This is a genomic window from Aeromonas aquatilis, assembly GCF_054052405.1.
The window spans coordinates 1-50,429 of record NZ_JBSTYP010000035.1; the positions used below are offsets into that span (position 1 = coordinate 1).

Below are 50,429 nucleotides of genomic sequence, written 5' to 3' on the forward strand. Positions count from 1 at the left end.
CTGGAGCGTTACGGGAGGGGCGTGAATATCAAAGCATGTTTGCATGAGGCGCTGGGGCACCCCATGCAACACGTAATTGGGACATAGCCATAATGAAGATGGGGTTGAGTTTAACTAATTGATCTTGTTTATTTATATTTTTTCATAACCGGCGAGCACGGGTTTTATTTTTTTTAACTGGGTCACCCACGTCGGCTGGACTATAGTTGTTGCCATCAGGATGACCCCACTTTTCTTGAACCACCATTTCTTGAAGGCGTATCAGGATGCACAAAAAATCTGCTCTGTTGACTGTTATCACTCTGGCCATCGCTGCTTATGCTGGCAGCGCGGCGGCAGCGGTACCGGTACCGAACTTTACCGCTGACTGCCCGATGAACATCAAGGTCAAGTCGCAGGATGGCAATGTCTATATCAACGGCAAAAAGGCCTCGCTGAAGACCAATGCACCCAATGCCTACTCTGCCCAGAGCGGCAAGATAATGATCGGTATCAGCGCTGATTCCGCCACCAGCGAGCCGAGCATTGATTACGCCATCAAGCACGACAACCGTGCCAACGGCATCTGCACCGTGCAATCCTGGTCGGCAGGCAAAGCCACCACACAGCCGATGGCCAAGGGGGATTCCCCCTATCAGGGCAAGTGGGTCGCCACAAACAGCGGGACTGGCCAGACCGTGGCCGTCATCCGGGTGGATGGCAAGGAGCAGGTGTGGGTCAACGACGTCAAGGTCAAGGCCAAGCGTGCCGATGGGGCGCTGCAGATCCGGCAGGGGATGATCCTCTATACCCTGCAGGGCGATCCGCGGGTGCGCGGTGAAAGCGAGTGGCAGGACAGTGACGCAGGCTCGACCGGTCCTATCTCCTTCTAATAAATCCGTTTCCAAATTGCTAAAAACGCGCCGCCGGCCAGGGCCTGCGTCGCTTTTTTACTGGTCTGCTGAAGGGGGGCGCTATGAGCGGTTACACCCCGGCCAGGGTATTGGCTTCGCCGTACCAGTCCAGCTTGTCGGCCAGAGTGACCACCGAGCCGATAATGATGAGGCTCGGGCTCTCCACCTGAGTGGCCAGCTGCGCTAGCTGCTGCAGCTCGCCGCGCACTACTCGCTGGCTGAGCCGGGTGCCCTGTTCCACCAACGCTACCGGGGTGTGGCCGGACAGGCCGTGAGTCTGCAGTTCGTCCTGAATGCGGGCGGCGTGGGCCAGCCCCATGTAGAAGACCAGAGTCTGGCGGGGGGCGGCCAGCGCCGACCACTCTTGCGCGATATTGCCCTCCTTGTCGTGGCCGGTGATGAACTGCACCCGCTGGGCGTGATCGCGGTGGGTGAGGGGAATGCCGCTATAGGCGGCGCAGCCCGATGCGGCCGTGATGCCCGGTACCACCGAGAAGGGGATCCCCGCCTCGGCCAGGGTCTCCAGCTCCTCGCCGCCCCGGCCAAAGATAAAGGGATCGCCCCCCTTGAGCCTGACCACCTGTTTGCCCAGCCGTGCCTGATCCAGCAACAGCTGGTTGATCGCCTGCTGGGGCACGCAGTGGCGACCCGCCTCCTTGCCAACAAAGATCCGCTCGGCATCCCGGCGAACAAGCGCCAACACCTCCTGCGAGACCAGTCGGTCATAGACCACCACATCCGCCTGCTGCAACTGCTGCAGACCGCTTAGGGTAAGCAGTCCCGCATCGCCGGGGCCGGCGCCCACCAGGGTGACGCTTCCCTTGCTCTGCGGTTGCACCTCGAGTAGCTCGGCGACACTCTGTTCGGCAGCTTGCTGCTGGCCGCGGGCCAGTTGGCGGGCGAGGCGATCGTGGCTAAAGAGCCGCTCCCAGAAACGGCGGCGGGCCAGCTTGTCCGGAATGAGTTTGACCCGCTCGCGCAACTTGCCCGCCAGCGCCACGAGCTGGCCGAGGTGTTGCGGCAGCATGGCTTCGAGTTTTTCCCGCAGCTGGCGGCTCAGTACCGGCGCCGCGCCTGCGCTGGAGATCGCCACCATCAGCGGCGAGCGGTCGATGATGGCGGGCATGATGGCGCTGCAGTGGGCCGGAGAGTCCACCACATTGCAGAAGATCTGGCGCAGGTTCGCCTCATGAAAGACCTGCTGGTTGACTTCTGGCTGGTTGGTGGCGGCGATCACCAGCCACTTGCCATCGAGCAGTTCGGGATGAAAGCCGGCGGCGCAGATGGTCAGGCGACCCTGCTCGGCCCAGCTCATCAGCTGGGGTTCCAGATGCGGGGCATTGATGGTGATCTTCGCCTTGGCATCGAGCAGCAGGCGCGCCTTGCGCACCGCCACCTCACCGCCGCCGACGATCAGGACCGGCTTGTTTTGCAGCTGACAGAAGAGAGGGAGAAAGTCCATAACAGGCTCCGGATGCTGGCCCGCTCGCAATGCCGCGCCGGGCGAGATAGCAGGGCGCGCCGTGACGCACCCCGGATGGTCGGGGGAAAGATCCCCCGACGGGAATAAAAAAGGGGAAGGGTGATCTACGCCCGGGCCAACGACAGATCCCCACCGGTGTCGGCCACTTGATCACGCTTCCCCAAACGAGGTTTTTCCTATTGCACCGCTTTGACGTGCATGTTGGCGACGTATTGATCTTCGGCCCAGAAGATGCGGTCAGCGACCATGGCTTCCGGGTTGAGGGTGACGCCGCGCAGCACCCGCTCATTGAACTTGTGATAACCGGCCCGGTCGATAAGGTGACCCATGTGCAGGTAGATGGGTTTGCCATCCAGCATCTCGGCCTCGAACTCGAACAGGTTCTTGATCACCGCATGCAGCACATCCTCGGTCACCCAGTTGAGGAACAGCTTGCCGGTACGGGGGGTCTTCTTGCTGGTGCGTCCCCCCAGCTTGACCATGTAGAGCTGCTTGGGATCCCGCTGCCAGGCCAGGGTCGGGCAGGCCAGCACGCACTCGCCACAGCCGATGCACTTGCTCTCCTCCTTGACCGCCTTGCCATGTTTGATGGCGAGGCAATCCACAGCGTGGTGGCTGCACGCCTTGACGCAGGCGCCGCAGCCGATGCAGCGCTCGGCATTGAAGTGGATCTTGGCGATGCCGAGGATACCGAAGTCGGCCATGTTGGCCTTGGCGCAGTCGTTGGGGCAGCCGGCGATCACCATTTTGAGGTGATAGGGGTTGGGGTAGAGGTGCTTCTCCATCCGCTGGGCCAGCCCGGTGCAGTCGATATTGCCCTTCTGGCAGATGGTGTTGCCCTGACAGGCGACGATGTTGCGCCCGCCGATGGTCTGGTAACCGGCTGTGGTGTCCTCTACCTCGATGCCGCAGGTCTCCACCTCGATCTCCTTGATAAAAGGCTCGAGGGCGGCGTTGACCTTGTCCATGTCCTGATACTTGATGCCGGGCATCGCCAGCTTCTGGCGGGTGGTGAGGTGGATCAGGCCGTTGCCATACTGTTCGGCGATCTGCTGGGCTACCGCCAGCAGGTGGGCGGGCATGATCCCGCCCGGAATGCGTACGCTGATCATCGCTTCGCCACGCACCTTGGAGAGGCGGTATTCGTTCTTGGCGCGGGCCTTGATGATGTCGATATCGAGACTCATTGTGTTCTCCCTCAGTCGATCAGATGCTGGGCCTGGTCAAAACGAAAGACCGGTCCATCCACGCAGATATAGGTGTCGCCCATTCGGCAGTGGCCGCATTTGCCCACGGCGCAGGCCATGCGGCGTTCGTAGTCGACCCAGATGCGATCCTTGGGGATGCCCCGCTCGAGGAAGGCGAGCACCACGAAGCGGATCATGATGGGGGGGCCGACCACGATCACCTGGATATCCTCCTTGTCAGCGAGATCCAGCTGGTCGATGTAGTCGGTGACCCGGCCGATGCGAAACTGCTCGCTCTCCTTGCCCTCGTCCAGGGTGACGATGAGGTTCTGCTGCTCGGCCCAGAGCTGCATCTCGTGGCGATAGAGCACCGCCTGCTCGTTCTTGAAGCCGAGGATCATGTCGAGGGATTTCACCTCTTCCGGATGTTTGCTGAAGCGGCGCAGCAGCCCCTTGACCGGGGCGACGCCGGTGCCGCCCGCCACCACGATGAGGTGCTGGTTGCGGTAGGTCTCCAGCGGATAGCCGTTGCCGTGGACGCCGCGCATCCACACCTTGTCGCCCACATCGAGGGCAAACAGCGCATCGGTCACCTTGCCGACCTTGCGGATCAACAGATCCACATAACCATCGCCATAGTCGGAGACCGAGATGGGCGCTTCGCCAACGGTGGGCAGGGAGATCTCCACAAACTGGCCGTAGTGGACATCAAAGTCACGGGAGACCCGAAAGTTCCACTCCAGCTCGGTGTGGCGCTCGATGGCCAGAATGGTGTAGGCCTTGGGCAGCAGGCGGTTTTCGACCACGTCCTGCTGCGGTTCTGCTGTTGCGGTTTGCTGGCACTGGCACATATCAGTTCGCCCCCTGCGCGTTGTCGGCTGCGATGGTCTGTTTGACCACATCGGTCATCTTGTTGATGATGTTGCTAAAGGAGATGTAGTGAGGGCAGCGATCGTCGCAGCGGCCACAGCCGACGCACATGTGCTCCTCCCCCTGACGGGCCTTGTAGTCGTTGACCTTGTGCAGGGCGCGATAACGCAGGCGCTCGCCATGCTTGGCGCGAAAACCGTGGCCACCGGCCATGTCGCTGAAGCCATCCACCATGCAGCTGGCCCACTGGCGACGGCGCTCGCCCTGCTTGGGGTTCTCCGCATAGGTGAGGTCGTGCACGCTGTAGCAGCTGCAGGTCGGGCAGGAGGTGGTGCAGCGGCCGCAGCCGATGCAGCGGCTGTCGTACTCGGCCCAGACCGGATGGGCGGTGAGGATCTGGCGGATCTGTTGGGGGTCGTCACAGACGCTGTCCGGAGTGCGTACCTTGACCGGGTTGCTCTGGACAAATTCCGGGGTGAAGTCGTCGGATTCACCCAGCTCGGCAAAGTAGCCGAGCAGCTCGGGATCCTTCACCTCGATACGGGCACCCTCATCGCTCAGACGAATGGCGGCGGCGTAGTCCCGGGTCTCGTTGCTGCCCATGGAGACGCAGAAGCAGTTCTCGAAGCTCTCGCGGCATTCCAGCAACACCAGCTTGAGCTTGCTGCGCAGCCGGGCGTAGTAGACGTCGCTGTTCTGGCCGTTTTTGAGATAGACCTGATCCAGCCTGCGCAGGGCGTGGATATCACAGCTGCGCAAGAACAGCAGGGTGGGTTTGGCCTCCACCTTTGATTCACGCAGCTCCAGATTGTCAAAGTGGAACAGGGTCTGGGTGATGGGGAGCACCACCTCTTTCGGGGAGAAGTGGGACTTCTCCTGCCACACCAGATCGGCCGGATGGCGGATGCTGTGGTAGGTGACGTTGTCGGTGTCGGAGAAGCGGCCGCCCCGATATTCGGCCGCGGGCGCCATGATCCGGTAATCGGGCAGCAGCCGCTCGAACAGCTGCGCCAGCGCGGGATGGGTGAGAAGAAACGACATAAATAAACACCTTGTATGAGGGTGAGATGCCCTGGCATAGGGATGAGGCGCAAGCCGCTCAGAGTGTCTGGCACCGATTCTGGCCGCGCTTGCCTCGCCACGGTCTGTTTTTATGACTCATGTTGCTCAACTGACCCGATTGTTATTGTGTTGGCGGCGCGAGCGTCGCGGCAGGTTGGGTCATGCCTGTAAAACCCTTATCAATTGAGCAGGGCGGCCTGATAGCCTGCGCACTTGCCCATCACGTATCCCATCTCCAGCTTGTTGATATCGCGGGTGAAACGGGAAACGGGGAAATAGTTGGCCGGGGCGATCACCTCGATCTGGCAGTCCTCCGGCGGATTGGCGATAAAATCGAGCGCCTCGTTGTAGCTGCGATCCCGCTGCTCCAGCGCCTGTGCCAGCGCGGGGCGGGTCTTGAGCAGAGTGCGGATCATCCAGGGGAAAGGCATCGGCTTGAGCCGATAGCCAAGGGGCTCGGAGAGAATCACCGTCAGGTGACGGGCGCCGCGGCGGTAGGCCTCGATCACCGGGATGGAGTCGGCCACCCCGCCATCTGTCATCGGCACCCCGTGCACCTCCGGGTATTCGTGGGAGGCGAGGGGAATGGCGCAGCTGGCCGGCAGCACCTCATCCATGTTCTCCGGTTTGACCCGGATGTACTCCGCCTTGCCGGTCAGGGCATTGGTCACCACCGCATAGAAGGGGATGCCGGTCTCCCGGTAGGCATGAATGTCGAGGGGATACTTGCGACAGCTGGTGTTCCACAGCCAGTGGATATCCACCAGATTGCCTCCTTTGGCAAAGCGCAGGGGATCCATAAATTGCTGGCTGCACGCCAGTTTGGTCAGGATCTCGTGGCTGCGGCCATGCTGGCTGGCGAGATAAGCCAGCAAGTTGGTGGCCCCCGCCGAGACGCCGATGGCGAAGTCAAAGGGGCGATAGTCATGCTCGATAAACGCATCCAGCACGCCACTGGCAAATATGCCGCGCATGGCGCCGCCTTCTACAACCAATGCGCTGGGGGATGCGGTTTTGTTCATGACAGGCACCTCATTGATAAGTCAGAGAAAAAGTGGGAAAGAGAACGTCCGGGCTGTCAGGCCGACCGTTCTGACAACCAACCGGGGTTGGCCATCGCAATGAGGTCATTCTAGGAAGGGGATGATGTTTAGAATATCTGTTAATAATGAATCAAGTGTTTTGTATTTCTAAACGATGGTAATAAACCCGTTGTGATAAAAGGGGTTGTGTAGGAGTCTCAACGACTCTGTGATGGCTGGATATTGGCAAGGATGAGTGTGTCATGACGTTATTGGTTCCCCCGCTGCTTAAACGTGGTGATACCATCGCTTTTTTCTCTCCCTCCAGCGCGGCGACCGCCTGGGCCCCCAACCGTGTTGCCCGCGCCAGAGCCTTTCTTGAGGGGCAGGGCTTTAGGCTCAAGGCGGGCAGCCTCACCGGCCAGCAGGATCACTGGCGATCCGGCTCCATCGCCGCGCGGGCCGAGGAGCTCAACGCCCTTATTCGCGACCCCGAAGTGCGCTGCATCATGTCGGTGATTGGCGGCAACAACTCCAATTCCCTGCTGCCCTACCTCGATTTTGAGGCGCTCAAGCGCGATCCCAAGATCATCGTCGGCTACTCAGACGTGACGGCGCTGCTGCTCGGCATCCATGCCCAAACTGGCCTGGTTACCTTTTATGGCCCGGCGCTGGTGGCCTCCTTTGGCGAGTTGCCGCCGCTGGTGGACGAGACGCTGGCCAGCTTTTTACAGATTGTGCTGGCCGACGAGGCTGGCGTCCTCCGCACGTTGCCCACCCCCGTGCACTGGAGCGATGAACGGCTCGATTGGGAGAATCAGACCCGGGCCAAGCAGTGCCAGCCCAATCGGCTGATCTCGGTGGGCTCTGGCCGGGTGCAGGGGCGACTGATCGGCGGCAACCTCAACACCATGGCGGGGATCTGGGGCTCCCCCTATATGCCGGCCATCGAGCACGGCGACATTCTGCTGCTGGAGGACAGCCTGAAATCTGCCGAGACGGTGGAGCGATCCTTTGCCCACCTCAAGTTGTGCGGGGTGTTTGAGCGGATTGGCGCGCTTATCCTCGGCAAGCACGAGTTGTTCAACGATCAGGGTAGCGGCAAGCGCCCCCTCGATATCCTGCTGGAGATGGTGGGGGTGCCAACTTTTCCCATTCTGGCGGAGTTTGACTGCGCCCATACCCACCCCATGCTGACGTTGCCGCTGGGCATCGAGGCGGAGCTCGATCTCGACCGCCAGCAGCTCACCTTGCTGGAGCCCTGGTGGCGAGCAGAATGAGGGCGAAATGCATGTCCAGCAACAAGGCCGCGGATGCGGCCTTGTCTGTTTTTGTGGGGAGGGATCAGGGCAGGGCATCGGGTCGGAAGCTGGCGCGGATCTGCGGCACCAGGCTTGATGGGTCGAATCCTTTCTCCTCGCCTAGCACCGGATGGAGCAGGGGCTTCTCTTCGATGGGGGTGATATCCCCCGCCAGCAGTTGGCGGGTGGCCTGACCCATCTGGTAGAGCTGGCGCACCGGCGCAAACTGGGTCGCCAGATTGAGGGGGTCATCGGCGCGGGTGAAGGCCATCATGGGGATCTGGTAGGTGGCATCGCGGGCCGGCTGGTCACCGTGAATGCCCTTGCCGGCGGACATCAAAAACGGCTGGTGATCGCCAAAGGCCACCACCAGATAGCGCTTGTCCGACTGGTCGAGGGTCTTGAGCAGCCGCTCCAGCGAGGCCATGGCATCCACCACCCCGGTGTAATAGGTGTTTAGCAGCTGGGTGTCACTCTCGCTCTGGTTCGGACAGGCGCCGCTGCGTTCCTGTCTCTGATAGCGGGGGCCATCGAAGGGGCCGTGCCCCTGCATGGTGACCGCATAGGCAAACAGTGGTTTGTCATCTTGTTCGCTGCGCTTGAGCAGGTGGTCGATGAGTGCATCATCGGAGATATAGAGCCCCTTGTGCTCGAGGGTGGTGAAGCGGGTGTCGAACCAGCGCTCCTCATAGCCAAGCGCCGGGATTGCCTTGGCGCGGCCCCAAAATTTTTCCACATAGGGGTGGGCGAACAGGGTTTGATAGCCGCTCTGTCTGGCGCTCTGGGCCAGCCCCGGCACCTGCTGCGAGAGGTAATAGTAGGGCACCACCCCCTGCTTGAGCAAGCCCACCGGCAGGCCGGTGTTCATCTCGAACTCCGCCAGTACCGTCATGCCGCCGGTGGTGGGGGCGTGGATGGTTTTTTGCCACTGCTGCACGCTGGCGGGCAGGGCGAGGGTGGGGGCCGGGGCGCAGATCCGCCCCTTCCAGTCGAGCCAGAGCGACTCATATTGCAGCACGATCACCAGATCCCAGCGTGGCGCTATGCCCTGGGGCGGATGGCTCAGTTGCGGGGTCAGCTCGTTGATTTGCAAGGGGTAGCGAAACACGCTGCCGCTTTGCAGCATCTCGTCCACCAGATTGAACAGATAGAGGCCGGGGCCGGAGCGGATGATGTCCCTGTGGTAGTTGATCGCGCGATCCACGTAGCGAATATTGGCCCCCAGCAGCTTGTTGCCGGTCTGGGTGGCAAAGACGCACAGCGCAAAGAAGGCGATGGTGGCAGCGGCAGTGCGCAGCACCCAGCGTGACAGGGCAAAGCGCCAGCAGAGAAACAGTGCCAGCAACACGGTGAAGATGGGCAGGATGGGGTGCTGGTCGAGCAGGATCCGCAGCAGCGCCAGCAGGTTGCCGAAATCGTCCCCGCCGAGCGGCACGCCGTAGATGGCGATCTTCATAAAGTTGGCGAGCAGACCTATGCCTGACAGCGCGGTAAAGACCAGCCCCATATATAGGTTGAAGCCCGCCAGCGCGCAGAGGCTCCAGCCCAGCACCATGCTGCCCCAGGCGAGATAGTAGTGCTCCGGGCGAAAGCCTGACCAGAGCAGAAATTCCCCCAGCTTGAACACCACGAAGCCGTGCAGCAGCACGAAGGTGAGGTTGCCAAGCAGCAGGCTGCCGATGATCCGCCAGCGCAGGCTGCGGCGCAGCTTTGGCAGCACCGTCTTGAGCACGGCGGCGCTCAGGGCCAGCACCAGCGTCAGGCTCACCACCAGATAGGTGAGGTTGAAGCCCTGCTCCGGCAGGGTTTGCAGGATCTGGCTGAAGTCGCCGCTCTCGGGGCGATCTTTGAGCAGCAGACCGATGCGCAACTGATAGCGGCTATCAAGGGCATCGTCCGGGGCGCGCAGGGTGCTATTGAGATCCAGCGAGCAGCGGTTATTGCGGCACACCTGACGCTTATCCACCGCTTGACTGAGCTGGTCAATCCGCTCCCCCTTGTCGTTGAGCAGCTCTACCCGTACCTTGTCCCCCGCTTGCAATGGCCCTCGCAACTGCCACTGGCTGCGTACCACCAGATAGAGGCCGCGGCTGTCACTTTTATAGAGCAGGGCGTGGCGGGTGAGGGTGGCCAGTGGATTGTCGGCGGGGCCCAGCACCAGCGGCTGGGCACGACCCAGCCAGCTGCCGGGATTGATCAGCGGCAACAACAGGGTCAGCAGCAGCAATCCGCCCAGCAGGGCAAGCAGCCCAGAGGGCAGACTCAGGACGCGGGGGCGGCCTGAGGAGGGGCGATTCATATAAGCTCATCCTTTGAGCGAGTGAGGGAGAGATCGTTCATCCGCATAGAGTTTGACCCGATGGTGCGGGCCTTGTTCCGGGTTGTCAATTTAATGACCACTTAATGAATATTTGGTTACAACTCAACCTTGCAAATTGTGATCCCGATCGAGGGGCTGTACGGAATATGTGATGAAAGCGTCATCATGGGGGTTTGCCACTGGCTTGGGAGGGATCTGCTGTTTAGTCTCTCGATAGCGACTGGAGGTACATGTATGAATCCCAAAGTGATGGCACGTCAGGCCAGATTGCTGCGCATGCTGGAGAGCAAGGAAGAGATCCGGGTCGGACGCGAGCGAGACTGCCCGCTGCCGCTGGCCCAACTGGTCAAGCTGAAGGATAGCCATCCGGCTGTGGTCAAGGTCTATCGCCACGGTCTCACCGCCGAGGTGTTTCACCTCAAGGTGGAGGGGCATCACTGGTGCCTCAAGCGGCGCCGTCAGGATTCGCTGGTGGCCAACCTCGATGGCAAGACAGCCTTTCTGACCGAGCTGGAGCGGCGGCGCGAAATCGAGGCGCTGCGCGAGCTGCACCCAACCGTCCTCTCCCACGTGGTCTGCACCAGCTTTGGCTCGGCGCGGGCCGGGGTGCTGGTCTCCCCCTGGTTGCGGGGCGTACCGGTCCATCAGCTCAACGAACGTAATCTGGCCCAGATGCTGGAGGTGCAAGGTGAGCTGGCCCGCTGGGGCTGGTTTGACTGGGACCCGAGCCCGGGCAACCTGCTCGATGACGGCGAGCAGATCTGCGTGTTCGACTTTGGCTATATGTGGACCTTCGATCCCCGCTTTGAATACAACTCCAATGGTCTGGTCGACCCGCAGTTCCATGTGCCGGAGCGGTTGGAGACCCGTACCCTCTCCGGACTCTGGCTCGATGCGGCCGATCCTTTGCCGCAATTTCGCTACTGGCGCGAGCTTTGTCTGAAATGGGTGAAACGGGAGATCCACCACCTGATCCGCGAAGGAGCCAGCGCGCCCGTGCTGGCCCGCCTGCACGCCCTGCAAGGGGAGTGGAGCGCCGCGCTGGCGAGCGACGAGGCGCTGGTCGCCAACTGGTGGCGGGACATGTATCGCAGCCACCGGCTCGATGTGGCCGATGATCTGAGCGGCCAGAGCTGCGGCCCGCTCACCCTGCGTCGCCTCGACTGGTTGATGCAGGCGGTGACGGATCACTATCCGCTGCTGGTGGACAATCTCTCGCCCCAGGAGACTGAGCTGGGCCAGAGCGGGCTGCTGGCCCGCTTGCAGCAGCTGCGCCGCGAAGCCGTGGCCTGTCAGCTGCCTGCCACCAGCCTTGCCTGAACGCACCTGAACGTCGCTTAGCAGACGGTCTCTGCCAATAAACAGGGCGCCTTTTCCGGTTTGGAAATGGCGCCCTGTGCTATGCCGGCTATCGATCTTGCTCGGGTCAGCCCACGCTGGGCCAAGCCGTTGTCAGTCCAGCAACTCCTGATGGAGGCGGTTGACGATATTGCCCGCCTCGCTCTCCTTGACCAGGAAGCAGAGGTTGTGGGCGCTGGCGCCGTAGCAGATCATCCGGATGTTGTGCTCGCGCAGGGCGTCAAAGACCTGACTGCCCACCCCGTTCACTTCGCTCATCCGGTTGCCGATGAGCGCCACCAGTGCCAGACCGGTTTCCACCTCCACCTTGCAGAGCTGGCCCAGCTCGGCCAGTACCTTGTCGCTCAGGATCGGCTCGCCGTTGCTTTGGCTGCCGGTGTGATCCAGCGTCAATGACACGCTCACTTCCGACGTGGTGATGAGGTCTACCGAGATGCGGTGACGGGCCAGAATGCCGAACACTTCGGCCAGAAAACCGTAGGCGTGGAACATGTTGAGGCTGTGCAGGGTCACCAGCACCTGCTGGCGGCGCAGGGCGACGGCGCGAAACAGCGGGCTTGAATCTGTGCTGGCGCGGATCCAGGTACCACCGGCGGCGGGGTCCTTGGCGGAGCCGACAAACACCGGAATATTCTGGCGCACCGCCGGTTGCAGGGTGGCGGGGTGCAGCACCTTGGCGCCAAAGGTGGCCATCTCGGCCGCTTCGACAAAGCTGATTTCAGGAATGGGGCGGGCGCGGGTGACGAGGCGCGGATCCGTGGTGTAGATGCCGGGCACATCGGTCCAGATCTCGATACTGGTGGCATCGAGTGCTTCGGCGAGCAGGGCTGCGCTGTAGTCAGAGCCGCCGCGCCCCAGCGTGGTGGTGCGGCCATCGCCATCGGCACCGATAAAGCCCTGGGTGATGATGAGGCTGTCGCCAAGCTGTGGGCCCAGCGTCTGCTGGCAGAGAGTGCGGGTGGTGGCCAGATCGACGGTGGCCTTGCCAAAGCGGCTGTCGGTGCGCATCAGCTGGCGCACATCCTGCCAGTGGGCCTTGACGCCGCGCTGGCGCAGCAGCTCGGTAAAGAGGCGGGTAGACATCAGCTCGCCGCAGGCGATGAGGCGATCGGCCAGCTCCGCATCGGTATGCTGGTGGGCTTGCTGGGCCATGAGGCGAATTTCGTCCAGCTGGCCATGAATGAGGGTGCTCACATCATCGGGGTTGCCGAGATCTGCCAGAATGGCCTGCTGGATCCCGGCCAGTTTGGCTAGCTGCTCGTCGCGGCCCACTTCGTCCAGCTCCCCTTGTGCCAGGGCGACCAGCAGGTTGGTGACACCGGCGCTGGCACTCAGTACCACCACCCGGGTGGCAGGATTGGCCAGCACGATGTCTGCGCAGTTATTCATGGCCGGGAAGTTGGCGACACTGGTTCCGCCAAACTTGGCGACATTGATCGGGCTCATTGCTTACTCCTGTCTTATTTTAAGATTCCGGTTCCATCGGGCAAAAAAGAGAGGAGGAGGCTGAAAATGGCAGGAATGAACGAAGCTATCCCGGCCAGAAGCACTCCACCTGCAGAGCCCATCCCGTACCGCCCCTGACAGAGCGCGGTGGGGGATGATCACTACCGATGACAACCCGGGGGATTCAGCCCCCGCAGCCGACGTTGAGGTTACCAGTCTCCTCACTCGTCTCGGCGCTGCTCCCCCTGACCCAAGTTCACCGGACGCTGGTGTCCTCCCTTGGGCTGCCTGGGCAGCGCTCCTCTTCTGGCTCCACCAGGGCGGTGGAGTGCATTTAGAAATACCCTGCGTTGGATTGCACTGTCAATCGAGTTTGTGAAAAAGTTCAAATTGTCGGCTAACTCAACGCAGAATCAATGGCTTAGGCAATGGTCTTTGACAAAACCTTGGAACGGCGCTGCCAGTTGTAGAGACGCTGGCGCGCCACCGGCAGATCTTCCACTTTCAGCGGATCGAAGCCCCGCTCCCGGAACCAGTGGATGGAGCGGGTGGTGAGCACGAACAGGCGGCGAATGCCAAGCCGCTTGGCCCGCTCGGCCACCTTGGCCACCAGCTGATCCCCCCGGTTGGAGTTGCGATAGTCGGGATGGATGGCGACGCAAGCCATCTCCGCCATCGCCTCTTCCATAAAGCAGTAGAGGGCCGCGCAGCCGATGATGAGGCCATCGCGCTCGATGATGGTGAACTTGTCGATCTCCATCTCCAGCTGCTCGCGGGAGCGGCGCACCAGAATGCCTTCCTCCTCCAGCGGGCGGATCAGATCCAGAATGCCGCCGATATCCTCGATGGTGGCGGCTCGGGCTTGCTCGGCGCTTTCCCGCACGATCTGGGTGCCGAGACCGTCGCGGCTGAACAACTCCTGCAGCATGGCGCCATCATCCTGATAGCTGACCAGATGGGAGCGGGGCACGCCGCCGCGGCAGGAGGCTATGGCCGCGCGCAGATAGCGGGCGGTGCCGGACATCTCTTCCCCCGCCTGCTCCAGCTCTACCAGCAGCTCTTCGGCCTGTTCGGGGAAGAGCTCGGAGATGGCCTCGCCGCGTCTGTCCATCACCCCCTGGGTGCTGCTAAAGCAGATGAGCTTGTCCGCCTTGAGATCGACCGCCACCCGGCGGGCCACCTCTTCGGAGCTCAGGTTAAAGCTCTCGCCGGTGACCGAGCAGCCGATGGGGGAGATCAGTACCAGACTCTTCTGATCGAGCTGGCGGGTGATCCCCTCCACATCGATGCGGCGCACCCGGCCGCTATGGCAAAAGTCGATGCCATCATCCACCCCCAGCGGCTGGGCAGTGACGAAGTTGCCGCTCACCACGCTGATCCGCGCCCCCTGCATGGGGGTGTTGGCGAGCCCCATGGAGAGCTGGGCGGTGATGTCATATTGCAGGCCGCCACACACCTGCTTGATGATGGTGAAACTCTCGTCATCGGTGACCCGGATCCGCTTGTGATACTGGGCCTCGATACCGGCGCGGGCCAGCGCCTCATCGTTTTGCGGACGTGAACCAAACACCAGCACCAGGCGTATGCCCAGTGTCTGCAGCAGAGCGATATCGCTGACGATATTGGCGAAGTTGGGGTGGCAGATGGCTTCTCCCCCCATCATCAGCACAAAGGTGGCACCCCGATGCACATTGACATAGGGGGTGGATTGCCGGAAGGCATTGACCAGACTGGGTTCGCGTTCACGCACTTGATATTTCTTCCATAAAAAAACAGCGATTGGCTCAATATATGAAAATTAATTCACAAATCAAGACTAAATATTGATTTTGGCCGTTTCTGGTCTACGAGGGGCGGCTTGGCCGTGCGGATTGGGAACAGGTGGCAGGAAGCGCAGATGGACGTTGGGGCGAGCGGGGAGGGGCCCGCCGGTTGATCCGGCGCGATAAACTGCTATCTTCGATGCTCCTTTTCGTCAGCTGTGTGATTTCACAGGGTTTTATACAAGGACAGAGTTCATGGAACAGATTATTTCACCGGCAGATGCCCTGCCGGGACGACGCGAAGCGATGGTGATTGGTCAGCAGCATGCGGTGAATGGCAACCCGACTCAGGGCCCCTGGCCGGAAGGGATGGCGGTGGCCTGGTTTGGCATGGGCTGTTTCTGGGGGGTTGAGCGCCTGTTCTGGCAGCAGCCGGGCGTCTACTCCACCGCGGCAGGTTATCAGGGCGGCGTGACCCAGAATCCCACCTACAAAGAGGTGTGCAGTGGCCTGACCGGCCATGCCGAGACGGTGCAGGTGGTGTTTGATCCGGCGGTGATCAGCTACGGCGATCTGCTCAGACTGTTCTGGGAGCAGCACGATCCGGCGCAGGGGATGCGTCAGGGCGGGGACATTGGCACCCAGTATCGCTCGGTGATCTTCTATGGCGACGAGAGTCAGCAGATCATTGCCCAGCAGAGCATGGCGGCCTATCAGCAGGCGATGGCGGCGAGCGGTGACAGTCGTGCCATTACCACCCGCATTCTGCCGCTGGCGCCCTTCTACTACGCCGAGGATTACCATCAGCAATATCTGGAGAAAAATCCGGATGGCTACTGCGGATTAGGTGGCATTGGAGTCTGTTTGCCGCCCAGCCTGAACCGCTGAACAGGTTTGTAGTCGATTTCTTAATAAAAGTGAAAATAAATGGTCGGAGGAGGGAACTTATTGCGACCAGTTGGGACTAACTAGGTAGCGTCCAGGGATCGGATGCAAAGTCCAGACACATTTCTTGCCTTGATAACCGCCTGATGAATGAACGCACTGGCGGGTTGAAAATGATAGCAAGCAGGGCTGCCCACCAAGGCGGCCCTTTTCCTTATATGCTGTTTTGAAATCTTGCGCTGGGCGGGAGAGCCGGACGGCAGATCAGCCGATGGCGCTGTCGAACAGGTTCTTGATGAGATCGATAAACTCGATGAGGAAGGTTTTCTGTTCCGGGGTCGGGGCGCGCAGCCAGACGGCGGAGAGCACCTCTTCCAGATCGGCGACCACGGCGTCGGCCTCCTGCATGATGGCGAAACGCACCTTGGGATCGAGCTGGGGGTTTTGCTCGCAAATGGCCATCAGGTTGCTGGCAACACGGCCACTGACCAGATCTTCGATGGTCTCTTCACCATCGTTCTGCTGTTGGGATTCAAACAATCCCAAACTCTCCACCAGATACTCGATCAGCGAGATATAGCCTTCACTTTCTACCACCATGGTTGCTGCCTCAATACAGTAACAATACGAAAATTAAGCGTATTTTAGTGGCTTGCCCTAGCTTGGCAAGCAGCAGTGCAGGCGATGGCGAGTAAAACTGACTCCGCCCCGCTCCACGCACTCCAGCCCGGTCAACGTAAAGCCATGTCGTAAAAATAGCTCATAACTGAAGGCGCTGGCCTCGGTGGTGATGAGGGTCATACCGAGCCCTCGGGCCCCCGCGAGCGCCGTGGTGAGCAGCAGATTGCCCAGTCCCTGGCGCTGATGGTCGGCGCTCACATAGAGCAGACTGAGGTGGCCATCGGGGCTCAGGGTGACAAAACCGAGGGGCACATTTGCCTGCTCCGCTACCCAGCCGTGGTGCTCGCGCAGCTGGCTGACAAAGCCCGGATGTTGTGAACCGAGGGCCCACTGCTCCACCTGCTCGGCGCTGTAGTGCTCGGGGCCGCTGCGTCGCACCGCCTGCTCAAACAGGCTCACGAGGGCGGGGATATGTGCCTCACCAAGGGGGACAATGCAAAGTGCTGGACTAAGTGCTGGGGTCATAAGGTTGGGTCGTCAGTGGGGGAGAGGGGGCGCGGCGCCTGTGGCCGTTTGGCTTTGGGCAGACCCGCGACAACCCGCTCATAGGAGTGGTGCACCCAGCCTTGCCACAGATCATCCGGCAAGGTGCTGTTCAGGGTCACTGTGTTCCAGTGTTGCTTGTTCATATGCCAACCCGGTTTGACCTCGGGGTGGATCTCGCGCAGCAGCAACGCCAGCTCGGGCTCGCATTTGAGGTTGATGGTAAGCGGCTCGGCCTGCCAATCCACCAGCGCGAACATCTTGCCGGCGATGCGGTAGACCAGGATCTCCGGGCCAAACGGGGTATCTTCGGTGGCGCCCGGCAGGGTCAGCAGAAAGTGGCGCAAACGGGTCAAATCCATGGAAAGTTCTCGCGCAAGGGGTGATCCGGGTCATGTCAGGCGCATATCTATCGGCGGGCCTGTTCTGTTAATATGCGCGCAGCCGAGTATACCCCCCATCACCAAGGGAGCCTATTGGATGTTGTATCACAAGACTTTCGAACTGGGTCCCGAGCGGGATTGGGTGGTGTTTGTCCACGGCGCCGGTGGCAGCTCCTCCATCTGGTTCAAGCAGCTGCGCGCCTATCGCGAACACTTCAACGTGTTGCTGCTGGATTTGCGCGGCCACGGCCAGTCCCACCAGCTGCAACAGGTGGTCAAGGGCCACTACAGCTTTCGGGAAGTGACCGAAGATATCGTTCGGCTGCTCGATCATCTCGATATCCGCCGCGCCCACTTTGTCGGCATCTCCCTTGGCACCATCCTTATTCGCCATCTGGCCGAGCTCTGCCCGGAGCGGGTCAAAAGCATGGTACTGGGGGGCGCCATCCTGCGGCTCGATATCCGCTCGCGGGTGCTGGTGCAACTGGGCCGACTCGGCCAGCACTTCCTGCCCTATATGTGGCTCTACCGGCTGTTTGCCTTCATCATCATGCCGCGCCAGCACCATCAGGAGTCGCGCAACCTCTTTGTGCGCGAGGCCCGCAAGCTCTGCCAGAAGGAATTCAAACGTTGGTTCCGCCTCGCCACCGAGGTTAACCCGCTGATGCGCTACTTCCGCGAACGCTCCCTGCCTATTCCCACCCTTTATGTGATGGGGGAGGAGGATCATATGTTTCTGGCACCGGTGCGCGAGCAGGTGGCCCGCGATGCCAGCTCTTCGCTGGCGGTGATCCAGCAGTGCGGCCATGTCTGCAATGTGGAACAGCCGGAGCAGTTTAATCGTCGTACCCTGGCATTTATTCAATCGCTGGGGGGAGGGGGAAAATAACCTCCCCTTAGGTCTAGTTATTCTCAAACAACGTTGTTATATATTCTCCTTTACAATTTATTCAACTCAAACTGATAGCCATCATGGTTTTAAGAATAGCCATACTGGCTGCGATACTGTATTCAACAGGCTACAACTACCTCCTATGGAATAGGGTCTGTAAGACGGCTGACAATTAGAATTGTAAAAAAATGGTTATTTTGCTCTTCGTATTCGCTTATTGAATAAAAATACTCTTCATCCATATCATAAAATTCGAACTTATCCTCAATGTCATCATCGTCATAAAATAATTAGTTGAGATGGTTGTTTATGTCAGTTCTGTTATTGTTTAACCATTTTACTTTCCCTGCCTCGTACGAAGCTCATTATCCTTCAGATGATAGGTTATCTGTTGTTACAAACATTGTAAGGTAGGGTGAGTTAAAATTGTTTTTATAATTCCTGAGTGATATAGATCAAGAGCAATCATGGTGCAGATGGAGTTAGACATTTGTTCAACTTCACTGGTTGCTCTTTGATCATATGAAGAGCGAGCAACAGAAAATTTCTCCACTTTGTATGCTTTTTTGCTTGGAGAAGGCCAATTAAAAAACTTTGATTCATTCTTTTAAAATACCTCAGATGTAAACTATGGTGGCAATTGAATAGGAAAAACCTCGAGCCAAAAATACTTCTAAGTTATTCACATCATGAAAGTTTGGTATGTAAGTATGGAGTGGTAAGCTTTACTTAAATTTCTTATATAATAGACATTTTAAGTTTGGATTATTTATTATGAGCCTAGATATAGAGGAACGTCATAATATTCACATCTATTATTAATCTGGCATAGACCATTCGAATGTAAACGGCAGCCATTAGTTAAATCATCTATAGTTGATTCTGAATAAATATAATTTGATCTTTTTAGGAGATGATATGTGGGGAGGTGAATCCCTAAAATAAATTCTAGTGTTTCAAAATACTGTTTGTCGATAATCGGGTAAGCTACAAGGTGATAATTATTTAATTCTGGATCATTTATGTTTGTTCTATCGAATGAAAAACAACCCGATTTAGCATATTCAATAAAATCATGCAGATAAGCTTCTTTATCAAACTTAAAATCGTTGTTATGTCTATATTTTTCAGTTTTTAATTGTATAACGTGTTCAATTTGGGGACTTAATTCGTAACGCAACTTTAAATTCATAGGCATGTTTTTTATTTTATATCTGATATTGTCATGAACTGGATTGTTATAGACATTCTCTGAAACGATACCACCCGCGGTCGCAAGGTGTAATAGTAATGGGCTTGTTTTTTTTCGTGATAAAAAATGGGTGAAAAAATAAGTCAAGGTCAAATTCAGTGGAATTCATAACTCTTCTCCAAAAATTTTAACACAATTAGGGCAGCGATTTATTACCTCTAATGTTCGTGGGCGAATTGCAGGGGTGAAATCTAAGTCACTAATAGAGCATGATTTGTCTGTTGTTAAAATGAAATTTGCCGATTTAACTTCGGCACATTTCCCTATTATGTTTTTTGACGCGCTTTTATTTGACTGAGTACCTATTTTACCTAACTGTGATTCTAACAATGTCTGTAGTTCAGGATGATAGTTCTTTAAAATTTTATGTGAAGAACCAAAACTATAGAATTTATTACTCTTGCTGGCTATAGTGCAAGCTACAAAGTCTTTAATGTTCGCTTCATATTGCCTTTTGTCTTTCAAAAATGTTCTTTTTTGAATTGATTCAATTTTTGATTTATATGTTCTGGTCCGTTCTACAAGCATACGATAAAGTGAACTTATGGTTCTATGATTTTTAACTAAATAGTAAGAGTTATTAAAAGAATTATTAGCCATGACAATGTCATTTTCGTAACGTTTATTTTTTTCATGCATCCTCTGAGATTAAATTAATGAAATTATTATATAGAATGTAATAAGGGTTTTGCTATTGACAGGATTCAATGAATCGCCATAGCTACCGCACGGGGTTACAGCTCCCGAGTGCTGCTTTTAACCAGATTAAAAATGGGTAAATCATGGGCTTACCTCGGCTGCTTTTGGGGCTGTGAGGGCCGGATGAGTAAGGTATCAAACACCCCCAAAAAAAGTGGGTAAAAAGTTAGTTATCGCTCGGATTTTGAATAGATTTTTGATGGGGATCAGACTTTAGCCCAGATGGCAGCGGGTTGAGTGGGTGAGGGAGGGGGCAATAAACAACCAGTCAAGGCATCCTTGACGACTGGCGCCAAGTGGCAGGTGTGGCTGGGCAATATCACTGTGATGCCCTGTTATAAGGGCGATTTGTTTTTAGGTCATCGAGCAGGCCGGCCACTCGGGTGGCCGGTATCTGCAGAGGGCCGCAGTCAGTGGGGGCCAGTGAGGATTACTCACGGCCCTCTTTTTTGATCCCCAGCAGCCAAGGCACGATGGTCAGAATAAACAGCGCGATCAGGGTGGCGAGCACCGCGGTGGACTCTCGGCCCATACCCGCGGCAATGCCGATGGCGGCGGTGACCCAGATACCGGCGGCCGTGGTCAGCCCCTTGGTTTCTGTTTGTCGGGTGCCCAGAATGATGGTGCCAGCCCCCAGAAATCCCACCCCGGCAGTGAGCCCCTGCAACACCCGGGTCAGGTCGGCAGTTGATGCCCCGGCTTGCTGGGGGATCAGCACGAACAGGGCGGCGCCAATACTGACCAGCATATGGGTGCGGATACCGGCACTTTTCCCTTTCTGTTCACGTTCGTAGCCTAATAGACCGCCGAGCAGACCAGCCACCAGCAGGCGCAATACAATCTGGGTCATCTGCTTGATATCTTGAATATCGGTGAACTCGGAGACGATGGTCTGCCAGATCTCTTGCCACATAAATGCCATCCTTGTGCATGCTGCATATGAATTGAACGAATCAAACCGGTTAATGCTGTCGCCATGGGTGCTTTACGCAAATACGCCATGAGACCTCATCCGCAGGGTATCAAACGCTGACTTCCCTGGTTGAGTAAAAAGTGTTGAGTAAAAAGCTGTCCAGGTTGTCGGATTTTAATGAGTTATTGATAGCGCCCCGCTTTTTAAGCGAGCGTCAGAATAAGGGATAACCGGCGATGGTCGCAGGCTTAATAGCCGGTCATCTCCAGATAGCCGATCCCCTTGGCATCCCCCGAGATAGAAACCGATCCCTCCCAGTAGTCAAAGCGACCTGTCATGGCCTGATTGGGCTGACGGGCTTGGATGGTGAGGCTCATTCCGGCGGCGTTTAGCTGCCACTCGACGGGGTAATTCTGCCCCTTGGGGCCGCGCCAGGTGTTGCCCGGCGTAAGGTGAATCGCGTCAGGGGCGAGCACCCGGCTGCTGCCATCCCGCTCAATCAAAATCCCGTAACGGTTCTCAGGCTCGGCGCGGCCCGCCTTGGTGCGCAGGCGAAACAGCATCAGCTCGCGGCCATCGTTCAACTGGAGCGAAAACCAGTCCCAACCCGATTGCCATTCGGCCAATACCGAGCTGCTCCACTCGTGATCAAACCAGCCTTGTCCGGTGACGATGCGGGTCTCGCCATCGCGAGTCAGGGTGCCGCTCAAATGCAGGCGTGGGTAGGAGTAGTAAAAGGAGGCGTTGCCCGGGCTCTTCTCGCTGTAACCGGCCTTGCCTTGCAGCACCAGCGGCTTGGCGGCAGTGACGGTGAGGTTCAGCTCGCCAATCTTGCTCTGCACCTTGAGGGTGGCTGGGAAGAGCGCAGCCCCTTGCGAGGCAAGCCGCCACTCCCTTAGCCAATATTGACCGCCGCTGGCCCCCGCCAGTCCCGGCCCCTGCCGACTGGCCCGTTCATCTTGCTGGTGGCTGCCACGGTCGAGATCCGTGATGGCAAACTGGGCCAGCCAGAGCTGGGGAGTGAGCCAGGGGTTGCTGGTGCGAAGTTCTTGTTCGATCCCTTGGCGAAACAGGGTCCACTGCATGCCATATTCACGCCCCTGTTCATCCTTGAGGTTGCCGGTGAGATACCACCACTCGGAGCGGTAATCGGGGTGGGCGGCGTGATCCTCCGGCAGCTGGATGGTTTGCCCCGGCAGCACCTTTTTAAAGCTGTCGCTGCCGCCGCCGAGCAGGGCGCCCAGATCGCTGGCCTGCGGGCTGTCGAACATGGCAATCAGCGGTAGCAAGAGGGCGGCGAGCCACAGGGGCCGTAAGGAGGAGAAGATCCCCCTCACCCTGGCCCTCTCCCGAAGGGAGAGGGGATGGTTCAATGCTGCTCTGTGCTCTTCTCTGCGCTGAAGAAGGGGCGGAGAGAGGGAAGTGGTCAATGGGAGCTTCAAGCCATGGCTGAGCCAGTGCGCTAACCGATATCTCATACCACTCTCCTTGCCGCATACCAGGATGCCAGTGCGCCGCGTATCAGGTGTGAGAGCCAGCATGCTGGCGTATCTCGCGGTTGTTGGCTCATACCACTCTCCTTGCGGCATACCAGGAGGCGAGTGCCCCGCATACCGGTGCCAGCAACAGGGCGGTGACCGCATGAAGGGGGGCGGCCTCGAAGGCGAGGCGCCAGCCAAAGGCGCGGGGGTTGACCACCTCGATCAGCACCCAGGCAAGGCCATACCCCACCGGCAGGGCCAGCAGGGCGGTAAGCAGCCCCAATCCCGCCCCTTGCCACACCAGCAGCTGGCGGCAGTGGCGAGGGCTCAAGCCCAGACTCTGCAAGGTCTGCAGCTCACCACGGCGTGCCAGCCCCAGCACCATAAAGGCCGAGCCAATCCCGACAAAGGCTATGCCGAGGATCAGCAGTTTCAATAGCTCGGTCACCACAAAGGTCTGGTCAAACACCTTGAGCGCCGCGCTGTGGATGGCGGGGGCGGAGAGCAGATTGAGCTGCTCGCCAAAGCGCTCGCGCAGGCGGTCGGCCAGCTGCTCGGGGTCGTTGCTAAAGAGGGCGAGGGACTGCACCGCCCCCGCCTCGAAGGCGTGCAGGATCTGCCCCTTGTCGCTGCCGTAGTCCTGATAGACGCCGGTGACGGTGAACTGCCTTGGCCCCTGCTCGCCGCTGATCGCCAACCTCTGGCCCACCTTGACCCCGAGGCGCACCGTCAGCGGTTCACTCGCCAGCACCTCGTCGGGGCGGGTCGGCCAGCGTCCGGCCAGTAGCGGATAGGCCGCTTTAAGCTGGGGGATAAAGTCCATCTGCGCCCATTCGATGGGTTGCCCCTGCCAGCGGGCGGGGTGCACCGAGCGGCGCGAGGCGGCGCTTACCAGTGGATTGGCGAGCAGGGTCTTAAGGGTTGTATCGCTCAAGGTGCCCTTGTTGCCCGCCACCCCCTTGGGGGCGGTGACATAGAGATCGGCGGCCAGACGCTGGCCGAGCCAGATCTCCACGCTGGAGCGAAAACTCGACACCATGACCCCGATGCCGATGGCCGCCGCGATGGCGAGCTGCAACGCCATTACCGCGATAGCGGTGCGATCGAGGTGATAGAGGGTTTCGGCCACCCCGAGCCGGGCGGTGAGGGGGCCGCCCGCGCGCCGTCGCAGCCAGCCAAGCAGGCCGCGCAGGGCATCGGGCAGCCAGAGCGCCATGGCCAGCAGCCAGCCTCCGGCGATAAAGAGGGCGCCACTCAGACCGGTTTGCGGCAGCCACAGGCACAGAGCGCACAGCAGCAGGATGGCGATGGCCAGCACGCGCCGTCGCCACGGATGCACGGGAGGGCGGCTGCTCCCGGCGCGCAGTTCGAGGGGGGATTGGCGCAGCAGTTGCCACCAGCCGGGCAGGTTGGCGGCCAGCGTGCCGAACAGCCCGATCAACAGCGCCTTGAGCAGGCTCACAGGGGAGAGGCGCAACAGATCGATGGCGTTGGGCCCATAGAGATCGGCCAGCGCCTGGGTCAGCTGCCCCATCAGCGCCAGCGCCAACAGGCTGCCGAGCAGCACCCCGATCAGGGTGCCGAGGGTGGCGAGAATAAGTAGCTCCAGAATGAGCCAACGCAGCACCCGGCTTGGCCCCATTCCCAGAATGATCAGCTGGGCCAGCTGGGGGCGGCGCACGCTCTGGACAAATCGCTGGGCGTTGAACACCAGAAACAATCCCACCGCCATGGCGAGCAATGACAGCGCCGTCAGGTTAAGGGCCAGCGCATCGCCAAGCTGGCTGGCATCGAGCGCCGGGCTGATGGGCTCAAGCCACAAGGGCTGGTTGGGGTAATCGGTTTGCAGGGTGGCTTGCAGGGTTCGAGCCTCGGCGTCGCTTAGCTTGAAGACGATGCGATCGAGCCGACCCGCTTTATCCAGCAGTGGCTGGGCGAGGCCAATATCGGTTATTAGCAGCCGCTCCATGGGCACGGCGCCCGGTTCAAACGTGCCCGCCAGCGTCAGGGTCAGGGTTCGGGGGCTTGTACCATCACTGCCGCCCAGCACAAAGCGTCGGCTCTGGCCCGCTTGCCAGCCAAGGCGCTCCGCTTCAGGGGCCGCCAGCCAGATGCTGTCGGCACGGTTTAGGGAAAAGTCGGGTTCGCTCGCGGGTTGGGCGCCAAACAGCTGGCGCAGGGGGCCGGGGTTGAAGAGATCCATTCCCAACAGCTGAAAGCTACGCCCCTCTTCATCCTTGAGCCAGCCATGGAGCTGGGGCATGGCATCGAGGGCGGGCTGGCTGGTCACCAGTTGCACATAAAGCTGCTCATCCAGCCCGCCAGCGGGGGCCAGCCGGTAGTTGGCTTCCCCTGCCAGCTGGCTGCGGGCGGCGACAAAATTGGTGCGGGCACTGTGATTGAGCAGCTCGATGGCCACCACCAGCGATACCCCCAATACCAGCCCGGCCAGACTCATCAACAGCAACCAGGGGTGACTGCGATAGAGGCGCAGCAGCGCTTTGAGTGGCAGCATCAGCGTGTCTCCGGCTGGCGCAGTCGCCGTTTAGTCATGACGGGGTCCCTTGAGCTCGATAAGTTGACTCCCTTCAAGGCGCAGCACTCTGTCGGCCAGCGCGGTATAGGCGGGGTTGTGGCTCACCAGCAGCAAGCCTGCACCTGTGTCCCGCACCGCCGCTACCATCAGCGCCATCACCTGTTCGGCATTGTGCTCATCGAGGCTGCCGGTGGGTTCGTCGGCGAGCAGCCAATCGGGTTGATGGATCAGGGCTCGGGCCAGCGCCACCCGCTGACGCTGGCCGCCGGAGAGCTGCTCCGGCCAGGCATGGCGCTTGTGGCTCATATCGAGCCGGTGCAGCAACTGGTCAATCTTTGTCTCATCCGGTGGCAGAGCGTTGATGGCGAGCGGCAGGGCCAGATTCTCGGCCACCGTCAGGGTCGGCAGCAGGTTGAAATCCTGATAGACGATGCCGAAATGGCGGCCCCGCAGGCGCGCCCGCTCGTCGGGGGAGCGGTTGTCGATCCGGGTCTCCCCCAGCCAGATCTCCCCTTCATCCGGTGCAATCAACCCGGCGATCAGATTGAGCAGGGTCGACTTGCCGCAGCCGCTTTGGCCCAGCAGCAGGGTGATCTCGCCAGCGGGGAGGGCGAGATCGAGATGGTGGAACAGCGGCAGTCGTTCACTGCCGTTATCGAAGCTCTTGCAGAGGTTGCGCAGGGTCAGCATGGGATAACCGTTTGATGGTCAATGGCTTTCATCATGCTTGGTACGCTAGCACGGCCAGCATTGATCAACACCCCTTACGGTTGATCAAGAGTGCCAGTTAGTGATCAAGGCGGCAAAAGAGCAGTGGATCCTCGCTGGATCCCGCTTGCCCGAGGTGGTTAGAATAGGGGCTTCCATGGGTCACAGGATGAGCAAGGATGTTACACAAGCAAGTCAGTTTTATCATCGATAGCAAGGGCAACAAGCAGGCTGCCGTCGTCCCCATCGAGATCTACAACGAGCTGATGACCCTGCAAAAGGCACTCTCTGACAACCGGCCGGGGGAGCGCGAGCTCTACCACTTCAACGGCAAAGGGGCCGAGGCCCACGGTTATCCGGTGGGCAAGCGGCAAAATCCGGGCTTTATGGTGCTGGCCGGTTCCACCGCCAATGGCGAGGATGCCGCCTCCCTGCGTGAAGCGGTGATCGAGCTGCGTCACGAACTGCTGGAGAAGGGGGTCATAGTGCCCCGCAGTCAGGGCGGCTTTGTCTTTACCGCCGATCAGCTGTTCAACAGTCCGAGTCTGGCCGCCAGTCTGGTGGCGGGCAATAACCGCAGCGGTCTGGATGCCTGGCAAAACAGCGCAGGCTATACCCTCAAGCAGTCGGGTTTCGGCAAGAAATAATCCCGCGTTTACGACCATAGTGTGATCACTGATTGACCTGGATGCGCTTTTGTTTCATCCAGGTCGCTGTCTCGCTGTCTCGCTGTCTCGCTGTCTCGCTGTCTCGCTGACTTACCCCCTTTGTTCTGTGCCTTGCCCGCCGCGGCACTCTGGTTGTCACCATTTTTATGTTCTTTCTCCATATTGCCATGGGCTTGTTTTCGAGCTGAATCGGCCAGATCCCTGAGAACGAGCCGGGCGCTCGATAACGGCGAGGATGGTGTTGGACCATCTTGTACGGCAAGCTGTTGAGCATGGGGGCGCCGCTGTGGCGTAATGGCGTCCGGCTCTAAAGGTGATACCTATTCAGGGAAGGAAAATGGGACAACTATTCGACGCACTCTTGCCGCAACATGTGACCTTTATCGAGGCGCAGAAGATCTATTTTGTCGCCACGGCGGCGGAGCAGGGGACGGTCAATCTCTCCCCCAAAGGGGGCGATACGCTTAGGGTTATCGATGCTCACACGCTGGCCTGGCTCAATCTTACCGGCAGTGGCAACGAGTCGGCGGCCCATGTGCTGCGCAATCCGCGCATGACGGTGATGTTCTGTGCCTTTGATGGGTCGCCTCTGATCCTGCGCGCCTACGGTCAGGCTCGGGTGCTGCATCGTGGCGACCCGCAGTGGCAAAAAATGCTGGCCCGTTTTCCCGCCACAGTCGCTGCTCGCCAGATCTTCTGGCTGGATATTGAGCGGGTGCAATCCTCCTGCGGCATGTCGGTGCCCAGATTCGACTATCAGGGTGACAGGGAAGAGCTGGCCAACTGGTCAGCTCGGCAGGGCAAGGAGGGGATCGAGGCCTATTGGCGCAAGAAGAACCAGCGGAGCCTCGATGGGCTGGAGAGCGAGATTTTGTTGCGTAGTGGGCTGGATCCTGCACCTTAGGGCGCAAGGTTCACGGGGGAAAATGTGCTTGATGTAAAAAGCCCTGTTGCCAGCAACAGGGCTTTTTGATTTGCCTTGACGGGCATTGCAAAGGGGCGTCAGGCGGTGCGCTTGCCGGTCAGCAGCCAGTAACTCAGGGTCGAGCCCAGGCCACAGCAGGCGATGGCGATGGCCATCGGCAGCGGCGAGTGGGGCGGATTGAGGTTGACCAGAATGCCGACCAGGGCGCCGATGCCAAAGCGCAGGGTGCCCGCCAGTGCCGAGGCGGTGCCCGCCGATTGCGGGAAGTGGCCCATCAGGCCGGTCATGGCGTTGGCGCCTACCAGACTGATATGGCCGACAAACAGCACCACCGGAATGACGATGCCCCACAGACCGCCGGTCTGGCTCCAGGCGTTGTAGACCAGCAGGGCGCCCGCGCAGGGCAGCACCAGCAGACCGTATTGCAGCATCCGCTCGGCGCCCACCCCTTTCACCAGTCGGCTGTTGACGAAGGTGACCACCATCATCAGCAGGATATTGAGGCCAAACAGCCAGCCGTAGTGCTCGGTCGGCACCTTGAAGTACTCGATATAGACGTATGGGGAGCCGCTTAAGAAGGCGAACATGCCGGAGCTGGAGAGGGCGCCGCACAGCACATAGCCCATGGCGCCGCGATGGGAGAGCACCCCCCAGTAGTTCTTGAGGATCTGGCCGATTTTGAGCGGCTGACGGTGCTCCGGTTTCAGGGTTTCCTGAATTTTCCACTGCATCACCAGACAGATCAGCAGACTGATACCCACCAGCAGCCAGAAGATCACCCGCCAGTCGGCGTGGGCACTGATATAGCCGCCCACCACCGGCGCCACCAGCGGCGCCAGCGTCATCACCAGAATGACGAACGACATGGCGCGGGAAAACGCATCCTTCTCGAACAGATCGCGCAGCAGGGCATTGACCACCACAGAACCCGCCGCGCCGCCCGCCGCTTGCAACATCCGATACGCCAGCAATTCGGGCAGGGAGTCCGCCATGGCACAACCCACCGAGGCGATGGCAAACATCACCAGCCCCGCCAGGATCACCGGCTTGCGGCCATAGCTGTCGGCTAGCGGGCCGTAGAAGAGCTGGCCGATGGCAAAGCCGCCCAAAAAGGCGCTGATGGTGAGCTGGGCGCCGTCGATGCTGGTGGCCAGATCCCGGGCGATGGCCGGAATGGCGGGCAGATACATATCCACTGCCAGCGGAGTCAGACCCGCCAGAGCGCCGAGCAGAATAAACAGGAAACGGGGGGAGAGGGCGGCAGCCTGAGCTGTTGGCGATTGGGGCATAGGGTATCCGCTGGTGAACCTTGGTTGAAAAAGGGAGAAGGGCGAGTCTATCAGGTTTGCCCCCGCTCGGCATGACGTTCCTGCCCCTCAAAAGGGGGAGGTACCTGGTCGCTCAGGCACCTTGGGGATCACGCTTGCGGTCATGTCGGCGTACTGCGCGGATCACCCCCCCCAGCCAGAGCAGCCAGGCCAGCGACGAGATGGCGTACCCGAGCCGCTCCGGCCAGCGGGCGGTGAGGGTAAAGGTGAGGCTGTGTTGTCCGGCGGGCACCCAGACCTGCACCAGCCCGTTGCGGGTGCTGCTGACGCTCAGCGGCAGGCGCTGGTCGAGCCTTGCCTGCCAGCCCGGGTAATCAAACTGGTGCAGGACCAGCTTGGCGGGGGCCGGGGCATCCACCGTCAATTCGATATGACGAGGTTGCCAGCGCTGGATCTGCCAGTTTACCCCCTGATGGTAGCTGGTGATGGCGGGCTGGAATTCCTCTTTCCAGGCCAGCAGGGTGGGGGCAAACATACCGCGTGGCACCTGCTTTGGTCGGTATTCGCGGGCGCTGCGCTTGCTATCGAACTCCCCGTCGAGCTGACTCTTTACGGGAGCCTGGGTGAGCGGCGCCTCGCGTACATAGAGTCCTTGCGACAGCAGGGTGAGGGTAAGCAGCAGCCACCAGACCCACTGCCACGGGCGATAGGTGGGGGTACCCAGCGCCACCACGGCGACGGTAGCGATGACCAGCAGCAGATTGAGGCGCCAGGGAAATTGCACCAGTTGCAACGGAGTGAGCAGGCGCCACAGGGGCTCGCTTGGTGGCAGCATCATCAAAAAGCTCAGGGTGCCAATGACCCCCCAGAGCAGCAACTCGGGATGGCGCGGCTCGCGGGCGGCAGCCCAAGCTACCAGCAGCAGACCCAGGGTGAGCAGCGTCAGCCAGGCGAGATGGCCGCGAAAGCGCCAGTCATCACGGCTTTGGGGCAAACGATCGAGAAAGTTGCGCTGAAATTCGAACATGCCGGTGCGCATCTGCTCCATGGAGATCCCCCCCTGATCCAGCAGGGCGGGCAGCAGCAACAGGCTGGCCATCGCCAATCCCCAGAGCTGACCCAGCAGGGTGCCAATGAGCGGGGAGGCGGTGACAGGGGCACTGACGAGCGCTGTGCTCCCCTTGTAGCGCCAGACCAGCAGCAGGCTGCGCAGGGTGAGCAAGCCCAGAATGAGCAGGGTGCTTGGTAGATGGGAAAGCGTCAGCATGGAGACGGCCAGTGCGAGCAGCAGCAGGGCAAAGGGGGCGCCGCGGCAGAGGCGATCCTGCGCCAGCAGAGCCAGCGGCGCCCAGACGAAGGCCCAGCTCTCCGCCAAGGCAAAGCGGGCGTAGATATCGATGGCCAGATGATAGGGCAGCGCCATATAGAGCAAACTGGCCGCCAGCGCCCGTCCGTGGCCTGCAAAGGGGCGCAACCAGAGATAGGCAAACAGGCCGGAGAGCCAGAGTGCCATGCTGCTGCTCCAGAGCAGCGGCGTCATCGCCTCGTGGGCCAGTGGGGTGGGGCCGGCGAACAGGGCGCTCACATAGTAGGGCAGGGGGGGATAGAAGAAAAAGACCGGGCTGCCGAAGGCGCCGTTCATCTCCATCAACCAGCGCGGATAGAGCTCACCTTGCCACAGTTGCACGGCAAAGAAGTGACCGGAGAGCAGGTGGTGAAACAGATCATGGCCCTGACTGCCGCCGCGCAGCCAGAATGGCAGCAACAGGAGGGCACAGGCCCCGGTCAGCACCGACAAAACCCACAGCCACTCTCTGGTTACACGCATAAGGAGACTCGTCTGTTATGGATGCGCAGTGAGTGTAACCGAGTTGTTCCCCTCTTTTTTAGTTGCTCTGGTGTATTTTTGCGCTCTTTTTGTGTTTCTTGTCACTTTCCCTATGGGGTGTCTGCAGCGAGGGAATGGCGAGCCAGAGGCCGGGCTCGGCGGCAAAGCGCGGGGCAAACCAGTGCTGGCGCACCACAGTGGACATTTCACTCGCGGCGATGGGGCGGCGACTGAGGCGACAGGCTCCTTGAGAGAGCGCAAGCGCCGCATCCCCCTTGTACCAGCCGTCCGTGACCGGCAGAGCTGTGGTCTCCCGCAGCAACCTTACCCCCCACTGGGTCACCAGCGCCGGGCATGCTGTTTTTGCCAGCCTTGCTGCCTGCACCATGGCGGGCGGACGGGGCAGGGTGAAGGTCGCGCCGAGCAGCAGCAATCCAGCCACCGCGACCACCCACTCACCACGGCGCGGCAGCCAACCTGCCAGCAGCACGATACCGAGCAGGGTGATGGGGGCCAGATGGCGGGGATTGTCAGGGTTCTGGCCAAACAGGGTCCAGAGCAGCAGGGCGAGCCAGTAGAGCGTCCAGAGTGGGGGGAGGGCGGCAGGGTTGTTTTTTGATCTTTGCCAAAGCGGCAGTACCAGCAATGTCCCCATCAATAGCGGCCAGAGCGGGGTGAGCTGATCGTTGAAGGTGCGCGCCCAGCTCAGCAGCCGATCGCCATGGGCCGCCGCCGTGTTGCCCCACAGGGTAAAGTGGCCGTCGGTAAAGCGCCGCCCCTCACTGAAATAGGCCCAGCCATCGGCCTGCCAGACAAACAGCAGGCAGGCTAGCCCCACCAGAATAATCGGGAGCAGAAAGTTAAGTCGCTGACCCTTTTGTGTCATCCCCAGCCAAAGCGGCAGCAACGCCAGCACAAAATAGGAGGGGCGCAGCGCCAGCATGAAGCCAAGCATGAGGCCAGCCAGTACGAATCTGCGCTGCTGCAAGGCCAAGAGCGCCCCGAGCCAGGCGGCGAGCGCGGGCCCATCCGAAAGGCCGGAGAGCGCCAGCGTCGGGGTTAGCGGCAGGGCCAATACCAGCAGCCAGACGGGTGCCAGCAGGCTTGGCCGTTGCCACAGCTTCACCGCCAACAAGGCGGCGAGCGGCGCCAGCAAACTGCTACCGAGCAGACTTGCCCACTGCACCGAGCGGGCCGGATCCTCCACCAGCAGATTGATCAGCCGCGCCAGCCAGATAAAGGCGGGGTAGCCCGGAAAGTGGGGGGAGAACTCCAGCACGCTAAAGCGCGTCACGCCGTGGGCGAAATTGAGGGCATCGTCGGAATCGAGCGCCACCGGGAAGGTCAGCAGCCAGCCAAGCCAGGCCAGTTGCAGCAGAATGAGCAGCCAAATGGTGGTGGGGCAGGGGGAAGGCCAACGCCGGGCCATTACCTTACCCCTCATCCCCAACCCTTCTCCCGCAAGGGGAGAAGGGGGCAAAGTGGCGTCCGGGTGCATCTATCGGCAGGCCGTGCGTAGGGTGGGTAGAGCGAAGCGAAACCCACCGTTTGTCACAGCGAGATGGCGCAATGCTTGGCGGGTGGCTATCACAGCGGCGCCAGCACGGCCATCAGCGCTTTTTCTGCATCGCTAAAGGCGGTGGCATCGGCGGGCTTGGCGCCCACCCCGAACACCCCCGGGTTGCCGATAGCATCCAGCACCTTGGCCAGCGCCTGTTCGGCTGCCTTGCGATCCCCTTCACTGAGGGAGGGGAGGATCAAGTCGAGGAAGCGCTTGCTCTTGACCACCAACACTTTGGCGGTCTGGTAGTCGCCAAGATTCTGGCTGGCCCCTTCGAGGCGGCGCTCGATCTCCGCCCTGTAGGCGCGGTTGAGCAGGGCGGCGGTGGCGGCAGCGTCTTTGGCCTTGATAGCGGCGGCCAGCGGCCCTTGCAGCTCCACCTTGTGATGCTGTTCCAGATAGGTCAGCTCGTCGGCAATCTCGCTCAAGGTGGCGCTGGCATCCTTGCCGTCAGTGGCGGCGCCAAGCAGCGCTTCGCGGGCGTCGATCAGTGGCTCCTTGCCGGCGGCGGCGTAGGAGTAAGCCTGCGCCTGCCCGCTCAGGGCCAGCAGCAGGGTGAGGGCGAGTAAACCCGGGCGGATGGTCATCCTGTTCTCCTTACTTATGCCAATGGCGCGGCCATCAGGCCACGCTCTGGGTTTCGATCACGGTATTTTCGTTGCGATGGTTAAAGATGGCATGACGTCTGTCCACCCCGTCGATCACCATGTCGGCAGCCATCATGCCCATCTCCATGGCAGTGTCGGTGAAGATGTAGCGGAATGTCCCCTGACGGCCGGTCATGATGAGGTTGGTGATGGGCATCAGCGCCTTGATGGCTTCGTTGCGGCGGGCCTGATAGCCGAGATCCATCAGTGGGTAGGCGTACTCGCTGCGGGCTTCGAAGGTCTCATCGCCAAGCTTGGCGGTATCGACGCCGAGGCTGGCGAGATCGGCGGTGACCCGACCGCGCAGATCAGAGAGCGGTGCCTGCCAGGTGGCATCCCCCGGATTGCAGGGGGTCTCCAGCATTACCGAGGTCTGGCCTTGGGGCGCCATAAAGGGGCTGCGGCGGCGCGGCTCCTGCAAGCGGGTGGCCAGAATATGGGGGTCGGAGAGATACTGCCAGGTGTTGTCCGACAGGTTCTCCTGTTTGAGCGGCATATTGATGAAGCGAAGCGACCGGTAGTGCAGATCGCACGGCAAGCCCAGATGCTGGCAGGTGAGCGGCAGCGGCAGGGTGGAGATCACCTGATCAAAGCGTTCGCTCTGTTCAACGTCATCTTGTTTCCAATACACCCGTTCAATACGGCCATCGGCCTGCTCAAGGCGGGTGATGGTAGCGCCGGTTTTCAGCTCAACGCCCTCTGCCACCAGTCGCTCACCCAGAGTGGTGAATATCTGGCCGAACCCATACTTTGGATAACGATATTTGCGGGCATAGGTGCGCACCGAGATACTGCCGTTGCGTCTTGGCAGCAGGCGACGCGCCACGTCTTTGAGATCGATGAGGCTGATGCGCTGACCGGCCCAGTCGGCGGAGAGCTTGTCCGGGTTGATGCCCCAGAGCTTGCCGGTGTAGCCCTCGAAGAACTGGCGGTAGAGGGTGCGACCAAAGTGGCTCTGGATCCACTCGGCAAAGCTTGCCTTGGCAAAATCGGTGGGCTTCTTGGCAAAAGGCAACAGCAGCAAGTCTTTCACCGCACCGGCCATCAGGGCGAGCGGCGCCGTCTTGAGCAGGTTGGGCAGGTTCAATGGGTAGTCATAGGTGCGCCCACCAAAGCGGATAACGCTCTTGCGCTCGGCGTGGAGCAGATCGTCCCCCATCAGCTCGTCGATAAAGGCGAGCAGCTCGGGGTTCTTGGTGATAAAGCGGTGGCCGCCGTAGTCGAAGCGATACTCTCCATCGCGCCCCTTGAAGGTCTGGGTGGCGCACATGCCGCCGACCACCGGCTCCTGCTCGAACAGGGTGACTGCAAAACCGGCGCGGCGCAGGCGCCAAGCGGCCATCAAACCGGCGGGGCCAGCGCCCAGCACTGCAATGCTTTTCTTGTTGTTATCGCTCATGACCTATTCCGAAACTGCTTGATAGATAAGGGAACCGCGCCAAGGCGCGGCTCCCGAATAGTGTTGTTACCCCGTGGCCTTGTTGTCACAGGGCGTGCGGGCTCAGCCCTTGCTGGATGTGGCGCTCACCTGAGGGCGATAGCTGCGCTGCCAGAGGGTAACGAAGATGGCTAGATAGAGGGCCCAGGTCAGCAGCTGCAAGCCAGCGGGTGAGGCATTGTAGCCAAACAGGGCGCGCAGGAAGGTACCAAATACCCCCTGATCGTCGAGAATGTGGCTGATGTCGAACACCGGCGTGGTCCAGAAGGTGATGACGTCCGCTGCCTGCAACATGTTGACGGCAGACGAGAGCAAGCCGGCGGCGATGATGATGATAAGCAGGCCGGTCCAGCGGAAGAAGGGGGCCAGCGCCACCTTGCGGGTAGAGCGCAGCAGCCCCCATACCAGCGCGATGGAGACCAGCAGACCCGCCAGCGCGCCTATCAGGCCGGATTGCAGATCGACCCCTTGGCCCGAATAGAGCAGGGCGGAGAAGAAGAGCACGGTTTCAAACCCTTCGCGCATCACAGCAAGGAAGGCAAGCAGCACCAGACCAAACAGGTTGCCGCCATCGATGGCGGCATCGATGCGCGCCGTCATGGCCCCTACCTGGGATTTGGCCTGCTTTTGCATCCAGATCGCCATATAGGTGAGCACCAAGGTGGCGAAGATGAGGATCCCCGCCATCAAAAGGTGGTTGTAGTGCTCGCTCTCGAACTGGCTCACCACCACCTGGAACAGGAAGGCAACGACGAGGGAGGCGACAAGGCCAAGCCCTACCCCCAGATAGATGAACTTGTTGTAGCGGCTCGCCCCCAGCTTGGCGAGGTAGGAGAGGCAGATGCCGACCAGCAGGAAGGCTTCCAGCCCCTCGCGCAGGGTAATCAGAAAACTTGCAAACATCAGGATTGAGGCTCCGTAGCGGGCGTGATGGGGAGAGGCTGCAAGGTGAGTTGCAACCGATTTAGTTGTAGGCGCGTGAGCAGCACTATGGGTGGCTCCGGCAAGCTGGGCTCGGCGGCGCGCACCGCATCATTGACCCACTTGGGGTAGGTGCGGAAATTGAGTTTGATATCGGCCTTGAAGGGCCCTTGGGCATCTGCGGGTAGCGGCCAGGTTTCATCGCGCCAGCCATCGGCCGGAATGCGGGTATCTTCCAAGAGCTTGGCGTAGCGCCAGAACTTGAGCCCCACCGGCTTGCCCTCGGCATCGCCGAACACTTTTCTGAACAGCCGCGCATCTTCGGGGACAGCACCATCCACCGGCTGGCCACTGGCAAGCACCACCTTACCGGTGGCGTCGGTGACGGTCAGCTCCAGCCAGAGTTCACGAAAATCGGCCACCCCGGTGGGCAGGGCATGGCCTGCGCCGGTATTGGCGACCCGCACCACCAACTGCTTGTTATCGGTAGCCTGTTCGATACGGGCGGAGAGGGTAGCGCTGGAGCGCAGCAGGGCCAGACTCTCCTGTTCAAGGTCGGGGTTGCGCAGCCCCACCAGCTGGTGCTGGGCGCCGGTAAAGTTGTGGCGATAGAGCCGCGCCTTCATGGTGCCGTTTTCGGTGGACTGGCCCGCCACCGGCGCACCGCCATTGCCCGGCTCCGGGTTCATATGGCAGTCGATACAGGTGCGCCGCTTGGCGGGATCCTCCGCGTTTGCGAAGCTGGATTTTTCCCACTCGTCCCAGGTGTTGACGATGTTGGCGCCAGTGCCCGGGGCAAACTCGTTGTGGCACGACTTGCACAGAGCCGCATCGCGGTAGAAATCCTTCTGATAGGAGGCTTTGTGGGCTGCCGGGCGGGCGTTGAGCTGCCGCTCGGCTAGCCAGTGCTGGAGGCTGCCGCCTGCGGCATCCTCGAACACATAGCTCTCGCGGTCTTTCAAATTCACGGTAAAGGCGCTGTTGCCGCCCGCATCTTCCACCTTGGAGATGCGATGACAGAGCACGCAGCCGGTCCCTTCCTCCACCACAGGTTCGCCCGCTTTGTGAGCGGCAATCAGCGAGGCGCCACCCTGCTCGAACATGTGGGAGCCCTTGGGCAGATCGAGTTGGCCGGTCATTACCTGCTGGGGCATATGGCAGCCCTGACACCATTGGCCAAATGTTTCCCCTTCGGTTTCGCGGGCCAGCGCCTGCACCACCTTGTAGTAGGGGTGGGAGTTGCCCATCAGTCGGTGGTTGCTCTCGCTCCAATCTTTGAACGCCTGTTGGTGGCAATTCTGGCAGGAGGCGGAGTTGAGCCACTCCTTCGGGTGAGTGGTCGGTGCCTTGGCGGGATCGGTGCGCGGGGCATCGAGCCGCAGCCAGTTGGCAAGATAGGGGAGGTTGCCATCGGCGGTGACGAAGGCGTGCAGATCTTCCATCATCGCTTTCACCTCTGCTTGGGGCTTCGCGGGGTCAACTGCCTCGGCCCCATCGCGGGTGTCATGGCCCATGCCGCCCTGGGTCTGTTGGGTCATGCGCAGGTATTCGCCGACAAAATCCCCCGCCACCATGTTGGTGAGGTTGGCGTGGCCGTTGATGGCGTTGTCGCCGCTCTTCTGGCGGTGAGCCGCCATCAGATAGCGGTTGGTGAAGTTGAACCCATCCAGATGGCAGGAGTTGCAGCTCATCCAGTTGTCCCCCGCCATGGGGAAGCGTGAGTTGGACGCTGTGTTACCAAGGTTGAATAGCCGCTCGCCGCGCTGAAGCGGCTCTGGGCGCGGATCTGTCTCTACCAGCTTGGCGAAGTGGGGTACATCCACGGTGACCCGGGCAAACGGGCCGCTGCCGCCACTATTGAGGCGGGTGAGATCCTGCCCCATGGCGTTGTGCACCAGAATATGGTCGCCGTCGATCAGCAGATCCCGCGGATTCTGGCCCGGCAGGTGGCGCAAGAGCTGGGTCGCCTTGGCGCCCCCCTGAAACTTCTTGCGGCGGTGGCGGTTGTTGTTGGATTTGCCGCTGCGAGAGAGGTCGAACACCAGCAGGTCTTCCGAGCCCGCCAGAGTCAGATAGACCCGCTTGCCATCGGCGGCAAAGCGCGCCGCGAACGGGTTGGATACGATCTGGCTACGGTTGCCGACGCTTGGCAGATTGATCTGCAAAAAGAGCTGTTTTCTTTCATCGACCCGCTCTTTCTCCTCATCGAGATCGATGATGGAGAGGGCTGGGAAGACGGTGCTCTGAAACTGGAAGGGGTGGTCGAAGCTCCACAGCACATGGGGCAACCAGGCCTCGCTGCCATCGGGGGAGAGGGCGATGCCATCGAGCAGGCGCGGCAAGCCCTGGGAATTGCTTGGCGTGTCGCTGTGGGTCTCGGCCAGGGTAATGAGCTTGGGCTTGGGAAGCGAAGAGCCCTTGGCGCCATGGCCAAGCTTGGCGAGATCATAGATGGCGAGCTGGCCTGTCATGGCGTGGGTCAGCAGCAGGCGATCGTCGTCGGTCAGGGCCAGCCCGCGCGGGGTCTCGGCGGTTTCTGCATCCAGCTTGAGGTTGCCCGCGGTGTCGTAGGCCTGCAGACGAGCTGATTCGAACAGCGTGACCCAGAACCACTGCCGCTTGGCATCGAAGATGACCCCATAGGGGCGGTGGCCGGTGGGGATCGTCTTTTCCTGATCGAGATCATCATCCAGCAGAAGCAGGCGATCGCCGCTGTAGTCGGTGACCAGCAGTGTGCCGTCATCGGCGCGGGCAAGCTGGCGCAGATCGCCCCCCAGCTGCACCTCTTTGAGCCGCTTGCCGCTATCGCGCTCAACCAGGGTGACGGAACCTGCGCTCAGGTTGGCGGTGACGAGGCGCGGGGCGCTTTCCTCCTCATAGGCGAGCATCCCGGCACCCATCTGCTGGGCAGTGGCAAAGGGGCTGGTCAGCAGCAGGAGGAAGGCCAGCAGGGATGACAAATATGCAGAGAACGATGACTTCAACATGGGGTCAGGAGCGCCATTTCAAGATGGTCCAGCGCCAGGCGTGGCGCAGCACCAGAGGAGTGAGCAGCAGTGCGCTCAGCCAGTGGGCCCAGCTGGCGAGGTTGCCCATGGCATCGCCCGGAGTGCCGTGCAGCACCAGCAGCAGGCCGCTGGCCAGACAGACCAACAGCAGGGCTTCGATAATCTGCCCAGTGGTGCGCAAAAAAGGTTTGTTGCTGCGGTTCAACAAGCTGCGATGGGAGAGCCAGAAGGCGCCAAACAGCAGCGGGAACAGGGTGAGCGAGAGCATCACATGCAAGAACAGATTCCAGCGTGCCAGCGACCAGAGCGGGGTCAGCGGCTCCCACAGCAGCAGGCCGGAGAAGAACATCAGATAGAGGGTGCCCTCGGCGGCCTGATGGTGGTAGGCCAGCCACTGCCAGAATTGTCGGGGTGAGAGAGAAAGGCTTGTCATAAAGGCTCCAGCACCCGGGCGGGGCAGCCCGGGGGGAGCAAGTTTATAACGCAGTAAGAGTAATGAAAAGTGTTATCAATTGTATTGCTGGTGAATCAAGGCTGAACAAGCACCGTGATCAAACTCGACTATTTATGCTCTGCCATTCGCTCGGTCACCGCATAGATGAGCGCGGCCAGCGAGAAGGCGAGAAACACCACCACGGACCACTTCATATCGACTTCATTGATGATGCCATCTTCGAGAAACGCCTTGAGTACCTCCACGCCAGCAATGGTCACCAGTGAGTTGATGACGATGAGCTTGAGGGAGGCAAAGTTGATCTTGCTAAGCCAGTTGCTGCTAAGGGAGGCGCGCTGCTCTTCCGTCTGAATAAATTGCACATAGCCACAGATAGCAACCAGGATCAGCATCTGGGCCACCAGTATAAAGTCCACCAGGGTCAGCACGCCGGTAATGAGGTCCAGATAGGGGATCTCGAAAATGTTTACAGAAAGCTGATAGAGCTGCATGGCAAACTTCACCATCAGCAATACCACGCAGATGAGAATGCCAATGTAGAAGGGGAACATCATCAATCTGCTGCCATTGAGCATGAAATTGAATCGACGCATAAAAACTCCAAGGTAAGGGAAGCTGGGTGATTATGACCTGAATTGAGGCTATTGGCAGCGACGTGTCGTCAAGTCACCAAGCTTTCACTATCACCTATTGCAGTACCAGCGCAGCTGGTGCTGCAAGTCGTGAAGATCTATCCCGGTAGCATGGGGGGCTACCAGTTTGGTTCATAACTCCAGCTCGATTATGGGGATCTCCCAACGTTCGCTGCGCATCTTGGGTTGATACTCATCCTTTTCCTGCTCTTTACGCCGCTCTACCAAGGCGATCACTCTGGCTTCGCGGATTGTATTCACATCGAATTTCCAGGTTTCTTCTCCCTGTAGGGAGAGGCGAGCGATCTTGTGACTGCGGTGATAGACATGGAGCCTGTCCTGTTTGTCGGGGGCAATGCGTACGGCATCGCCTACTTTCAACGCTCTCAGTTCGTTGTGAATAGTCTGGCCTTCATCACTGTGACCTGCATATCCCAACACCAGTTGCGACATACCCATCATGGCGAAACGACGTTGTCTGTCCGGTCGGGTTGTGTTAGGTCTCTGCACGTAGCAGTGGGAGGCGATCAGTGGAATATGGGGATTACGTTGATCGTGGCGAGCCATGAGAACCAGCCTTTCGATAGCACGTGTCATCCCCACATAGAAGAGGCGCCGCTCTTCTTCCAGGTTACTGGTCGATAGCTCCGCCGCGCGTTGCCAGCCGCCGTCGAGAAGTATCACATGGCGATACTCTTCCCCCTTAACCCCATGCACCGTACTTAACAACACTCCTTTACCGAAGCGGATCTGGCGCTTTTGCTCGCTCAAATACTCGTAGAGGAACATCAGGAAGTGGTGGGCAGAAAGAGCGTGCTCTCCCTGGCTGGCTTGCCATTGAGCAATCAGATCGTGCAGTAGCTCCTCCCAACGGTTGGCCAGTGAGAGTGGAGGGAGAGGGGCTGCAAGTTGCTCCGCTGTCAGCAGGGCATGACCTTGCTGTTGTAGCCAATTCTGATAGCGCAAGATTTCACGGCAACGATGCACAGGAAAACCGTTCTCTTTATCCAGAGTAAAACGACAGGGAATATCAGCATCTGCCAGTGCCGAGCGTACCCAGGCCAGTTCCTCCTTCTCCAGCCCATTACGGGCCAGCACTGCGATAGATTCCAGCGGGCAAGTGGGAGTCTTCTCACGGATAAGCGCGATATGTCTCACGACCTCGGCTGCCTGTTGGGCTGCATCCTGGCACTGCTGGATGATGACGCGACCCTGTGCCGTCTCCATCCCCTCCCAGTGCCCCCCAGCCACTTCCATCTTGCGCCTGTCGTCGATCTCGATGGGATGTGTACGCTTCATGCGATCCTGATTGTGCTCAATCAGGCGGTTGGAGGTCTCGATGATGTGGGCGGTGGAACGATAGTTCCAGGTCAGGTAGTGAGTCTGGGCGTTGTAATCTTGTTCGAAGCGACGGATAAAGCTGACGTTCGCTTCGCGGAAGGCGTAGATAGACTGGTCATCATCACCCACAGCCATCAGGTGCAGTCGCGCGTCTTCATCCTCTTCGCTTTTTCCAACCAGTGCAGCGATCAGTTGGTACTGCTGTTCGTCAATATCTTGGTACTCGTCGACGAGCAGGAATTGCAGACCCCCCAACAGCTTTTCCCGCTGCTCTTCCAACTCTAGACCGAGCTGGCTCTGCTCTCCCCGGAGTAGCTTGATAGCGTCATCAATGATGGTGGTAAAGTCGATATCGTCTGAGATCCGGTTTTGCACCGCATTACCCGTCAGGCTCATCGCAAGACCGTGGAAGGTGAATACCGAGACCCGTGCTCCATCACGCCCCAGTAGCTCGGTCAGGCGTCGGCGCAGGGACATCGCCGCATTATGGTTGTAACAGAGCAACATGATCCGCGATGGCGCGACTTGCTTGACCCGCATCAGGTAGGCGCAGCGGTGGATAATCACCTTGCTCTTGCCTGACCCCGGGCCTGCCAGTACCAGCAGGTTTTGCTCGGGCGGTGCCTGTACTATCTGCTCCTGGGCCCGGTTGTGAAGATCTTCAACAATGCGCTTCCAGGAGTGTTCGCTGGTCGCCAGCTCCAGGATCTTGTGGCGCCCTTTGAAGTAGTGACCGAGGAACTTGTCTGCTTCCATGGAGAAGTAGTCTGTCACCAGCTTTTTGGCTTGCTTGAAGTGTTCCAGGCTGATGCGGGCGTATTCATTCATCACATGGATCTGAATCACCTTCTGGCGATAGTGATGCTCAAGCGGCTGATAGTCTGCCTTGTTGTATTGCTGCTGCCGCTCCGCCGTCAGCGTGAGGGTCATGGCGCTTCGGAACACGGCAAGACCATTTTGCAGCACGATGGCATGTTGCTCATGCAGGTAGAGCAGTGCCCGCTCGGCCCCTTTTAGTAGCCACTCCTGTGGATTGCCAGCTTCACCCATGCTCATAAATTGCATGACGTCAGTGTCCTCCCGCAGATGCTTGATTAATTGCTCCAGGGCGAACGAGAGCATGACCTGACGTTGAGCACTCTCTTCGCTACTGGCCACCTGGGTGTATAGAAAGTTGAGGGTGGCTCCGGTGACTGCATGACGCTGCTCTATGATGCGGGTGATTTGTGACCAGCTTCTATTCAAGGTGACACGATACTTTTCGTGTGCGAGATACTTGAGATCAATCGAACCTTTATTTCCTCCCAAACGACCATCTTGGGTCCAGCTGGTGAGTAGGTTGCGAAGCACTGTGGTGTTACTTCGTTCATGTCCCAAATCCTTGATGATCTGATTGATGAGCCGAATGTTGAGAATGAGCTCTTCTCCAGCATCCGGCTCCTGTTCGCGCATCGTATCGAGCATCGCCTTCTCAATGCCATGTATTTGCCCGCAGAACACCCGGGCATTGTCTCTTCCTTTGGGACGAAGCCAGGTAGTTAGTAACATCCCCTGAGAGAGAAGACCGACATCCGCCATCTGGGTGAGTACCCGCATCACTTCGCTGGCCTGAACACCACTTCCTTTATCTGCCATGTATTGGCCTGCCTCTTCGGCGATGGTATCGGCACTGAGGCCATCATCGTCGGCAGCACTCATCAGCGCCTGGATAACCGCTTGCCATATGGCTTTGGCCTTGGGGGCCAGTTTCAGACTCTCTACCCTTTTCATCGCCTCCTCGGTGGAGGCAAACAGGGGACGACCCTGAAATACCTGAGTGATGTTGTCACTACGTTCCAGATAGCCCGCTCGTTCGAGCCAGGCAATAGCTGTCTTGACTTTGGTATCCGCATTGCTGTCATCGGCAGCGAAGCTGGTTTCTACCTCTGGCTGGTTGATAAGCTCTGCACTGGTGGCGACCAGTGGCGAGTTGTTATCCTGCTTGCCTCCTTTGCTGGCCCTGAGCCTTATTCCGCGCAGGATCTGTTTGATATCGCGCAGGCTGACTTCACTCATGGCCTCGAGCTGGAACTGTTTCTCGATATCCTGTTCATCAAACAGCAGTACGCAATGAGCTTGTTCTGTATCGCGGCCAGCTCGCCCCGCTTCCTGCAAATAGTTCTCTAGCGAGCCGGGGATATCGGCATGGATGACCAAACGCACATCATCCTTGTCGATCCCCATCCCGAAGGCATTGGTCGCGCAGATGACCCGGATCTCGCCATTGATAAATTGTTCGAGGGTGGTTTTCTTCTGGGCACTGTCCATGCGGGCGTAAAAGCGTGAGACGGGGAGGGATTGTTGCTGACCGAGGAAATCGGCCAGCTCGTCCACGCTGCGCTTGGTTGCGCAGTAGATAACGCAGGAGCCGGGCTTCTCCTCACCGAAGAACTGCTCGAGCAGGTTAAGGATGTGGCCCTGTTTATTGAGACCGGGGCACTCAACGACGGCATATTCTAGGTTGGTACGTTCAACCCCTCCCTCCAGTCTGAGAAGAGGTCGGGGCTGCTTGTCGAGAAACTGTGCGCAGATATCCTCAATCACATCCGGTTTGGCGGTTGCGGTATAGCAGAAGACAGGAGGCATGGGGACTTGCTGCTCGCTGGCAATGGTGGCGATGGCCTTGGCACAGTAGAGATAGTCAGGGCGAAAATCATGGCCCCATTTCGACAGACAATGCGCTTCGTCAAATACCCAGCCACCGATCTGACGTTGCCGTATTGCTTGTTTGACAGTGCGGTTGCGTAGCTGCTCGGGGGAGATATAGAGCAAGGCGATATCCCCCATGCGGATCTGTTCAAGAATTGCGCCTCGCTCTGGTAGCGTCAGCAGCCCCGAGATAGCGGCAACCCCTTCAACACCTGCCTTGTATTTAAGATTGTCCACTTGATCCTTCATCAGTGCTTGCAGGGGGGATATCACGACCGTGAGAGCACCGCTTCGCTGGTTACGCACCAGTGCCGGGAGCTGGTAGCAGAGCGACTTGCCACCGCTGGTAGGGAGTATGCCGAGCAGTGCGACGCCAGCCATGGCTTCCTCGATCAAAGTCTTCTGCAATGGCGTCCCATCAGGCAGGTTGCGGAAGTTGTCGAGCTCGAAGATTCGCTGCAGATGGCGGCGTGCGTCGTGGTTCTCCTGACAATAGCTGCAGTCGGCATGACCGCAGTGGCGTTCACGAACTGTGTGAATGATCTCTGCGGCCTGGGGGAAGCGGCGCCAAATCCAGGGGGGCAGCACGGAGTTCCCGCCGGACACGGGCAACCAGGCGCAGGCATAAGCCAATGGTAACAGCAGCATGGGTTGACGCAGTGCATCACCAATCACCCGGTTGAGCTGATTGGGGCACGCTTTCTCATGGGCAATGCTCTTGATCAGGGTGGGTAGCTCGGAGACCCTTATTGGAGGGCGGCCCGTAAGCCTTGCAAACACCAGTGACAGACCTTGGGTATTAAATTGCGCCATGACGCCCTGGTTAAACAGGTATTGATAAAGTTGCAATTGGGGTAGAGGCAAGGCTTGCAGGGCTATCAGCTGTTCCGAGAAGATCTGCAAGGCGAGCCTTGCATCAGCAACCGGATCATTGAGGGTATCCCGAACCAGTTTGTAATCCTTGACCAATCGGTGATAAGGGTTCTTTGGAAAGGCAATAGGAGATAGATAGAGGGTATCTATTATCGGCTTTTCGAGAAGCAACTGGGGACGTACAGCCTGTTTGGCCAACCAGGGGAGATCAAAATCGAGAATATTGTGACCAAGGACTACATCTGCCCCTTGTGCCAGCGCATTTAGCTCCTTGAGTGCGAGATCCTGCGGGCCCTTGAGATTGAGTTCACGATCAGCCAGGAGCGCCCCCAGATGACGGAGTTTTTCGTCCCGGGTCAGTTCAAGGTCAAAGGAAAGAATCTTGTCATCCCCAAACAGGGCCACGACATCAGTCGAGTTCATCAATAGCCATCTCCATCTGGCGTTGACCTCTCATGGCGATAATAAGTGCCAAAGATCAGTGAGTTGGCCGAATATTACCCGAAATGTTGAACGGTGGCATCATTCAGAGCCCTCTGGTCGCGCTTCTTTTGGCTGGCATCCCGTTTTGGTAAGTGTCCCTGCATCCTAAATGGCTCATGTTTGGAAAGTGTCGCCCTGGTCATGGCCAACCCACTGATCTTGTGAGATTATTTCCCTTCCTTCTCCGTTCGGAACGCATCGTGTCCCTCGACTACTACCAGTGTCATGCCAGCGCATTGGCGACCCGTTACCAACAGGTATCTGCGCGCGCCGTTCACGGCGACTGGCTCACTCTGCTGGAGCCTTGGTTCCTTGTTGCACCGCGCAGGTTGCTCGATGTAGGGGCTGGCAGTGGTCGGGATGCCGCGTTTTTAGCCGGACTTCATCAGGGCAACACTGTGGTCGCTGTCGACCCCTGTCAGGCGCTCGCTGCGCAGGGGCAATGTCATACCCGTGATGCAGCGGTGGCGTGGGTCAATGACGCTATGCCTGCTCTCTCCCGCGTGACCGGTACTTTTGATCTGATTTTGCTCAGTGCTGTCTGGATGCATCTCCCCCCGGAGTCTCGCCCGTTGGCTCTGGCACGTCTTCATGACCTGCTCTCACCAGATGGTTATCTGGTACTGAGTCTGCGATTGGTTATCTCGGAGCAGGAGATACGGGAGCGAGCCATGTACCCGGTAGCTGTCGATGAAGTGGAGCGGCTTGCATTGGGGGAGGGGATGACAATGCTCCATGTGTCAGAGCCACAGATGGATGCCTTGGCGCGTACCGGGTTGAGTTGGCAGAGTCTGATCCTTGGGGGCGAACATGCACGCCTCCCCTGAGCAGCAACTCGCCTTTATTGCCTATCTGCAACGCATCTTTACCGAGGGCGATTTTGTTGCCACTTACAAGTGCGCCTTGCTTCACGGGATTGCGGATATCGCGATTGAGCGCAGCAACGAGACCCATGATCTGACTGCGGCTCGCACCATTACGCTGGACGAACTGGCCACCAAGTTTGTGGAGCTTTATTGGCAGCACAGTCTGCCCTACTCGGCGACGGGAGAAACGGCTACCTTGCTCAAACAGAGCTGCGGTCGTCAGGCCATCATGCTGACGGAGTTGTCCCGGCTGCGTGCAGAGGGGGTCCGCTCGGTGACTGCACTGCGTCGTCACGACGCCTGGCGGCCTCTTCTTGCCCGAGTTAGACGCATCCTTATTGAGGGTCCCTTGTGGCGTCTGCAGATCCTGGGTGGGCGAGAGGAGTGCCACCTCTATCCTCATCAAAGGGGCGCGGATCATATCTGCCTTAACCCCGGCATTCTCTACTGTCTCCACCGCTTTTACGATCTGGTGGTCTCCCTCTCCCGACAGCATTGGTTGCAGCTTATCTGCGACATCAAGGGGAATCAGCCACTGATTGGCCCAAGTGTAGGGCTGGAGAATTTTCTCTTTGGTTCAAGCCGTCAGGCGCTGGGACGGGTGGGGGCGGTTTTGAGGGACTTGCAGGGAGGAACCTGTTTTTACTGTAACAAGGCGATACACGGGAATGGTGAGGTAGACCATTTCATCCCCTGGCGTCGTTATCCAATCGATTTGGGCCACAACTTCGTACTGGCACACGCCAACTGTAACCGGAGCAAACGGGATTTTCTCGCTGCTCCCGAGCACAGGGATGCTTGGTACGAGCAGAATATCCTGACTCACGGGGCCTACCTTGCTGACGAGCTGGCTCCCTTGGTGAGCGTCGATGCCGAGCGTTCTACATCAATCGCCACTTGGGCGTATCAGCAAGCACTCCGTGAGCATGCCCGGTTGTGGCGTGGTATTGACGAGTTTGTGGACGTGACAACCCCAAGTGTGGGGATGAGTAATCCAGGCTTTTCTAGGTTCTTTTGAAACAGATGTGAAAAAGCCCAGCCATAAGGCTGGGCTTTAGAATTTGGCTCCCTCGACAGGACTTGAACCTGTGACATACGGATTAACAGTCCGCCGTTCTACCGACTGAACTACGAGGGAAAAGTGGCTCCTCCTACTGGACTTGAACCAGTGACATACGGATTAACAGTCCGCCGTTCTACCGACTGAACTAAGGAGGAATTGCCTGTCTCGTCAAGACGGGGCGAATATTAATGACCAGGGCGGCGGGTGTCAACCCGCGAATTTCCCGAAAACCGGATTTTCAGACTGTTTGCCCAAAAGTTGCGCTTTGCGGTTTATTTTCAGCACAATCAGTCCCTTGCTATCACAGCCCCCAACCGGCGCAGGGGTTATTGGCTCGGTTCGCCTCAACCTGATGATGCCTGCATGATGTCGTGAACGTGCTGGTAACCAGATGAGGCTCAAATGGTAATCTTTGTGGCTAAAAGGGGGAGAGCTGGAGTCAAGATCGGCGATTTGGCGGCAAATAGGCCAAATAATGGGTGAGCGCGTGTTTCATTGATCCTGCCCATCGAAAAAGTGGTCCGTCTGGCGTAAGGTTACGCAGGATACCATCGCCGCGTCGACAGCCCTGCCGGCCCTTGATGATGATCGGGCGCCGGATCTCTCCGGCCTTTATCTCCCTCTTCTGGTATTACGATATACATGCACAAGCAAGCCTCTTTAAATAGCGTGAAGCTCGCCATAGCCTTACGCCAGTCCTGTATTGATGAACCCTACAGCATGGCCCGCTTCGGCCGTGATCTTATCGCCGGTGTGACGGTGGGCATCATCGCCATCCCGCTTGCCATGGCGCTGGCCATCGCCAGCGGTGTGCCGCCGCAACACGGTCTCTATACCGCCATCATCGCCGGTATCGTGATCGCCGTGACCGGTGGCTCCCGTTACTCCATCTCCGGCCCGACCGCTGCTTTTGTAGTGATCCTCTATCCGGTCGCCCAGCAGTTCGGGGTCGGCGGTCTGTTGATGGCGACGCTCATCTCCGGCCTCTTTCTGGTGGCGATGGGGATGGCCCGTCTTGGCCGCCTTATCGAGTACATTCCCCCGTCAGTGACGCTGGGTTTTACCGGTGGTATCGCCATCGTGATCGCTACCTTGCAGATCAAGGACTTCTTTGGTCTGAGCGTGCCCGAGATGCCGGAAACCTATCTGGGCAAGGTCGAAGCGCTGGCCGCCGCCCTGCCAAGCTGGCAGTGGGGGGACACCCTGGTGGGGGTCGCAACGCTGGCCGTGCTGCTGCTCTGGCCGCGTCTGCGTCTGCCGGTGCCTGGCCATCTGCCCGCGGTGCTGGTCGGGGTGGGTCTGGGTTTTGGCCTCCATTACTTTGGGGTGGATGTGGCCACCATCGGCAGCAAATTCAGCTACACACTGGCAGATGGCACGCAAGGGATGGGGATCCCGCCCATCGCGCCGACCCTTGTGATGCCCTGGGCCTTGCCTGGGCCGGATGGTTTGCCGGTTGAATGGAACCTGGCGGCCCTTGAGCGGCTGCTGCCTGCTGCCTTCTCCATGGCAATGCTGGGGGCGATCGAGTCGCTGCTCTGCGCCGTGGTGCTCGATGGGATGACCGGTCGCAAACACAGCTCCAACGCCGAGCTGGTGGGGCAGGGGCTTGGCAACATCTTCGCCCCCTTCTTTGGCGGTATTACCGCTACCGCAGCCATCGCCCGCTCTGCCGCCAACGTGCGCGCCGGCGCTACGTCCCCCATCTCGGGGATCGTCCATGCGCTGGTGGTGCTGGCCGCCATTCTGGTGCTGGCGCCCTGGCTCTCCTGGTTGCCGCTCTCAGCCATGGCTGCCTTGCTGCTCATCGTGGCCTGGAACATGAGTGAAGCGCACAAGGTGGTGGAGCTGATCCGTCGTGCCCCCAAATCTGATGTACTGGTGCTGCTGGTCTGCCTGTCACTCACCGTCATCTTCGACATGGTCATCGCCATCACCTTCGGGGTGATCTTGGCTTCCCTGCTCTTTATGCGCGAAATCGCCAAGATGACCAAACTGCATGACTTGGCCGAGCACAAGCGCTATACCCACGAGGTGCCGGACAACGGCCTGATCTACAAGATCAACGGCCCGCTCTTCTTCGCCGCGGCCGAACGGGTCTTTGCCGAGCTGGAAGCGCAAGTGAAAGGGCACCAGGTGCTGGTATTGCAGATGGAGGCGGTCTCCATCCTCGATGCGGGTGGCCTCTCTGCCTTCCTCCACTTTGGCAAACAGATGGCCAAAGCCGGTGTCGAGTTGCGGGTGGCCGAATTGCAGTTCCAGCCACTCAAGACCCTGGCCCGCGCCAAGGTGCGGCCGCAGCCCGGCAAGCTGGAGTTTTACGGCTCGCTGGAAGAGGCGCTCAAAGGTGAACATTTGCACGAAGCGGCAGTAAATTGATTGAAAGGGATACGAAACGGCATGTTTTTGGTCACTTGGTTCGGATATTGAGCAAACGAACGCAAAAAGTAAAAATTTGCATTGACCAAAAGCCGTGGTATCCCTTACATTACGCCCCGTCGTCGCGGCACGGTCCGCGAGCGAATGTGCAGCTCAAGCACATAAAGCAGTGAGCAAAAATTTGGTGAGGTGTCCGAGTGGCTGAAGGAGCACGCCTGGAAAGTGTGTATACGGCAACGTATCGAGGGTTCGAATCCCTCCCTCACCGCCAAATGATAGCCCCAAGTGATTGAATCACTTGGGGTTTTTCTTTATGTGTGGATTTTGCTGTGCCATCCACTATGCCATTAGATGTTGGCTGTGGTGCTATCTTGTTGAATCATTTTGGACAGACTAGTCGATACACACGCCGACGGCGCTCGGCTCCTGTTAACACTTCGACCATCATTTCGTTGTGACTATTACTGAACATAGTTCTAAGACGACCTCTTAAGTTAAGAGGGGCGAAGTGTTTGGATCTTCAAGGGGCTAATCTAGAGCTCTACTGAGGAGCGAAGCAGTGCAAAGAAAGGACATCACCTAAACGGTCTCCAAGATGATTACATCACTATACTAAATTTTGAGCAGGAACTTACGTCCTTTCCCCTGTAGCTTTGCCTCGGCGATAGATAAAGGTAAATGGGCAAAATCCCGCACCACAAACGGAGCGATCGGTAAGACACCTCTGGCCAATGCGCAGAGCATATCTTCACCTGCCTGCACCAACCGATGCCACTGACGATCCGTGCCATAGACATGCTGAGCACCTAGCGCGATTTCGTGTAGGGAAAGGCAGCGGGTGAATGGAGGTCATGGACTTTGCTCCACGCGCCCCAACACCGTCACCATATGGCCGTAGTAACCAAGTGTTTCGCACAAGTCGGTGGCTTGGTCCTTCGAAACCAGATCGATGATGGCATGAAATAATTGGCTCTGTCCCAATTACGTGTTGAAAGGCTAATCTTGAAGTAGGCCATCACCTTGAGGGCTACCATCATGGATACCCCCGCCTTTCAACACCTGTTATCCCTCTTTCCCCAGTTAACCCTGCGCCAGCGCCGTGTTGCTCAACAGGAGTTCACTGCCCCCCATGCCATTACCTCGCTCAATGCACAGTTACCGGCATGCCGCGGTTGCCCTCATTGTCACGCCGATGCCGCCCAGCTGGCCCCTTGGGGTTGGAGCCGCGGACTACGTCGCTACCGTTGCAAACTGTGTCTGCGCACCAGCTCGGTGCTCACCAAGACGCCTCTGGCCCGCTTGCGTAAAGCCCAGTGCAGGGAAGACTACGCGCAAGCCCTCATCGAAGGGCTGACCGTCCGCCAGGCGGCGATGCGCTGTGGGGTCAGCAAAAACACCGCGTTCCTCTGGCGGCACCGTTTCTTGCGCGCGATGGCCACTCATCAAGCCACGCGTGAAGAAGGTATCGTTGAGGTGGATGAGACTTTCTTCCTCGAGTCATTCAAGGGGCAGCGGGGACTGCCGCGTCCGCCCCGACATCGTGGTGGTAAAGGGCGAACCCGGGGCACCGGACGGGATTATATTCCGGTGATGGTGGTGCAGGACCGGGCAGGCCACCATGCAGATTTTCAGTTGGAAGAGATGAATGCCGAGACGGTCATCGCGGTGTTGAAGCCGCTTGTTTCGCCGGATGCCGTGCTGTGTAGCGATGGTGCGGGTGTGTATGCCAGCTTCAGCAAAGTACAGGGCGTGACGCATCAAGTGGTA

The 50,429-nt window shown here is 59.1% G+C and carries 38 protein-coding genes, 3 tRNA genes and 1 riboswitch; of the genes, 12 read left to right on the top strand and 29 right to left on the bottom strand.

Annotated features, from left to right (window positions below; genetic code table 11):
- Window positions 1-266 precede the first annotated feature (266 nt).
- Window positions 267-872 carry a hypothetical protein gene (locus ACW5W8_RS14675; RefSeq protein WP_498628459.1) on the top strand — a complete coding sequence of 202 codons (606 nt, stop codon included), beginning with the start codon at window positions 267-269 and terminating at the stop codon, window positions 870-872.
- 91 nt (window positions 873-963) lie between these two features.
- On the opposite strand, the gene cysG is transcribed toward ACW5W8_RS14675, so the two are convergent.
- From cysG to ACW5W8_RS14700, 5 genes are all read right to left on the bottom strand, one after another.
- Complete coding sequence (gene cysG / locus ACW5W8_RS14680) at window positions 964-2,355, bottom strand: siroheme synthase CysG (protein WP_498628460.1); 1,392 nt, start codon at window positions 2,353-2,355, stop codon at window positions 964-966.
- Between the two features lie 197 nt (window positions 2,356-2,552).
- The gene (gene asrC / locus ACW5W8_RS14685) at window positions 2,553-3,563 is read right to left on the bottom strand and encodes a sulfite reductase subunit C (RefSeq protein WP_498628461.1); all 1,011 of its coding nucleotides are present in this window, start codon (window positions 3,561-3,563) and stop codon (window positions 2,553-2,555) included.
- A gap of 11 nt (window positions 3,564-3,574) precedes the next feature.
- Complete coding sequence (gene asrB / locus ACW5W8_RS14690) at window positions 3,575-4,414, bottom strand: anaerobic sulfite reductase subunit AsrB (RefSeq protein WP_204383048.1); 840 nt, start codon at window positions 4,412-4,414, stop codon at window positions 3,575-3,577.
- A gap of 1 nt (window position 4,415) precedes the next feature.
- A complete protein-coding gene (asrA, locus tag ACW5W8_RS14695; RefSeq protein ID WP_498628462.1) occupies window positions 4,416-5,474 on the bottom strand; it encodes an anaerobic sulfite reductase subunit AsrA in 1,059 nt (352 codons plus the stop codon).
- Between the two features lie 200 nt (window positions 5,475-5,674).
- A complete protein-coding gene (locus ACW5W8_RS14700; RefSeq protein WP_498628463.1) occupies window positions 5,675-6,517 on the bottom strand; it encodes a patatin-like phospholipase family protein in 843 nt (280 codons plus the stop codon).
- 263 nt (window positions 6,518-6,780) lie between these two features.
- Between ACW5W8_RS14700 and ACW5W8_RS14705 the strand changes: the two genes are divergently transcribed.
- The gene (locus tag ACW5W8_RS14705) at window positions 6,781-7,797 is read left to right on the top strand and encodes a S66 family peptidase (RefSeq protein ID WP_498628464.1); all 1,017 of its coding nucleotides are present in this window, start codon (window positions 6,781-6,783) and stop codon (window positions 7,795-7,797) included.
- A 64-nt stretch (window positions 7,798-7,861) separates the two neighbouring features.
- On the opposite strand, the gene ACW5W8_RS14710 is transcribed toward ACW5W8_RS14705, so the two are convergent.
- A complete protein-coding gene (locus ACW5W8_RS14710; RefSeq protein ID WP_498628465.1) occupies window positions 7,862-10,117 on the bottom strand; it encodes an LTA synthase family protein in 2,256 nt (751 codons plus the stop codon).
- Between the two features lie 255 nt (window positions 10,118-10,372).
- On the opposite strand from ACW5W8_RS14710, the gene ACW5W8_RS14715 reads away from it, so the two are divergent.
- Complete coding sequence (locus ACW5W8_RS14715; protein WP_498628466.1) at window positions 10,373-11,458, top strand: hypothetical protein; 1,086 nt, start codon at window positions 10,373-10,375, stop codon at window positions 11,456-11,458.
- A 132-nt stretch (window positions 11,459-11,590) separates the two neighbouring features.
- Here the strand turns inward: ACW5W8_RS14715 and lysC are convergent, their stop codons facing one another.
- Entirely contained in the window at window positions 11,591-12,943 is a 1,353-nt protein-coding gene (gene lysC / locus ACW5W8_RS14720) for a lysine-sensitive aspartokinase 3 (protein ID WP_498628467.1), read from the bottom strand.
- Window positions 12,944-13,033: 90 nt separating this feature from the next.
- Window positions 13,034-13,257, bottom strand: a riboswitch (Lysine riboswitch).
- Window positions 13,258-13,364: 107 nt separating this feature from the next.
- Window positions 13,365-14,693, bottom strand: a complete 1,329-nt coding sequence (argA, locus tag ACW5W8_RS14725; RefSeq protein ID WP_498628468.1) for an amino-acid N-acetyltransferase — start codon at window positions 14,691-14,693, stop codon at window positions 13,365-13,367.
- Window positions 14,694-14,961: 268 nt separating this feature from the next.
- Between argA and msrA the strand changes: the two genes are divergently transcribed.
- Window positions 14,962-15,594, top strand: a complete 633-nt coding sequence (gene msrA, locus ACW5W8_RS14730) for a peptide-methionine (S)-S-oxide reductase MsrA (RefSeq protein WP_019446160.1) — start codon at window positions 14,962-14,964, stop codon at window positions 15,592-15,594.
- A 261-nt stretch (window positions 15,595-15,855) separates the two neighbouring features.
- On the opposite strand, the gene ACW5W8_RS14735 is transcribed toward msrA, so the two are convergent.
- Genes ACW5W8_RS14735 through ACW5W8_RS14745 form a run of 3 tightly spaced genes read right to left on the bottom strand, consistent with a single transcriptional unit; the run spans window position 15,856 to window position 17,117 of the window.
- On the bottom strand, window positions 15,856-16,191 hold the full coding sequence (locus tag ACW5W8_RS14735; RefSeq protein ID WP_005333735.1) for a DUF3802 family protein: 336 nt from the start codon (window positions 16,189-16,191) through the stop codon (window positions 15,856-15,858).
- Between the two features lie 57 nt (window positions 16,192-16,248).
- Complete coding sequence (locus ACW5W8_RS14740) at window positions 16,249-16,737, bottom strand: GNAT family N-acetyltransferase (RefSeq protein WP_139401065.1); 489 nt, start codon at window positions 16,735-16,737, stop codon at window positions 16,249-16,251.
- Window positions 16,734-17,117 (bottom strand): MmcQ/YjbR family DNA-binding protein, encoded by a 384-nt coding sequence (locus ACW5W8_RS14745; RefSeq protein WP_005333730.1) that lies wholly within the window; start codon window positions 17,115-17,117, stop codon window positions 16,734-16,736. Before ACW5W8_RS14745 ends, ACW5W8_RS14740 begins: the two co-directional genes overlap by 4 nt.
- Before the next feature lie 118 nt (window positions 17,118-17,235).
- Between ACW5W8_RS14745 and ACW5W8_RS14750 the strand changes: the two genes are divergently transcribed.
- The gene (locus ACW5W8_RS14750) at window positions 17,236-18,027 is read left to right on the top strand and encodes an alpha/beta fold hydrolase (RefSeq protein ID WP_421310741.1); all 792 of its coding nucleotides are present in this window, start codon (window positions 17,236-17,238) and stop codon (window positions 18,025-18,027) included.
- A 775-nt stretch (window positions 18,028-18,802) separates the two neighbouring features.
- Here ACW5W8_RS14750 and ACW5W8_RS14755 read toward each other — a convergent pair.
- The 6 genes from ACW5W8_RS14755 to ACW5W8_RS14780 form a co-directional block, all read right to left on the bottom strand.
- A complete protein-coding gene (locus ACW5W8_RS14755) occupies window positions 18,803-19,222 on the bottom strand; it encodes a hypothetical protein (protein WP_498628469.1) in 420 nt (139 codons plus the stop codon).
- A 165-nt stretch (window positions 19,223-19,387) separates the two neighbouring features.
- Entirely contained in the window at window positions 19,388-19,882 is a 495-nt protein-coding gene (locus ACW5W8_RS14760; RefSeq protein WP_498628470.1) for a hypothetical protein, read from the bottom strand.
- A 529-nt stretch (window positions 19,883-20,411) separates the two neighbouring features.
- Entirely contained in the window at window positions 20,412-20,894 is a 483-nt protein-coding gene (locus ACW5W8_RS14765) for an MgtC/SapB family protein (protein WP_170872271.1), read from the bottom strand.
- 248 nt (window positions 20,895-21,142) lie between these two features.
- Window positions 21,143-22,165 (bottom strand): lipocalin-like domain-containing protein, encoded by a 1,023-nt coding sequence (locus ACW5W8_RS14770; protein WP_498628486.1) that lies wholly within the window; start codon window positions 22,163-22,165, stop codon window positions 21,143-21,145.
- A 295-nt stretch (window positions 22,166-22,460) separates the two neighbouring features.
- Window positions 22,461-24,890, bottom strand: coding sequence for an FtsX-like permease family protein (locus ACW5W8_RS14775; protein ID WP_498628471.1), 2,430 nt, complete (start codon window positions 24,888-24,890; stop codon window positions 22,461-22,463).
- 30 nt (window positions 24,891-24,920) lie between these two features.
- Complete coding sequence (locus ACW5W8_RS14780) at window positions 24,921-25,601, bottom strand: ABC transporter ATP-binding protein (protein ID WP_498628472.1); 681 nt, start codon at window positions 25,599-25,601, stop codon at window positions 24,921-24,923.
- 197 nt (window positions 25,602-25,798) lie between these two features.
- Between ACW5W8_RS14780 and ACW5W8_RS14785 the strand changes: the two genes are divergently transcribed.
- Together ACW5W8_RS14785 and ACW5W8_RS14790 are read left to right on the top strand one after the other, a co-directional pair.
- Window positions 25,799-26,266: a DUF4357 domain-containing protein gene (locus tag ACW5W8_RS14785; RefSeq protein ID WP_005333716.1), complete on the top strand. Its 468-nt coding sequence runs from the start codon at window positions 25,799-25,801 to the stop codon at window positions 26,264-26,266.
- Between the two features lie 358 nt (window positions 26,267-26,624).
- Window positions 26,625-27,191 (top strand): pyridoxamine 5'-phosphate oxidase family protein, encoded by a 567-nt coding sequence (locus tag ACW5W8_RS14790; RefSeq protein WP_498628473.1) that lies wholly within the window; start codon window positions 26,625-26,627, stop codon window positions 27,189-27,191.
- 98 nt (window positions 27,192-27,289) lie between these two features.
- On the opposite strand, the gene ACW5W8_RS14795 is transcribed toward ACW5W8_RS14790, so the two are convergent.
- The 10 genes from ACW5W8_RS14795 to ACW5W8_RS14840 form a co-directional block, all read right to left on the bottom strand.
- On the bottom strand, window positions 27,290-28,501 hold the full coding sequence (locus ACW5W8_RS14795; protein ID WP_498628474.1) for a Bcr/CflA family multidrug efflux MFS transporter: 1,212 nt from the start codon (window positions 28,499-28,501) through the stop codon (window positions 27,290-27,292).
- A 112-nt stretch (window positions 28,502-28,613) separates the two neighbouring features.
- The gene (locus ACW5W8_RS14800) at window positions 28,614-30,308 is read right to left on the bottom strand and encodes a putative glycosyltransferase family protein (protein WP_498628475.1); all 1,695 of its coding nucleotides are present in this window, start codon (window positions 30,306-30,308) and stop codon (window positions 28,614-28,616) included.
- A gap of 58 nt (window positions 30,309-30,366) precedes the next feature.
- On the bottom strand, window positions 30,367-31,737 hold the full coding sequence (locus tag ACW5W8_RS14805; protein WP_498628476.1) for a hypothetical protein: 1,371 nt from the start codon (window positions 31,735-31,737) through the stop codon (window positions 30,367-30,369).
- A gap of 158 nt (window positions 31,738-31,895) precedes the next feature.
- Window positions 31,896-32,456 (bottom strand): hypothetical protein, encoded by a 561-nt coding sequence (locus ACW5W8_RS14810; protein WP_498628477.1) that lies wholly within the window; start codon window positions 32,454-32,456, stop codon window positions 31,896-31,898.
- A gap of 34 nt (window positions 32,457-32,490) precedes the next feature.
- Window positions 32,491-33,915: an FAD-dependent oxidoreductase gene (locus tag ACW5W8_RS14815; RefSeq protein ID WP_498628478.1), complete on the bottom strand. Its 1,425-nt coding sequence runs from the start codon at window positions 33,913-33,915 to the stop codon at window positions 32,491-32,493.
- Between the two features lie 102 nt (window positions 33,916-34,017).
- The gene (locus tag ACW5W8_RS14820) at window positions 34,018-34,857 is read right to left on the bottom strand and encodes an FTR1 family iron permease (protein WP_498628479.1); all 840 of its coding nucleotides are present in this window, start codon (window positions 34,855-34,857) and stop codon (window positions 34,018-34,020) included.
- Window positions 34,857-37,862, bottom strand: coding sequence for a YncE family protein (locus ACW5W8_RS14825; protein WP_498628480.1), 3,006 nt, complete (start codon window positions 37,860-37,862; stop codon window positions 34,857-34,859). The genes ACW5W8_RS14820 and ACW5W8_RS14825 overlap by 1 nt, the downstream gene beginning before the upstream one ends.
- A gap of 4 nt (window positions 37,863-37,866) precedes the next feature.
- Window positions 37,867-38,316, bottom strand: a complete 450-nt coding sequence (locus ACW5W8_RS14830) for a hypothetical protein (protein ID WP_498628481.1) — start codon at window positions 38,314-38,316, stop codon at window positions 37,867-37,869.
- 128 nt (window positions 38,317-38,444) lie between these two features.
- The gene (locus ACW5W8_RS14835) at window positions 38,445-38,930 is read right to left on the bottom strand and encodes a YqhA family protein (RefSeq protein WP_005333692.1); all 486 of its coding nucleotides are present in this window, start codon (window positions 38,928-38,930) and stop codon (window positions 38,445-38,447) included.
- Window positions 38,931-39,101: 171 nt separating this feature from the next.
- Entirely contained in the window at window positions 39,102-44,294 is a 5,193-nt protein-coding gene (locus ACW5W8_RS14840; protein ID WP_498628482.1) for a RecQ family ATP-dependent DNA helicase, read from the bottom strand.
- A gap of 260 nt (window positions 44,295-44,554) precedes the next feature.
- On the opposite strand from ACW5W8_RS14840, the gene ACW5W8_RS14845 reads away from it, so the two are divergent.
- On the top strand, window positions 44,555-45,181 hold the full coding sequence (locus tag ACW5W8_RS14845; protein WP_498628483.1) for a class I SAM-dependent methyltransferase: 627 nt from the start codon (window positions 44,555-44,557) through the stop codon (window positions 45,179-45,181).
- Window positions 45,165-46,238, top strand: coding sequence for an HNH endonuclease (locus ACW5W8_RS14850; RefSeq protein WP_498628484.1), 1,074 nt, complete (start codon window positions 45,165-45,167; stop codon window positions 46,236-46,238). The genes ACW5W8_RS14845 and ACW5W8_RS14850 overlap by 17 nt, the downstream gene beginning before the upstream one ends.
- Window positions 46,239-46,282: 44 nt before the next feature.
- On the opposite strand, the gene ACW5W8_RS14855 is transcribed toward ACW5W8_RS14850, so the two are convergent.
- Together ACW5W8_RS14855 and ACW5W8_RS14860 are read right to left on the bottom strand one after the other, a co-directional pair.
- Window positions 46,283-46,358: transfer RNA gene (locus tag ACW5W8_RS14855), tRNA-Asn, on the bottom strand.
- Between the two features lie 4 nt (window positions 46,359-46,362).
- Window positions 46,363-46,438, bottom strand: a tRNA-Asn gene (locus ACW5W8_RS14860).
- A 487-nt stretch (window positions 46,439-46,925) separates the two neighbouring features.
- On the opposite strand from ACW5W8_RS14860, the gene dauA reads away from it, so the two are divergent.
- The 3 genes from dauA to ACW5W8_RS14875 form a co-directional block, all read left to right on the top strand.
- On the top strand, window positions 46,926-48,662 hold the full coding sequence (dauA, locus tag ACW5W8_RS14865) for a C4-dicarboxylic acid transporter DauA (RefSeq protein WP_498628485.1): 1,737 nt from the start codon (window positions 46,926-46,928) through the stop codon (window positions 48,660-48,662).
- Between the two features lie 183 nt (window positions 48,663-48,845).
- Window positions 48,846-48,933, top strand: a tRNA-Ser gene (locus ACW5W8_RS14870).
- Between the two features lie 764 nt (window positions 48,934-49,697).
- On the top strand, window positions 49,698-50,429 hold a 732-nt coding region (locus ACW5W8_RS14875), incomplete at its 3' end, for an IS1595 family transposase (RefSeq protein WP_498628487.1).

What these genes read in the sequence shown, in the direction of transcription:
- ACW5W8_RS14675 (WP_498628459.1), top strand. Translation starts at nt 267, where the DNA reads ATGCACAAAAAATCTGCTCTGTTGACTGTTATCACTCTGGCCATCGCT.
- cysG (WP_498628460.1), bottom strand. Translation starts at nt 2,355, where the DNA reads ATGGACTTTCTCCCTCTCTTCTGTCAGCTGCAAAACAAGCCGGTCCTG.
- asrC (WP_498628461.1), bottom strand. Translation starts at nt 3,563, where the DNA reads ATGAGTCTCGATATCGACATCATCAAGGCCCGCGCCAAGAACGAATAC.
- asrB (WP_204383048.1), bottom strand. Translation starts at nt 4,414, where the DNA reads ATGTGCCAGTGCCAGCAAACCGCAACAGCAGAACCGCAGCAGGACGTG.
- asrA (WP_498628462.1), bottom strand. Translation starts at nt 5,474, where the DNA reads ATGTCGTTTCTTCTCACCCATCCCGCGCTGGCGCAGCTGTTCGAGCGG.
- ACW5W8_RS14700 (WP_498628463.1), bottom strand. Translation starts at nt 6,517, where the DNA reads ATGAACAAAACCGCATCCCCCAGCGCATTGGTTGTAGAAGGCGGCGCC.
- ACW5W8_RS14705 (WP_498628464.1), top strand. Translation starts at nt 6,781, where the DNA reads ATGACGTTATTGGTTCCCCCGCTGCTTAAACGTGGTGATACCATCGCT.
- ACW5W8_RS14710 (WP_498628465.1), bottom strand. Translation starts at nt 10,117, where the DNA reads ATGAATCGCCCCTCCTCAGGCCGCCCCCGCGTCCTGAGTCTGCCCTCT.
- ACW5W8_RS14715 (WP_498628466.1), top strand. Translation starts at nt 10,373, where the DNA reads ATGAATCCCAAAGTGATGGCACGTCAGGCCAGATTGCTGCGCATGCTG.
- lysC (WP_498628467.1), bottom strand. Translation starts at nt 12,943, where the DNA reads ATGAGCCCGATCAATGTCGCCAAGTTTGGCGGAACCAGTGTCGCCAAC.
- msrA (WP_019446160.1), top strand. Translation starts at nt 14,962, where the DNA reads ATGGAACAGATTATTTCACCGGCAGATGCCCTGCCGGGACGACGCGAA.
- ACW5W8_RS14735 (WP_005333735.1), bottom strand. Translation starts at nt 16,191, where the DNA reads ATGGTGGTAGAAAGTGAAGGCTATATCTCGCTGATCGAGTATCTGGTG.
- ACW5W8_RS14740 (WP_139401065.1), bottom strand. Translation starts at nt 16,737, where the DNA reads ATGACCCCAGCACTTAGTCCAGCACTTTGCATTGTCCCCCTTGGTGAG.
- ACW5W8_RS14745 (WP_005333730.1), bottom strand. Translation starts at nt 17,117, where the DNA reads ATGGATTTGACCCGTTTGCGCCACTTTCTGCTGACCCTGCCGGGCGCC.
- ACW5W8_RS14750 (WP_421310741.1), top strand. Translation starts at nt 17,236, where the DNA reads ATGTTGTATCACAAGACTTTCGAACTGGGTCCCGAGCGGGATTGGGTG.
- ACW5W8_RS14755 (WP_498628469.1), bottom strand. Translation starts at nt 19,222, where the DNA reads ATGAATTTAAAGTTGCGTTACGAATTAAGTCCCCAAATTGAACACGTT.
- ACW5W8_RS14760 (WP_498628470.1), bottom strand. Translation starts at nt 19,882, where the DNA reads ATGGCTAATAATTCTTTTAATAACTCTTACTATTTAGTTAAAAATCAT.
- ACW5W8_RS14765 (WP_170872271.1), bottom strand. Translation starts at nt 20,894, where the DNA reads ATGTGGCAAGAGATCTGGCAGACCATCGTCTCCGAGTTCACCGATATT.
- ACW5W8_RS14770 (WP_498628486.1), bottom strand. Translation starts at nt 22,165, where the DNA reads ATGTTCGACAGCCCGCAGGCCAGCGATCTGGGCGCCCTGCTCGGCGGC.
- ACW5W8_RS14775 (WP_498628471.1), bottom strand. Translation starts at nt 24,890, where the DNA reads ATGCTGCCACTCAAAGCGCTGCTGCGCCTCTATCGCAGTCACCCCTGG.
- ACW5W8_RS14780 (WP_498628472.1), bottom strand. Translation starts at nt 25,601, where the DNA reads ATGCTGACCCTGCGCAACCTCTGCAAGAGCTTCGATAACGGCAGTGAA.
- ACW5W8_RS14785 (WP_005333716.1), top strand. Translation starts at nt 25,799, where the DNA reads ATGTTACACAAGCAAGTCAGTTTTATCATCGATAGCAAGGGCAACAAG.
- ACW5W8_RS14790 (WP_498628473.1), top strand. Translation starts at nt 26,625, where the DNA reads ATGGGACAACTATTCGACGCACTCTTGCCGCAACATGTGACCTTTATC.
- ACW5W8_RS14795 (WP_498628474.1), bottom strand. Translation starts at nt 28,501, where the DNA reads ATGCCCCAATCGCCAACAGCTCAGGCTGCCGCCCTCTCCCCCCGTTTC.
- ACW5W8_RS14800 (WP_498628475.1), bottom strand. Translation starts at nt 30,308, where the DNA reads ATGCGTGTAACCAGAGAGTGGCTGTGGGTTTTGTCGGTGCTGACCGGG.
- ACW5W8_RS14805 (WP_498628476.1), bottom strand. Translation starts at nt 31,737, where the DNA reads ATGGCCCGGCGTTGGCCTTCCCCCTGCCCCACCACCATTTGGCTGCTC.
- ACW5W8_RS14810 (WP_498628477.1), bottom strand. Translation starts at nt 32,456, where the DNA reads ATGACCATCCGCCCGGGTTTACTCGCCCTCACCCTGCTGCTGGCCCTG.
- ACW5W8_RS14815 (WP_498628478.1), bottom strand. Translation starts at nt 33,915, where the DNA reads ATGAGCGATAACAACAAGAAAAGCATTGCAGTGCTGGGCGCTGGCCCC.
- ACW5W8_RS14820 (WP_498628479.1), bottom strand. Translation starts at nt 34,857, where the DNA reads ATGTTTGCAAGTTTTCTGATTACCCTGCGCGAGGGGCTGGAAGCCTTC.
- ACW5W8_RS14825 (WP_498628480.1), bottom strand. Translation starts at nt 37,862, where the DNA reads ATGTTGAAGTCATCGTTCTCTGCATATTTGTCATCCCTGCTGGCCTTC.
- ACW5W8_RS14830 (WP_498628481.1), bottom strand. Translation starts at nt 38,316, where the DNA reads ATGACAAGCCTTTCTCTCTCACCCCGACAATTCTGGCAGTGGCTGGCC.
- ACW5W8_RS14835 (WP_005333692.1), bottom strand. Translation starts at nt 38,930, where the DNA reads ATGCGTCGATTCAATTTCATGCTCAATGGCAGCAGATTGATGATGTTC.
- ACW5W8_RS14840 (WP_498628482.1), bottom strand. Translation starts at nt 44,294, where the DNA reads ATGAACTCGACTGATGTCGTGGCCCTGTTTGGGGATGACAAGATTCTT.
- ACW5W8_RS14850 (WP_498628484.1), top strand. Translation starts at nt 45,165, where the DNA reads ATGCACGCCTCCCCTGAGCAGCAACTCGCCTTTATTGCCTATCTGCAA.
- dauA (WP_498628485.1), top strand. Translation starts at nt 46,926, where the DNA reads ATGCACAAGCAAGCCTCTTTAAATAGCGTGAAGCTCGCCATAGCCTTA.